Annotated in this window: 54 protein-coding genes and 1 tRNA gene (1 of these 55 only partly in view); 15 read left to right on the plus strand and 40 right to left on the minus strand. The window is 62.6% G+C overall.

The features are described from left to right. Positions 1-53: 53 nt before the first annotated feature. From ACFQ6Y_RS29645 to ACFQ6Y_RS29660, 4 genes are read left to right on the plus strand one after another with little or no spacing between them, the layout of a single operon-like run. Positions 54-1,373 carry a branched-chain amino acid ABC transporter permease gene (locus ACFQ6Y_RS29645; RefSeq protein ID WP_378640390.1) on the plus strand — a complete coding sequence of 440 codons (1,320 nt, stop codon included), beginning with the start codon at positions 54-56 and terminating at the stop codon, positions 1,371-1,373. A gap of 5 nt (positions 1,374-1,378) precedes the next feature. Then, a complete protein-coding gene (locus ACFQ6Y_RS29650) occupies positions 1,379-2,368 on the plus strand; it encodes a branched-chain amino acid ABC transporter permease (RefSeq protein WP_003944088.1) in 990 nt (329 codons plus the stop codon). After that, positions 2,361-3,389, plus strand: coding sequence for an ABC transporter ATP-binding protein (locus ACFQ6Y_RS29655; protein ID WP_378640306.1), 1,029 nt, complete (start codon positions 2,361-2,363; stop codon positions 3,387-3,389). The genes ACFQ6Y_RS29650 and ACFQ6Y_RS29655 overlap by 8 nt, the downstream gene beginning before the upstream one ends. Further along, positions 3,386-4,192, plus strand: coding sequence for an ABC transporter ATP-binding protein (locus ACFQ6Y_RS29660; protein WP_378539713.1), 807 nt, complete (start codon positions 3,386-3,388; stop codon positions 4,190-4,192). Before ACFQ6Y_RS29655 ends, ACFQ6Y_RS29660 begins: the two co-directional genes overlap by 4 nt. A gap of 71 nt (positions 4,193-4,263) precedes the next feature. On the opposite strand, the gene ACFQ6Y_RS29665 is transcribed toward ACFQ6Y_RS29660, so the two are convergent. Both ACFQ6Y_RS29665 and ACFQ6Y_RS29670 read right to left on the minus strand, forming a co-directional pair. Beyond that, complete coding sequence (locus ACFQ6Y_RS29665; protein ID WP_378640309.1) at positions 4,264-5,595, minus strand: ABC transporter substrate-binding protein; 1,332 nt, start codon at positions 5,593-5,595, stop codon at positions 4,264-4,266. A 206-nt stretch (positions 5,596-5,801) separates the two neighbouring features. Further along, positions 5,802-6,428 carry an ANTAR domain-containing response regulator gene (locus ACFQ6Y_RS29670; protein WP_095973349.1) on the minus strand — a complete coding sequence of 209 codons (627 nt, stop codon included), beginning with the start codon at positions 6,426-6,428 and terminating at the stop codon, positions 5,802-5,804. 98 nt (positions 6,429-6,526) lie between these two features. Between ACFQ6Y_RS29670 and ACFQ6Y_RS29675 the strand changes: the two genes are divergently transcribed. Further along, positions 6,527-6,603 (plus strand) — tRNA-Leu (locus ACFQ6Y_RS29675). Between the two features lie 74 nt (positions 6,604-6,677). After that, a complete protein-coding gene (locus ACFQ6Y_RS29680) occupies positions 6,678-7,310 on the plus strand; it encodes a hypothetical protein (protein ID WP_378640312.1) in 633 nt (210 codons plus the stop codon). 22 nt (positions 7,311-7,332) lie between these two features. Here the strand turns inward: ACFQ6Y_RS29680 and ACFQ6Y_RS29685 are convergent, their stop codons facing one another. Beyond that, positions 7,333-8,595, minus strand: a complete 1,263-nt coding sequence (locus ACFQ6Y_RS29685; protein WP_378640314.1) for an amidohydrolase — start codon at positions 8,593-8,595, stop codon at positions 7,333-7,335. Next, entirely contained in the window at positions 8,567-9,487 is a 921-nt protein-coding gene (locus ACFQ6Y_RS29690; protein ID WP_378640316.1) for a bifunctional 5,10-methylenetetrahydrofolate dehydrogenase/5,10-methenyltetrahydrofolate cyclohydrolase, read from the minus strand. Before ACFQ6Y_RS29690 ends, ACFQ6Y_RS29685 begins: the two co-directional genes overlap by 29 nt. 278 nt (positions 9,488-9,765) lie before the next feature. Between ACFQ6Y_RS29690 and ACFQ6Y_RS29695 the strand changes: the two genes are divergently transcribed. Beyond that, positions 9,766-10,269 (plus strand): SRPBCC domain-containing protein, encoded by a 504-nt coding sequence (locus ACFQ6Y_RS29695; protein WP_042923025.1) that lies wholly within the window; start codon positions 9,766-9,768, stop codon positions 10,267-10,269. 33 nt (positions 10,270-10,302) lie between these two features. On the opposite strand, the gene ACFQ6Y_RS29700 is transcribed toward ACFQ6Y_RS29695, so the two are convergent. The 12 genes from ACFQ6Y_RS29700 to ACFQ6Y_RS29755 all read right to left on the minus strand — a co-directional run bounded on the left by ACFQ6Y_RS29700 (position 10,303) and on the right by ACFQ6Y_RS29755 (position 26,727). Then, entirely contained in the window at positions 10,303-11,184 is an 882-nt protein-coding gene (locus tag ACFQ6Y_RS29700) for an acyl-CoA thioesterase (protein WP_378640320.1), read from the minus strand. Further along, a complete protein-coding gene (gene pyk / locus ACFQ6Y_RS29705) occupies positions 11,185-12,603 on the minus strand; it encodes a pyruvate kinase (protein ID WP_214890328.1) in 1,419 nt (472 codons plus the stop codon). It abuts the gene before it with no gap. A gap of 82 nt (positions 12,604-12,685) precedes the next feature. Continuing rightward, a complete protein-coding gene (locus tag ACFQ6Y_RS29710) occupies positions 12,686-14,188 on the minus strand; it encodes a glutamate synthase subunit beta (protein WP_378640322.1) in 1,503 nt (500 codons plus the stop codon). After that, a complete protein-coding gene (gene gltB / locus ACFQ6Y_RS29715; protein WP_378640325.1) occupies positions 14,181-18,665 on the minus strand; it encodes a glutamate synthase large subunit in 4,485 nt (1,494 codons plus the stop codon). The genes ACFQ6Y_RS29710 and gltB overlap by 8 nt, the downstream gene beginning before the upstream one ends. A 132-nt stretch (positions 18,666-18,797) precedes the next feature. Then, positions 18,798-19,649: a hypothetical protein gene (locus ACFQ6Y_RS29720; RefSeq protein ID WP_378640392.1), complete on the minus strand. Its 852-nt coding sequence runs from the start codon at positions 19,647-19,649 to the stop codon at positions 18,798-18,800. Between the two features lie 127 nt (positions 19,650-19,776). Continuing rightward, positions 19,777-20,202 (minus strand): TM2 domain-containing protein, encoded by a 426-nt coding sequence (locus tag ACFQ6Y_RS29725; RefSeq protein WP_378539719.1) that lies wholly within the window; start codon positions 20,200-20,202, stop codon positions 19,777-19,779. Next, on the minus strand, positions 20,199-21,269 hold the full coding sequence (gene lgt / locus ACFQ6Y_RS29730; RefSeq protein ID WP_378640328.1) for a prolipoprotein diacylglyceryl transferase: 1,071 nt from the start codon (positions 21,267-21,269) through the stop codon (positions 20,199-20,201). The genes ACFQ6Y_RS29725 and lgt overlap by 4 nt, the downstream gene beginning before the upstream one ends. Beyond that, positions 21,266-22,069, minus strand: coding sequence for a tryptophan synthase subunit alpha (gene trpA / locus ACFQ6Y_RS29735; protein WP_378640329.1), 804 nt, complete (start codon positions 22,067-22,069; stop codon positions 21,266-21,268). Before trpA ends, lgt begins: the two co-directional genes overlap by 4 nt. After that, a complete protein-coding gene (trpB, locus tag ACFQ6Y_RS29740) occupies positions 22,066-23,427 on the minus strand; it encodes a tryptophan synthase subunit beta (RefSeq protein WP_378539722.1) in 1,362 nt (453 codons plus the stop codon). The genes trpA and trpB overlap by 4 nt, the downstream gene beginning before the upstream one ends. Positions 23,428-23,501: 74 nt before the next feature. After that, complete coding sequence (gene trpC, locus ACFQ6Y_RS29745) at positions 23,502-24,311, minus strand: indole-3-glycerol phosphate synthase TrpC (protein ID WP_003944016.1); 810 nt, start codon at positions 24,309-24,311, stop codon at positions 23,502-23,504. Between the two features lie 125 nt (positions 24,312-24,436). Beyond that, the gene (locus ACFQ6Y_RS29750) at positions 24,437-25,144 is read right to left on the minus strand and encodes a TIGR02234 family membrane protein (RefSeq protein WP_214890297.1); all 708 of its coding nucleotides are present in this window, start codon (positions 25,142-25,144) and stop codon (positions 24,437-24,439) included. Continuing rightward, positions 25,141-26,727 (minus strand): anthranilate synthase component I, encoded by a 1,587-nt coding sequence (locus tag ACFQ6Y_RS29755; RefSeq protein ID WP_378449776.1) that lies wholly within the window; start codon positions 26,725-26,727, stop codon positions 25,141-25,143. Before ACFQ6Y_RS29755 ends, ACFQ6Y_RS29750 begins: the two co-directional genes overlap by 4 nt. 57 nt (positions 26,728-26,784) lie before the next feature. Between ACFQ6Y_RS29755 and ACFQ6Y_RS29760 the strand changes: the two genes are divergently transcribed. After that, entirely contained in the window at positions 26,785-27,243 is a 459-nt protein-coding gene (locus ACFQ6Y_RS29760; RefSeq protein WP_378539725.1) for a peroxiredoxin, read from the plus strand. A gap of 39 nt (positions 27,244-27,282) precedes the next feature. Here ACFQ6Y_RS29760 and ACFQ6Y_RS29765 read toward each other — a convergent pair whose 3' ends face one another. Continuing rightward, positions 27,283-28,065, minus strand: coding sequence for a dioxygenase (locus ACFQ6Y_RS29765; RefSeq protein ID WP_283306787.1), 783 nt, complete (start codon positions 28,063-28,065; stop codon positions 27,283-27,285). Positions 28,066-28,239: 174 nt separating this feature from the next. Between ACFQ6Y_RS29765 and ACFQ6Y_RS29770 the strand changes: the two genes are divergently transcribed. Then, complete coding sequence (locus ACFQ6Y_RS29770; protein ID WP_347872870.1) at positions 28,240-28,749, plus strand: MarR family transcriptional regulator; 510 nt, start codon at positions 28,240-28,242, stop codon at positions 28,747-28,749. A 30-nt stretch (positions 28,750-28,779) separates the two neighbouring features. Here the strand turns inward: ACFQ6Y_RS29770 and ACFQ6Y_RS29775 are convergent, their stop codons facing one another. After that, positions 28,780-30,318 (minus strand): FAD-binding protein, encoded by a 1,539-nt coding sequence (locus ACFQ6Y_RS29775; protein WP_378640333.1) that lies wholly within the window; start codon positions 30,316-30,318, stop codon positions 28,780-28,782. Between the two features lie 265 nt (positions 30,319-30,583). On the opposite strand from ACFQ6Y_RS29775, the gene ACFQ6Y_RS29780 reads away from it, so the two are divergent. Beyond that, positions 30,584-31,174, plus strand: a complete 591-nt coding sequence (locus ACFQ6Y_RS29780; protein WP_378640334.1) for a TetR/AcrR family transcriptional regulator — start codon at positions 30,584-30,586, stop codon at positions 31,172-31,174. Here the strand turns inward: ACFQ6Y_RS29780 and ACFQ6Y_RS29785 are convergent. The 20 genes from ACFQ6Y_RS29785 to ACFQ6Y_RS29880 form a co-directional block, all read right to left on the minus strand. Next, entirely contained in the window at positions 31,171-31,629 is a 459-nt protein-coding gene (locus ACFQ6Y_RS29785; protein WP_378539753.1) for a hypothetical protein, read from the minus strand. The two genes, ACFQ6Y_RS29780 and ACFQ6Y_RS29785, sit on opposite strands and share 4 nt — an antisense overlap. 5 nt (positions 31,630-31,634) lie before the next feature. After that, positions 31,635-32,171 carry a hypothetical protein gene (locus ACFQ6Y_RS29790; protein ID WP_378640335.1) on the minus strand — a complete coding sequence of 179 codons (537 nt, stop codon included), beginning with the start codon at positions 32,169-32,171 and terminating at the stop codon, positions 31,635-31,637. Then, positions 32,138-33,457, minus strand: coding sequence for an MCE family protein (locus ACFQ6Y_RS29795; RefSeq protein WP_378640337.1), 1,320 nt, complete (start codon positions 33,455-33,457; stop codon positions 32,138-32,140). The genes ACFQ6Y_RS29790 and ACFQ6Y_RS29795 overlap by 34 nt, the downstream gene beginning before the upstream one ends. Then, complete coding sequence (locus ACFQ6Y_RS29800) at positions 33,454-34,587, minus strand: MCE family protein (RefSeq protein ID WP_378640339.1); 1,134 nt, start codon at positions 34,585-34,587, stop codon at positions 33,454-33,456. The genes ACFQ6Y_RS29795 and ACFQ6Y_RS29800 overlap by 4 nt, the downstream gene beginning before the upstream one ends. After that, a complete protein-coding gene (locus ACFQ6Y_RS29805; protein ID WP_378640340.1) occupies positions 34,584-35,846 on the minus strand; it encodes an MCE family protein in 1,263 nt (420 codons plus the stop codon). The genes ACFQ6Y_RS29800 and ACFQ6Y_RS29805 overlap by 4 nt, the downstream gene beginning before the upstream one ends. After that, entirely contained in the window at positions 35,846-36,868 is a 1,023-nt protein-coding gene (locus ACFQ6Y_RS29810; RefSeq protein WP_378640342.1) for an MCE family protein, read from the minus strand. The genes ACFQ6Y_RS29805 and ACFQ6Y_RS29810 overlap by 1 nt, the downstream gene beginning before the upstream one ends. Beyond that, positions 36,865-37,887, minus strand: a complete 1,023-nt coding sequence (locus ACFQ6Y_RS29815) for an MCE family protein (RefSeq protein ID WP_378640345.1) — start codon at positions 37,885-37,887, stop codon at positions 36,865-36,867. The genes ACFQ6Y_RS29810 and ACFQ6Y_RS29815 overlap by 4 nt, the downstream gene beginning before the upstream one ends. Continuing rightward, entirely contained in the window at positions 37,884-39,053 is a 1,170-nt protein-coding gene (locus ACFQ6Y_RS29820; protein ID WP_378640348.1) for an MCE family protein, read from the minus strand. The genes ACFQ6Y_RS29815 and ACFQ6Y_RS29820 overlap by 4 nt, the downstream gene beginning before the upstream one ends. A 9-nt stretch (positions 39,054-39,062) precedes the next feature. After that, positions 39,063-39,935 carry an MlaE family ABC transporter permease gene (locus ACFQ6Y_RS29825; protein ID WP_378640350.1) on the minus strand — a complete coding sequence of 291 codons (873 nt, stop codon included), beginning with the start codon at positions 39,933-39,935 and terminating at the stop codon, positions 39,063-39,065. Further along, positions 39,932-40,705: an MlaE family ABC transporter permease gene (locus ACFQ6Y_RS29830; protein WP_378640353.1), complete on the minus strand. Its 774-nt coding sequence runs from the start codon at positions 40,703-40,705 to the stop codon at positions 39,932-39,934. Before ACFQ6Y_RS29830 ends, ACFQ6Y_RS29825 begins: the two co-directional genes overlap by 4 nt. 1 nt (position 40,706) lies before the next feature. Continuing rightward, on the minus strand, positions 40,707-41,960 hold the full coding sequence (locus tag ACFQ6Y_RS29835; protein WP_378640356.1) for a cytochrome P450: 1,254 nt from the start codon (positions 41,958-41,960) through the stop codon (positions 40,707-40,709). A gap of 45 nt (positions 41,961-42,005) precedes the next feature. Then, positions 42,006-43,643: an acyl-CoA synthetase gene (locus tag ACFQ6Y_RS29840; protein WP_378640358.1), complete on the minus strand. Its 1,638-nt coding sequence runs from the start codon at positions 43,641-43,643 to the stop codon at positions 42,006-42,008. Between the two features lie 26 nt (positions 43,644-43,669). After that, complete coding sequence (locus ACFQ6Y_RS29845; protein ID WP_378640360.1) at positions 43,670-44,917, minus strand: hypothetical protein; 1,248 nt, start codon at positions 44,915-44,917, stop codon at positions 43,670-43,672. Positions 44,918-44,922: 5 nt separating this feature from the next. After that, entirely contained in the window at positions 44,923-45,474 is a 552-nt protein-coding gene (locus tag ACFQ6Y_RS29850) for a nuclear transport factor 2 family protein (RefSeq protein ID WP_378449790.1), read from the minus strand. 58 nt (positions 45,475-45,532) lie between these two features. Further along, positions 45,533-45,724: a ferredoxin gene (locus tag ACFQ6Y_RS29855; protein WP_378548006.1), complete on the minus strand. Its 192-nt coding sequence runs from the start codon at positions 45,722-45,724 to the stop codon at positions 45,533-45,535. Between the two features lie 2 nt (positions 45,725-45,726). After that, positions 45,727-47,121, minus strand: coding sequence for a cytochrome P450 (locus ACFQ6Y_RS29860; RefSeq protein ID WP_378640362.1), 1,395 nt, complete (start codon positions 47,119-47,121; stop codon positions 45,727-45,729). Beyond that, the gene (locus ACFQ6Y_RS29865; protein ID WP_378640365.1) at positions 47,118-47,924 is read right to left on the minus strand and encodes an SDR family oxidoreductase; all 807 of its coding nucleotides are present in this window, start codon (positions 47,922-47,924) and stop codon (positions 47,118-47,120) included. The genes ACFQ6Y_RS29860 and ACFQ6Y_RS29865 overlap by 4 nt, the downstream gene beginning before the upstream one ends. Next, complete coding sequence (locus ACFQ6Y_RS29870) at positions 47,924-49,129, minus strand: cytochrome P450 (protein WP_378539740.1); 1,206 nt, start codon at positions 49,127-49,129, stop codon at positions 47,924-47,926. The genes ACFQ6Y_RS29865 and ACFQ6Y_RS29870 overlap by 1 nt, the downstream gene beginning before the upstream one ends. Continuing rightward, a complete protein-coding gene (locus ACFQ6Y_RS29875; protein ID WP_283306808.1) occupies positions 49,126-49,731 on the minus strand; it encodes a TetR/AcrR family transcriptional regulator in 606 nt (201 codons plus the stop codon). The genes ACFQ6Y_RS29870 and ACFQ6Y_RS29875 overlap by 4 nt, the downstream gene beginning before the upstream one ends. A 97-nt stretch (positions 49,732-49,828) precedes the next feature. Then, positions 49,829-50,686 (minus strand): mycofactocin-coupled SDR family oxidoreductase, encoded by an 858-nt coding sequence (locus tag ACFQ6Y_RS29880; protein ID WP_378640367.1) that lies wholly within the window; start codon positions 50,684-50,686, stop codon positions 49,829-49,831. Positions 50,687-50,885: 199 nt separating this feature from the next. Here ACFQ6Y_RS29880 and ACFQ6Y_RS29885 point away from each other — a divergent pair, with 199 nt between their 5' ends. From ACFQ6Y_RS29885 to ACFQ6Y_RS29905, 5 genes are read left to right on the plus strand one after another with little or no spacing between them, the layout of a single operon-like run. Further along, positions 50,886-52,352 (plus strand): aldehyde dehydrogenase, encoded by a 1,467-nt coding sequence (locus ACFQ6Y_RS29885; protein ID WP_378640369.1) that lies wholly within the window; start codon positions 50,886-50,888, stop codon positions 52,350-52,352. Positions 52,353-52,403: 51 nt separating this feature from the next. Beyond that, entirely contained in the window at positions 52,404-53,153 is a 750-nt protein-coding gene (locus ACFQ6Y_RS29890; RefSeq protein WP_378539743.1) for an SDR family oxidoreductase, read from the plus strand. Further along, positions 53,150-54,100, plus strand: coding sequence for an NAD(P)-dependent oxidoreductase (locus ACFQ6Y_RS29895; RefSeq protein WP_378640379.1), 951 nt, complete (start codon positions 53,150-53,152; stop codon positions 54,098-54,100). The genes ACFQ6Y_RS29890 and ACFQ6Y_RS29895 overlap by 4 nt, the downstream gene beginning before the upstream one ends. Next, on the plus strand, positions 54,097-54,558 hold the full coding sequence (locus ACFQ6Y_RS29900; protein WP_378449799.1) for a carboxymuconolactone decarboxylase family protein: 462 nt from the start codon (positions 54,097-54,099) through the stop codon (positions 54,556-54,558). The genes ACFQ6Y_RS29895 and ACFQ6Y_RS29900 overlap by 4 nt, the downstream gene beginning before the upstream one ends. A 54-nt stretch (positions 54,559-54,612) precedes the next feature. After that, on the plus strand, positions 54,613-56,079 hold the full coding sequence (locus tag ACFQ6Y_RS29905) for an FAD-dependent oxidoreductase (protein ID WP_378539745.1): 1,467 nt from the start codon (positions 54,613-54,615) through the stop codon (positions 56,077-56,079). Between the two features lie 10 nt (positions 56,080-56,089). Here the strand turns inward: ACFQ6Y_RS29905 and ACFQ6Y_RS29910 are convergent, their stop codons facing one another. Then, positions 56,090-56,917: a helix-turn-helix domain-containing GNAT family N-acetyltransferase gene (locus tag ACFQ6Y_RS29910; RefSeq protein WP_378640381.1), complete on the minus strand. Its 828-nt coding sequence runs from the start codon at positions 56,915-56,917 to the stop codon at positions 56,090-56,092. Positions 56,918-57,018: 101 nt separating this feature from the next. Then, positions 57,019-57,671 carry the 3' portion of an alpha/beta hydrolase gene (locus tag ACFQ6Y_RS29915; RefSeq protein ID WP_378547979.1) on the minus strand. Its footprint extends 370 nt past the window's final position, so only the last 653 of its 1,023 coding nucleotides appear in the window; its start codon lies off the right edge, out of view — the gene reads right to left on this strand; its stop codon occupies positions 57,019-57,021.

Below are 57,671 nucleotides of genomic sequence, written 5' to 3' on the forward strand. Positions count from 1 at the left end.
ACGTGGCTCCACCCGTAGTGAAACGGCATACCCTCGCAACACTCAGCCGACTACTGGCCTTTGCGTTACTCACGTTCTTCGCATTACTCAGCCTGGCCGGAACCGCCGGGGCCCAGGAACCGACCAACTCCCCTGCACCGACCAACTCCCCTGCACCGCCGACCTCGTCAGGACCGGCAAAACCGGTTCCCGACAACGCCGTCCCCGTCAGCGGCAATCTCAACAACGGTGGCACCCGGCTCGAGGGCGTCACAGTGCGCGCGCTCGATTCCTCCGGCACCGAGGTCGCCACCGGCGAGTCGGCATCGAACGGTCGTTGGGAGTTGGCCGTGCCCCCGGGCACCTACACATTCGAGATCGTTGCGGACACCCTCCCCGACGGGGTGAGTGTGCAAGCCACTGTCGAACGCGAGGTGGTTGCCGGCCGCGCGAACACCGTGATCTTCTCGTTCGGAGAGGTTCGCACCGCCTCGAATGTCAGCTTCGGCGAGAAGCTCATCCGCACGACTGTCGACGGCCTGCGGTTCGGTCTCGTCATCGCGATCGCCGGTGTGGGTCTGAGTTTGATCTACGGCACGACCGGTCTGACGAACTTCGCGCACGGCGAGATCGTCACCCTCGGTGCCGTCGCCGCCTGGGTGATCAACACCTCGTTCGGCATTCCGCTGATTCCCGCCACCGTTCTCGCGATCTTCGTCGGTATCGGGATCGGACTGTTGACCAACGGAATCGTCTGGAAGCCCCTACGTAAACGCAAGACCGGGTTGATCGCACAACTGGTGGTCTCCATCGGTCTCGCGATTTCCCTGCGCTACCTGATCCTCATCTTCTTCTCCGACCGAGCAGAACCCTTCGACGACTACCAGGGCCAGGTCGAGAAGAACTGGGGCCCCATCGCTTTGACCGACGCGAACGCCGTAGTCATGATCGTCAGTCTGGTAGTCCTGGTCGGCGTCGCACTTCTTCTCCAGCGGACTCGCATCGGAAAAGCTATGCGCGCCGTCTCCGACAACCGCGACCTCGCCGCTTCGTCGGGAATCAACGTCGAGCGCGTGATCATGTTCGTCTGGGGCCTCGGCGGCGGATTGGCTGCACTCGGCGGTGTGCTGTTCGGTATCTCCGAGCTCGGCGGACGAGTCCAGTGGGAGATGGGCTTCAAACTCTTGCTGCTGATGTTCGCCGGAATCACCCTCGGTGGTCTGGGAACGGCGTACGGGGCGCTACTCGGCTGCGTCATCGTCGGACTTCTGGTCCAACTCTCGACGCTCATCATCAACCCCGACCTCAAATACATCGGCGGACTTCTCGTCTTGATCGTGATCCTCGTGGTTCGCCCCCAGGGCATCCTCGGATCCAGACAAAGGATCGGGTGACGAACATGGACATCATGGGAGCTTTCCAGGTTTCCTTCGCCCAGTTGATCGGGCCGTCGGCAATCTTCTACGCGCTGCTGGCAATCGGGCTGAACCTGCACTTCGGCTACGCCGGACTGCTCAACTTCGGTCAGATCGGTTTTGCCCTTCTCGGCGGCTACGGCGTCGGAATCATGACCGTGACCTACGACCAGCCGCTCTGGCTCGGCATCCTCGTCGGACTCACCGCGGCCGGTCTTCTCGCGCTCGTGCTCGGTATTCCGACGCTGCGTCTGCGCGCCGACTATCTCGCCATCGTCACCATCGCGGCTTCGGAGATCCTGCGTCTGATCTTCCGCTCGACCGCGTCGGATTCGGTGACCGGTTCCACCAACGGCCTGTTCGGTTTCGCAGATCCGTTCACCGCACTGAGCCCGTTCGACTCGGCCAAGCAGTACTCGTTTCTCGGCGTGAAGTTCTACGGAGACGATCTCTGGTCCATGGTCGTCGGCTGGACCCTGGTCCTGATCTTGTGCGGATTTGTCTACCTGTTGACGCACAGCCCATGGGGGCGTGTCCTCAAGGCGGTTCGTGAAGACGAGGATGCGGCGCGATCGCTGGGCAAGAACGTCTTCGTGTACAAGATGCAGGCCCTGGTTCTCGGCGGCGTGATCGGTGGTCTGGCTGGTGTTTTCAACGCCCTCCAGACCAAGTCCATCAACCCGGACTTCTACTCGACCGCGCAGACGTTCTTTGCATTCGGCGCACTGATTCTGGGCGGGGCGGCAACGGTTTTCGGCCCGGTAGTGGGCGCAATGTTGTTCTGGTTCCTCCTCGCGATTCCCGACGCTTTGTTGCGTCAGGCGATCTCCGGCGAAAATCCGCTGCTCTCGCTGACCGAACAACAGGTCGGAGCCACCCGGTACGTCTTGCTCGGATTGATGATCGCTCTTCTGATGGTCTTCAGACCGCAGGGAATACTGGGTAACAAGCGGGAGGTGCAACTCAATGCTTGACGCCGATACCAGAGCACAGATCTTTGCCGACGTTCCTCATCTTCCGGGATCGGCAAAACCCGACCCGGTACTGATCGCGGACAACGTCTCGCGCACGTTCGGCGGCCTCAAAGCCGTCGATGTCGGCCACCTCGAAATTCAACGCGGGTGCATCACGGGTCTGATCGGCCCCAACGGCGCCGGGAAAACCACCCTCTTCAACCTCCTCACCGGTTTCGACCGGCCTGACACCGGTACGTGGTCGATGGACGGTCAATCGCTGGGCCGCATGTATCCCCACCAGGTAGCCAGGAAAGGAGTGGTACGGACGTTCCAGTTGACCAAGGCGCTGTCCAAACTCACGGTGCTGGACAACGTACGTCTGGGCGCCACCGGTCAACGAGGTGAACGCATCTTCGCCTCGCTTGTCCCGTGGATCTGGAAGGGTCAGGAACGCGAGATCACCGAGCGCGCGAACGAACTCCTCGCGCGTTTCAAACTCGACACGAAAGCTGACGACCTCGCCGGTTCCCTCTCCGGCGGACAGCGCAAACTGCTCGAAATGGCTCGCGCACTCATGACCTCGCCCTCGGTGGTGATGCTCGACGAACCCATGGCAGGCGTGAATCCCGCTCTGACGCAAAGCCTGCTCGGTCACATCAAGTCATTGCGCGACGACGGAATGACGGTCGTCTTCGTCGAGCACGACATGGACGTGATCCGAGACATCAGCGACTGGGTGGTGGTCATGGCACAGGGCAGCGTCATCGCCGAGTCCACTCCGGACGAACTCTCGTCCAACACAGCTGTCGTCGACGCGTATCTGGGCAGCCACCACGACCAGGCCCTCGAGTTCGACGACGACGGAAATCCGGTGGGCGAGACGGCCGTTCTGGCAGCCGCCCTGGCAGAAGCCGAGGTCGAAACCCTCGAGGCGGGCGGTGACCTCTCGGAACCCGACATCGACAATCTCCCGGCCGATCTCGCCGCGACGCTGGAATCGAGTCCCGAGGAATCGCGCGGAAGGCACGAGAAGCCATGAGCGAGAACCAAGCACGTTCACTCACGCCCGCAGAGTTCGCCGCGACAGCGCAAGAGCATCAACGACTGTCGGCAGGTGCACTGCTCCGCGCCGACAGCCTCGTCGCCGGCTACATTCCCGGCGTCAACATCCTGCGTGAGTGCAACTTCTTCCTGAAGGAGGGAGAAATCGTCGGAATCATCGGACCGAACGGCGCAGGCAAGTCGACACTCCTGAAGTCACTGTTCGGTTTGATACCGGTTCGCGAAGGATCGGTCACTCTCCGTGAGGACGACATCACGTCCGCGCCCGCTCACGTCCTCGTGCAGAAGGGAGTCGGGTACGTCCCCCAGACACAGAACGTCTTTCAGACTCTGACTATCGAAGAAAACCTCGAGATGGGAATTTATCTGCGACCCAAGGCATTCGCAGAGCGATTCGCCTTCGTGAGTCAATTGTTCCCACTCCTGAGTGAACGACGAAAGGTGAAGGCCGGCGCACTCTCGGGCGGCGAACGTCAGATGGTCGCGATGGGCCGGGCTTTGATGATGGATCCGTCGGTCCTGCTCCTCGACGAACCGTCCGCGGGCCTGTCCCCGATGTTCCAGGACGAGGTGTTCATCCGTTGCAAGAAGATCAATGCTGCGGGTGTCTCGGTCATCATGGTCGAACAGAACGCGCGCCGCTGCCTTCAGATCTGCGATCGCGGCTACGTACTCGATCAGGGCAAGAACGCGTACACCGATACCGGCGCCAATCTGATGAACGATCCCAAGGTGATCGAGCTGTATCTGGGAACGCTCGCCGGGAGCAAAGAGAAGTAGGCACGACATGAGAATGGGCCAGGGTCTCGCGACCCTGGCCCATTCTCGTCGACTGCTTACTTGCCTACGACTTACTTGCCCACCACCACGAATCCTTCTGTGGTCAGCGTGTTCTCAGGGCCGAACTTGAGCTTTCCGTACGAACCGATGGACGGCTCGCCCGAATCGTTGAAGTCCAACTCACCGGTGATGCCGTCGTAGTCGATGTCGGTACCCGCCTTCACCAACGGCAAGCACTCCACGTAGGACGTGCACTTGGTGCCACCTTCGGTGACGCTGTTGATGTTCGCCGCGATGTCCGTGCCCGCCGTCGACTTCGCCTGCTCGGCAGCAAGTGCCGAGATCACCACCGCGTCGTACGACTCTCCGGCGTAGTTGAAGTCGATCAGAGAGGGGTTGACCGCCTTCAGACGATCTTGGAAGGCAGCTCCGACATCCGTCAGCGGCGTCGTTCCCTGCATCGTGTCGAGCAACGGCTTCGCCACGGATTCTCCGAGCGCGTTACCCATGTTGCCGTCGACGCCGTACATCGCCATTCCGTCCGACGGTCCGATGCCCACCTCGTGCATTCGCGTGATGATCTTCGCCGACTCCTCGAAGCCCACCAATGCAACAGCATCCGGATTGAAGTTCTTGACCTGATCGACTTCGGAGTTGAACGACTGCGCGTTCGGGTCGTAGATGATCTTCTCGATCTGATCTGAGGGGACACCCGAATCGATCAGATTCTTTTCGATGTTGTCGGCCAGACCCGTCCCGTACGGGTCGTTGAGAGCCATGATGGCTACGCGCTGACCACCGTCGTCCGAAATGAGCTGTGCGACGGCCTGAGCCTGCAGTACGTCCGTCGGAGCGGTGCGGAAGTACATGCCCTTGTCGGGATAGCAGACGAACTGGTCCGACGTGTTGGCAGGAGAGAACATCACGACGCCCGCGCTGGCGATCTTGTCGATCACCTTGAGCGAGACCGACGACGACGCGGCGCCGACGATCACCTGAGTGCCTGCCGCCAATTCGCGGTCGACGGTGGAGTTGGCGGTGTCCGTCGTGGTGTCACCCGAATCGCCAGGGATCAGTTGGACGGGTTGGCCGAGAACGCCTCCAGCGGCATTGACATCGTTGACGCCGAGCTGGGTGCCTGCAACCATCGGCGGCCCGAGGAACGACAAGCTGCCGGTGTCGGGAAGAAGCGTGCCGATGCGCAGCGCTTCCGTGGACGGGGTGGCGCCGGCCTTGGCCTGCTCCGGGGTGCAATCGGTCGTGACGGATGTCGTCGCGGCGGAAGCGCCGGACGTAGAGCCGCTCAACGACGAGTCATCCGACTTGTCCGAGCTACAGCCTGCAAGTGCCAGTGATGCCGCGCCGAGAACTGCAGCAGTACGCACAAGTGTTCGTCTAGCCATCCCACGCTCCTAAGATCAGCCGGTGCTCGCGCCACCCGAACTGGCGCTCGCTGTGGGATCAGACGCTAGACCTTGGAACCGTTTCGCGATCCTTCAAGAAAGCCCTGTGACCTGACTGTTATCTGAAGGCGCACAGTGTTTACACGGCCGTAGCGCTGCGCGGCGTTTCGACGGTCGACGCAGCAGCCGAAACTCGGACACTTTGCTCAAGCGTCCGGTTCGCCGCCCAGAGTTTCGAGTACGACCTGTGCGACGGCCTTCATCGTGGAGCGCCGGTCCATCGCGGCGCGCTGAATCCACTTGAACGCCTCGGGTTCGGTGAGCGCTTGGCGAACCATCAGAACACTCTTGGCGCGCTCGATGAGCTTGCGTGCTTCCAGTCGGTCGGACAGATCGGCGACCTCACGCTCGAGCGCGGTCACCTCTCGGAAGCGACTGACCGCCAATTCGACGGCAGGCACCAAGTCACTGATGGAGAACGGCTTGACCAAGTAGGCCATGGCGCCGGCATCGCGTGCGCGCTCGACCAACTCGCGCTGACTGAACGCTGTGAGAATGACAACAGGAGCGATGCGCTTGGCGGCAATCTCCGAAGCCGCGTCGATGCCGTCCCTCCTGGGCATCTTCACGTCCATGATGACCAGATCGGGCCTGAGTGACTCGGCCAACTCGACCGCCACCTGTCCGTCACCGGCCTCGCCGACGACGTCGTAGCCCTCTTCGCGGAGCATCTCGACCAGATCCATGCGGATCAACGCCTCGTCTTCAGCGACGACAACACGACGGGGTGCGAGTTGATTGCCTTGCGGCTGCGGCGAATTCATGGCCACCATCCTCCTCCATCGAACCGCCCCGACACGAGACGCGAACGATTAGAGGGTACCGGTGTTTGACATTGAAATCGCATCTTCTAATGTAGTCATCGCAACAAGCCCTCGTATCCCAATTGGCAGAGGAAACGGATTCAAAACCCGTCCAGTGTGAGTTCGAGTCTCACCGAGGGCACCACTGCAGCAGCCGGCCGTACCGCAAGGTTTCGGCATTCGGCTGTACCCCGGATCAACCGCCGCTAGGTTCGATCCATGAACGGTCGCCGGTTGATTGCTCTGCTCGGAACCATGTCTTGTATCTGCCTGCTCACCGGATGTCAGACAGACGACGAATCCGACACTGCCGGCGGATCTTCCACCCAGGTCGTCTCTTCCACCCAGGTCCTCCTCGACGCTGCAACACGGACCGGCACCCTTCAGGTCGGCCCTCGCCCGATCGAGGCCGCGTCCACCGATATCTCCACACTTCCCTCATTGCCCAGCGACACAGCGATCGCTTCACCGAATCCACCCGTCGACGTGACCGCGATCGACGTGACCGATCACGATGGTTTCACCCGCATCACCTATCGCTTCGACGGCGACGGACCGGTGTTCTGGAAAACCGAATACGTCAGTGAAGCAATCCGAGCGGGAGACAGCACAGTCGTAGATGTCGGTAGTCGATCGATACTTCAGGTCGATCTGATGGGAGTCCGGTCGCATCCGAGTCTTGTCTCGGCTCCCCTCGACGTCACAAACATCACCCGCATGGAGAGTGCCGGTACGAACGATACGATCCTGCAGTCGTTTATCGGCACTCTCCACACCCGGCCGGCGTACACGGTGTCGACATCCGATTCCCCGTCCCAGCTGACTATCGACATCCCCGCAGCCGACAACTGACCCTCGATACCCAATTACGCGCTCAGCTCAGCCATTCCAGCGCAGCTGCGGTCAACGCGGCGATTCCGTTGTCGAGGGTCGGCTGGATCACCGGGGCGTACCGCGGTGAGTGGTTCGATGCAATGTCCTCCCCGACGGTTCCCGCTGTTGCGGCCTTCAGGTAGGCCTCGGGATCCGCACCGCCGAGGAGCCAGTACACCAGCGGCGCTCCGGCCGCGTCGGCGAGGATCCCGACGTCTTCACTCCCGGTGACCGGTCCAGGATCGATGACGCCGTGTTCCCCGAATACGCCCCTGAATGCAGCGCTCACGCGATCGCAGGCCGCGCCGTCGTTGATCAACACCGGAAACGACTCTTGTGCAATCAGTTCGGGCTCACGGACGGCGCCCGATGCCTGCGCCTCTGCGCGGACGATTCGGTGCACCGCGTCCAATACCCGGGTTCGGACGTCCGGTTCGACGGTCCGAATGCTCAGACCGAACTCGGCATGATCAGCGATGATGTTGTTCTTCGTACCTGCGTGAAACTGGCCCACTGTCAGTACACCTGTGTCACTGCCGGCAATCTCGCGGGAGACCACCGTCTGCAACCGCATCACTGCCGATGCCGCCATGACGATCGGATCGATCGTGGTCTCGGGCCGCGATCCGTGCCCGCCCCTCCCGAACATCCGCACCAGCATGCTGTCAGCCGCAGCGAATGCTGCCCCGGAATGCAATCCGACGATTCCCGCCGGTGCCGGTGCAACGTGTTGGCCGAGAACCACATCAGGTTTGGGAATGAGTTCGTACAACCCGTCGTCGACCATCGCCTGCGCGCCGGCACCGAGTTCCTCTGCGGGCTGGAACACGACCTCGAGCGTGCCCGACCACGAGTCGACGGTTTCACTGAGGATCCGAGCGGCGCCGAGCAACGCAACAACATGCATGTCGTGCCCGCACGCGTGCATGATCGGAACGTCGTTGCCCTCCTTGTCGGTTCCTCGCTCCGTGCTTGCATAATCGAGACCGGTGACTTCCTCGACCGGCAATGCGTCCATGTCCGCCCGAAGCAGAACGGTTGCGCTAATGCTCTTTCGGAGGCTACTGCTGTTTCGGAGAACGCCTACTACTCCGGTTCCGCCGACTCCGGAATGAACCTCGAAGCCGAGGTCTCGCAATCGATCCGCGACGATTCCGGCGGTCCGATGCTCCGCGAACGACAACTCGGGGTGCGCGTGCAGATCTTTGTACAGATCTACGAGTGAAGCGCTGACATCACCGATTCGGTCCACCACGTTTGTCATGATTCTCACTGTATGCCCGAACCTCAGTCGCCCGAACTGCCGCGGCGAGAGTTTGTTCCAGCAGTACTGCAACCGTCATGGGGCCGACACCACCCGGCACCGGTGTGATTGCACCGGCGCGAGTGAGCGCGGCGCCGTACTCCACGTCGCCGACGTTGCCCGCGTTGTACCCCGCATCGATCACTACTGCCCCGGACTTGATCCACGAACCTTTGACGAGTTCCGGCACGCCGACGGCAGCAATGACGACGTCCGCCGTACCGACGTGAGCGGCCAGGTCGACGGTTCGCGAATGGCAGTACGTCACGGTTGCGTCCCGACGCAGGAGGAGCATTCCCATCGGCAATCCGAGGATGGGGCTTCTGCCCACTACAACGGCATGCTTTCCGGCGAGTTCGACGCCTGTGGCGTCGAGGAGGCGCAGGATGCCACTCGGCGTACACGATTCGAATCCACCTCCGGACAACGCCATTGCCGCAAAAGATGCCGAAGTGACGCCGTCGACGTCCTTGTCGGCCGAGATGGCGTCGAACGCAGCCCGTTCGTCGATGTGGCCTGGCACCGGGTGTTGCAGCAGTATGCCGTCGATCGAAGGGTCCGCCGACAACGCTCTCAGCACGTCGACTAGTTCTTCAGTGGTTGTACTCACCGGGAGTTCGACCGTCCGCGACGTCATTCCGACGACGACAGACCGTTTGGCCTTCATCTGCACATAGGCCTTCGAGGCCGGGTCCGCTCCCGCGATAACCGCTGCCAGGCAAGGAACGTGCTCGGTCTCATCACGAAACTGCCTCGTGCGCAGTGACAAGTCCGCGAGCGCAGCATCGGCAATTGCGCGTCCGTCGATCATTCGAGCCACCACGTTCCGGTTGGGCAGATTTTCGGTAGACATGAATCCCCCTTCACACAAGATGTGTGAAGCACCCAGGCGGTCGATGCCTCGCGATGTGCACTCCCCGGTGGTCATTCCCACCCGCGCCAGTCGTGCGCGGTCAGCGTACCGCGCGGTTGTTTCACCGCCACGAAACGCATCGAGAACGCCGCTCTCAAAACGAGACAAATCGACATAACCTATCAATAGGTAACGATCTGACCTGCAGTTATTCCATCCTGTGCAATTAGATGGCACGATGGGGGCAACCGCACGGGCACCAAGCATTGGAGGCACCGATGGACAACGGCAAGATAAACCTGACCTATGACGGTCGGGTGTCACTGAGCTTCCAACTGGCGATTCCGCACGCACCGGACAAGGTCTGGAAAGTGATAACGGAACGCGAGTACCTCGACGCCTGGTTCCCGGCGGACGTCGATTTCGATCTCACTCCCGGCGCAGATCTGCTGTTCAAGGTGACGCCGGAACAGGTCGAGCGTTTCGGACTACCCGCAGATCACGTGACACGTGGCACGGTCATCAGCGTCCACCCACACCGAATTCTCGAATTCCTCTGGGACGCAGACACTCTGCACTGGGAGCTGGCTCCGGACGGCACCGGCGGCTGTTGGCTGACCCTCACCCACACGATGGAAGACGAAGAGTCCGCGTACGCCCATGCCGCGGGCTGGCACGCGGGCTTGGAAGTTGTTGCGGCCCAACTCGATGGACGCGAAGTCGACTGGTCTCCGTGGGACCGCGCCGACGAACTCTCACCGCAGTATCGCAAGTCGGCCTGAACCTGGGCCCGAGCACATTCTCGGACCCGCTTCTCACTCCCCCTTGCGCGGGAAGTGCCTGATCATTCCTTCTTGAACCACTGTTGCCAACAGCAGTCCTTCCACCGAGAAATACCGTCCAGTCGCCAGACCACGAGAACCTGCAGCGACGGGCGATTCGGTCGCGTACAGGACCCAATCGCTGAATCGGAAAGGACGGTGGAACCAGATCGAGTGGTTGACCGTCGCCGCGACGATACGATCATGACCCCAGGACAATCCATGAGTGGTCAGAATCGAATCGAGCACAGTGGTGTCCGACGAATATGCAAGCGTCGCAGCGTGTACGAGTGAATCATCCGGAAGATCACCGTCGGGGCGCATCCACACCCGATTGTGGTTGAGTTTCTCACCGGTGCCCTTGAGGATCCACGCCGGATCGTTGGCGTACCTCATGTCGATCGGCTTGAGCGCCGCACTGAAATGCGGCAGTTTTTCCTCGTACCCCACCAGATGATCGCCGATCGGCGGCAGTGAATCCGGAAGCGGGACATCCGGGATCTCGACGGCGTGGTCGAGCCCCTTGCCGGAGTCCTGGAACGCCGCGAGCATCACGAACAATTCGTTCTCACCCTGATACGCCGTCACCTGACGGTTGGCGAAAGCCCGCCCGTCACGATGACGCTCCACCCGATACTCGATGGGCGCCTTGACATCTCCACCCCGAATGAAATGGGCGTTGACGGCATGGATGGGGCGCTCACCGTCGACGGTCCGTCCGGCGGCCATCAGTGCCTGAGACACCAACTGACCGCCGAACGTCCGCGAACCTACTTGCTCGGGGTGGTGTCCACGGAACGCGTCGTCACCGATCTGCTCCAGATCCAACAGACCGAGGAGAGTACCGAGGTCGGTGGACGCATTCGCGTGGGTCACTCAGTGGTCCTCTTCGCCGATGCGGTGGACGTGAATGAGGTTGGTGGAGCCGACGGTTCCCGGAGGGGACCCGGCAACGATGACCACGAGGTCGCCCTTGACGTACCGCCCGAGCGAGAGCAAAGCATTGTCGACCTGACGCACCATTTCGTCGGTGGTGGCCACCGCATCGACCAGGAACGTCTCGGTTCCCCACGTCAGCGTCAGCTGACTGCGTACTGCGGGCAACGGTGTGAAGGCGAGCAGCGGCAGCGGAGTGTGCAGGCGAGCCAGTCGTCGCACCGTGTCACCGGACTGTGTGAATGCAACCAATGCCTTGGCGTCCAGACGTTCGCCGATGTCACGTGCTGCGTACGAGATGACACCGCGCTTGGTGCGCGGGACGTGAGTCAGGGGTGGGACTCGGGTCGATTCGTTCTCGACGGCTTCGACGATGCGGGCCATGGTGCGAACGGTTTCCATGACGTACTTGCCCACCGAAGTCTCACCCGAGAGCATGACAGCATCCGCGCCGTCGAGGACGGCGTTGGCAACGTCGGATGCCTCTGCACGGGTCGGACGCGAGTTCTCGATCATCGACTCGAGCATCTGCGTGGCGACGATGACCGGCTTCGCGTTCTCACGAGCAATCTGGATTGCGCGCTTCTGGACGAGCGGGACCTGCTCGAGCGGCAACTCGACACCGAGGTCACCGCGGGCGACCATGACGGCGTCGAATGCGAGCACGATGGCTTCGAGATTGTCGATGGCCTCGGGCTTCTCGAGCTTCGCGATGACGGGAACGCGGCGCCCGACTCGATCCATGATGGCGTGAACCAATTCGACGTCCGCGGGTGAGCGAACGAAGGACAGTGCAATGAAGTCGACGCCCAGCTTGAGGGCGAACTCGAGGTCGGCGATGTCCTTGCCCGACAGGGCAGGAACGGAGACGTTCATGCCAGGCAGCGAGAGGCCCTTGTTGTTGCTGACGGGACCGCCTTCGGTGACCCGACAGACGACGTCGTTACCGTCGATGGAAGTGACGACCAGGCCGACCTTTCCGTCGTCGACCAGCAGTCGGTCGCCGGCCTTGGCGTCGCGCGCCAATTCCTTGTACGTGGTCCCGACGCGATCGTGTGTTCCCTCGACGTCGTCAACGGTGATTCGAACCTCTTCACCGTTGGCCCAGGTGGTCCGCTCGTCCTTGAATCGGCCGAGGCGAATCTTGGGCCCCTGGAGGTCGGCGAGAACACCGACGGCCTTTCCGGTGGCGTCCGACGCGGCGCGGACGCGAATGTAGTTTTCTTCGTGATCGGCATGCTCGCCGTGGCTGAAGTTGAGGCGAGCCACGTCCATGCCGCTCTCCACGAGCTCACGGATGCGGTCGCCAGAAGCTGTCGCAGGTCCAAGTGTGCATACAATTTTTGTCCGTCGGTTCACGGCTCGAGCCTAGTCGCTACCCCACCGCACTTCTATCCGGCATTTGTGACGTGCACTTTCTGTTCTTACTCGATTCAGTTGTTCACCTCACGAACAGCGGAAATGCCTTCGGATGTACCGGCGACGGAAGGTCGGACCCGCCGGTGAGATACACGTCGACGGCACGTGCGGCCGACCGCCCCTCGGCAATCGCCCACACGACGAGCGACGCCCCACGATGCGCGTCACCGCAGACGAACACGCCGGGTGTTCGGGTCTGCCACCCGACATCACACTCGATTCTGCCGAGCGGATCGGTGCCGACATCGAGGTCGGTAAGCAGCGGCGTGGATTCGACGCCGTCGAATCCGAGAGCGAGCAGCACCATCTCGCACACGAGATCCGTCGTGTCCCCGGTCTGCACAATGGTCCGCTGTCCGTTCTCTCCCCGCGACACTGCGACCGGGACCATCCGGATTGCACGAACCGCACCGTCACCGTCGTCGAGAAATTCCTGAGCCGCCCATCGGAACCGTTTGTCACTGCCCTCCTCGTCTGCCGGGGAGCTGCGTAGGATCCGCGGCCACAACGGCCACGGGTCGCGGTCTCGATCGCGATGCCCCGGGGGTGGGACGTGGTAATCCAGTTCCGTCACCGAGCGCGCACCCTGGCGATGCACCGTGCCGAGGCAGTCGGCCGCCGTGTCACCGCCACCGATGATCACGACGTTCTCACCTCGCGCCGAGATACTCGAGGCGCCGTCACCCTCGCATTCACGGTTGGCGGCACGGAGGTACTTCATCGCAAAATGGATTCCGCGAAGGCCACGCCCCGGCACGTCGGTGTCTCGGGCACGATCGGCCCCGACCGCCAGGACTGTCGCTTCGAAATTCGTCATGAGGTCTTGTGCGCTCACGTCGACTCCGACGGCGCAGCCGGTGACGAATCGAGTCCCCTCGGCGGTCAACTGGGCCAGTCGCCGGTTGATCAAGGCTTTGGGCAACTTGAATTCCGGGATTCCGTAGCGAAGCAGTCCCCCGATTCGATCACTCCGCTCGAACACCGTGACACGATGTCCGGCGCGTGTCAGTTGTTGAGCCGCAGCCAGTCCCGCCGGTCCCGAACCGACTACCGCAACACGGTTGGCGCTGTGAACTACGGGCACCCGTGGCCCCAACGAACCCGACTCCCAGGCGTTGTCGACGATCGCCTGTTCGATGCGTTTGATGGTGACACCTCCCGACGTGCGCTCGTCGTCGAGTGCGAGAACGCACGCCGTTTCGCACGGAGCGGGGCACAGATGTCCGGTGAACTCGGGGAAATTGTTGGTGGAATGCAGATTTTCCGAGGCTTCGGACCACCGACCACGCCGAACCAGGTCGTTCCATTCCGGGATGAGATTGCCGAGCGGACAGCCCACCCCGGCTGAATGGCAGTACGGCACAGCACAGTCCATGCATCGCGAGGCCTGTGCGGAAACGTCTCGATTGCGCACCACGGGATCCATCGACTCGTAAACCGATTCCCAGTCCCCGACACGCACATCGGTCGGCCTGGTCGGTGCGCCGGATCGTTTCACGCTGAGGAACCCACGTGGGTCAGGCATGAGCCGGCTCCGCCAGTTGGTTCTCTTCAACGACCTTCTGATAGTCGACGGGCAGAACCTTGGTGAATCTCGGACTGTGGCCGACCCAGTCGTCGAGAAGTTGTGCCGCGACCGACGAGCCGGTCGCGGCCAGATGATCACCGAGAATCTCGACCAGCCGACTACAGTCTTCCGCCGAAGGCCGCGCGAGAACCACCATGTCGCAGTTGACCTTCTCGGCGTTCAAGTCGAGTACGAAGGCGATTCCGCCGGACATTCCCGCAGCAAGGTTCCTACCAGTCGGGCCGAGAATGACGACGCGCCCCCCGGTCATGTACTCACACGCGTGATCTCCGACGCCCTCCACCACAGCGACCGCGCCCGAGTTGCGTACGGCGAATCGCTCCCCCACACGCCCCCGTGCATAGAGTGCGCCGCTCGTGGCGCCGTACAGCACGGTATTGCCCGCAATCACCTGCTCCTCGGCCTTGAAGGGCGCGTCTTCGCTCGGGCGAAGTACGATCCGTCCACCCGAGAGACCCTTCCCCACATAATCGTTTGCATCGCCGGCGACGACGAGCGAGATGCCGGGTGGCAAGAACGCACCGAGTGACTGGCCTGCCGTTCCGCTGAGCACGATGTCGATGGTGCCTTCGGGTAGCCCGACGGCGCCGTAGCGTCTGGTCACCTCAGCGCCCAGCCTCGTTCCCACCGCCCGATCCGTATTGTGTATCGGCAGTTCGATATTCACGGGTCGATCGTCCTCGAGTGAGGCCGCGGCACACTCGATCAGGGTGCGTTCGAGTTCGCTCGAAACAGGTACACACGGCTGGTAGGCCGCGCCGGCCGGCGCGGCCGGCACGTCGAAAAGTGGCGAGAGTTCCAACGTCCGGCTCTTCCAGTGCGCCGCCTCCGGAGTCATTTCCAATACGTCCGCGTGTCCCAGAGCGTCATCGATACTTCGAAACCCCAGTTCTGCCAACAACCGTCGTACGTCGTCGGCAATGAAGCGGAAGAAGTTCTCGACATACTCGGGCCGGCCGGTGAATCGCTCGCGCAATTCGGGATTCTGAGTTGCTACTCCGACGGGGCAGGTGTCGAGGTGACATACCCGCATCATGACGCAACCGGCCGCGATGAGTGGCGCCGTGGAAAACCCGTACTCCTGCGCCCCCAGCAACGCGGCAATGACGACGTCCCGCGCCGTACGCAAACCCCCGTCACACTGGACGACGATCCGATCGCGCAACCCGTTGAGCACCAACGTCTGCTGAGTTTCGGCCAGCCCGATCTCCCACGGCGTGCCCGCGTGATGGATGGACGAGAGTGCCGCCGCGCCCGTCCCACCGTCGTGACCGGAAATCAGCATAACGTCGGCGTGCGCTTTAGCCACACCTGCCGCAACTGTCCCGACTCCGACCGCGCTGACCAGTTTCACGTGTATCCGTGCACGATCGTTTGCGCATCTGAGGTCGTAGATCAGTTGGGCGAGATCCTCGATCGAATAGATGTCATGGTGAGGGGGCGGAGATATGAGACCGACCCCTGGCGTCGAGTACCGGGTTTCCGCGATCCACGGGTACACCTTGGACCCCGGAAGCTGCCCTCCTTCACCCGGTTTGGCACCTTGGGCCATCTTGATCTGAATGTCGGTGGCGTTGACGAGGTAATCGCTGGTCACCCCGAAGCGACCACTCGCGACCTGCTTGACGGCGCTTCGACGCTTGTTGTCACGTAACCGCTCCGGCGACTCTCCGCCCTCACCGGTGTTGGAACGTCCGCCGAGAGCATTCATCGCAACCGCCATCGTCTCGTGCGCCTCGGCAGAGAGGGAGCCGTAGCTCATCGCACCGGTGTTGAATCGAGCGAGAATCATCTCGACGGGTTCGACATGGCGGAGCGGAATCGGCGGACGAATCCCGCGTCGGAATCGAAACAATCCCCGCAGTGTTCCGCCCTGCGTACTCAGTCGATCGACTTCGTCGCTGTAGCGACGAAATATTCCGCTACGTCCTGACCGTGTCGCATGTTGAAGAAAAAACACGGACTCTGGCGTGAACAGATGCAATTCACCACCGCGGCGATACCGGAACTCTCCACTGCTGCTCAACTGACGAAGGCGCACCGCGGACCCCGAGAACGCTGCCGCGTGACGCATCAGGACTTCGCGGGCGACTTCGGTGATACCGATGCCGCCGATCCGGCTTCGTGTGTCGCAGAAGTACTCGTCGACCAACTCTCGGCCCAAGCCCACGGCCTCGAAAACCTGAGCGCCCGTGTAGGAGTGAACCGTAGCGATTCCCATCTTCGACATCACCTTGAGCACGCCGGAATTTGTTGCTCTCAGATAGTTGTCCGTTGCCGTCTTCGGATCTATCCCGGGAAGTTCGTCTCGCTCGCTGAGTGCTTCTACCGATTCGAGAGCTAGATACGGGTGGACAGCCGCCGCACCGTAGCCGATCAGCAAGGCGATGTGATGAACTTCGCGGGCGTCACCCGACTCGACAACGAGTGAGACCTTGGTTCGCAGGCCATGACGAACAAGATCGTGGTGCACGCTTGACACTGCGAGTAACGACGGAATGGGAGCCTGCTCGCAGTCCGATCCACGGTCGGAGATCACAAGGATTTCGATACCAGCTGCCGCAGCTGTTCGGGCGGACTCACGAAGCCTCTCGACACCCTCGGCGAGACCGTCCCGCGCATCGAAGATTCCCTGCAGGACAGTGCTTGTCGGAGTTCGAGGGCCGCGGAGTTTTGCGATCTTCTGCAATTCCACCGGACCGATTACCGGTTTCTGCAGAACGATCCTCCGGCACGACCGGGCAGATGCTTCGAACAGGTTCTGCTCGGCACCGAGCGTGGTTGCGAGTGTCGTGACTACTTCCTCGCGAATCGCGTCCAACGGCGGGTTGGTCACCTGGGCAAAGAGCTGAACGAAGTAGTCGTACAAGAGCTTCGGTCGATCCGAGAGAACAGCGAGCGGCGTGTCGACGCCCATCGATCCCAACGGCTCTGATCCTGAGCTTGCCATCGGGACAAGAATGTCCTGCAGGTCCTCGGCCTGGTATCCGTAGAGCAGCTGACGTTGCAACAGCGAAGCCGGATCGCCTCGGGCCGGCGCAGACTCGGGGACGTCCTCGAGATCGACCAATCCCCCGGCGAGCCAGTCCCGGTAGGGAGCTGTGCTCGCAAGTTCCGACTTGATCTCCGCATCGGGAACGATCCGACGGCGAGCAGTGTCGACGAGGAACATGCGCCCCGGCTCGAGGCGCCCCTTTTCCAGCACCTCGGATGTGGGGGCGTCGAACACACCGCTCTCACTGGCCAACACGATACGGCCGTTCTTCATCCGCCACCATCGCCCTGGTCGAAGTCCGTTGCGATCCAACACCGCCCCCACAACAGTGCCGTCGCTGAATGTCACCGACGCCGGACCGTCCCACGGTTCCATCAGGCAACCGTGAAATTGATAGAAGGCCCTTATCGCGTCAGGCATCGAAGAATCATTCTCCCAGGCGCCGGGAACCATCATCGCGATGGCGTGTTGCACACTGCGGCCCCCGAGCGTCAAAAGCTCGAGAACTTCGTCGAACGACGAAGAGTCGGATCCTCCCGGGGTGCAGATCGGAAACAGGCGATCGATGTCCCCGTCGAAAATTGCGCTCCGCATCATCGGCTCGCGAGCACGCATCCAATTCCTGTTTCCCACAATCGTATTGATCTCGCCGTTGTGAGCGATGCAGCGATAAGGCTGAGCGAGTGGCCACGACGGAAAAGTGTTCGTGGAGTATCGGCTGTGCACGACTGCCAAGGCGGTTCGCATTCTGCCATCGCGCAGGTCGGTGAAGTAACCGGGTAACTGCGCCGGGGTGAGCATGCCCTTGTACACGATGGTTCGCGCGGACAACGAGGGGAAATACACTGCAGTGCTGTCCGAATGAATCCGCTCGACTTGCCTCCTGAGCGCAAACACTCGTCGGTCCAAGGCAATTCCGCCCACACTGTGATCGCTGGACTGGGAGCACATCACAAAACACTGGCTGATGTACGGAGCACACTGCGCGGCAACGGCTCCGACGCAGTCGCTGTCGACCGGTACCTCTCGCCACCCGATAACCTGCAGTCCTTCTGCCGCTGCGCATTGATCGATCCGAACAACCGCTTGACGACGTGCTTCCTCGTCCACCGGAAGAAAGCAGTTTCCGGCCGCGTAGGTGTTCTCACCCATCGAATTGGGCGGTGGGAGCTCGAACTCGGTCACCGCGTCGAAGAACTTCGTCGGCAGCTGAATCAGAATGCCCGCGCCGTCTCCGCTGTTGGATTCGCGCCCGACTGCGCCGCGATGGGAGAGATTGCCCAGGACCGCGAGCGCCTCGTCGACAATGGAATGCATGTGCCGTCCAGAGGTGTCTGCTACCACGGCTACACCACATGAATCGGTTTCCTGATCGGGGTCGTACAGGCCTCGAGGATCAGGTATTCGAGAAAACGGCACTCGGCGACCTCCACACGGACATGCAGCCGACGAGCGCTAGTTTATCAGCCCATAACCGCAGGTCGCGAGAGTAAAACTGTGACCCCCTGATACCGAGGCATCAGGGGGTCACAGTTCCGAACGTCGTCTCGATCAGCTACGCAGTGGCCGACCTTGGCCGTCGCGCACGCTACCCGTCAACATCATGATTCCGTCGATGAAGGCCCAGATCCAGATTGCCGGGACTACGACAATTCCCACGACCAGGAACAGAAGAATGTAGCCGAGGAAAATACCGAGTAGCTGGAGCACTCCAATGGTCGTGCTTCCGATGTACAACCGACCGATGCCGCAGATACCGATGAATCCCAGAAGAATCTGCAACAGGCCGGCGGTGGTCTTCGACTTGTCCGAGAACGGTTCACCCGTCAGCGGATCACGGCCGTAAGGCGCGGATGCATCAACCAAACCGTAACCGGGTTGGACATAACCCTGCGCTTGTGGGTATCCCTGCGGCTGACCGTAACCCGGCTGTGAATATCCGGGCTGGGGGTAGCCCTGCGGCGGAGCCGCGTAGGGATTCGGAGTCTGATCTGCCGGCGCACCGTAGATCGGACCGTCCGTCGGGGATTGGGTCGGGCTCGAGTAGTCAGGCGCCGGATAGTTTTGAGCGGCGTAGCTTTCCTGCGACGTGTACGGCGCTGTGGGCTGGTTCGGTGTGGAATCAGCAGTGGGAAACGCCGTGGTCGATTCGGTTCCGGTCGGCGGCGGGTAGATGGGGTGGTTTCCCCAACCCGGACCGTTTCCGACTCCCGAATACGTGTCCCAGCCTGGACCGGTGCCGGTGGTCTCCGTCGACGGCGTCTTTTCCGTGGGCGCCGATGTCTCCGTCAACGACGCATCCGCCGTCGCGTCGTAGTCGAAGGGCGACCCGAACTGCGGTGGAACTGGCGGCTGCGATCCAGACGAGTCCCCCGACTCGGAAGGTTCCGGATTCTTGTTCAAGTTAGGCAACGTACTTTCCTTCGATTCGACGACGGTACGTAATAGCTTTTGTTATCGGGCCGCGAGGAGGGTTCGACCTTCTCGTGGCCAGTCCCCCACACATCTGTCCTCAGTTCGTGCTCGCGACTCATCCTCGCAATGGCCGGCGAGCACCGTCCCGCGCATTGCCCGAAAGTATCACGATGCCGTCGATGAACGCCCAGATCCAAATTCCGATGGCAAATGGAATTCCGATGAGGAACGCCGACATGAACAGCGCGAAGAACATGCCGAGCAGTTGGCACAGTCCGATGCCGACACTTCCGATGTAGAGGCGCCCGACTCCACAGATTCCGAAGAAGCCCAGCAAAATCTGCAACAGGCCGGCAGTGGCCTTCGACTTGTCGGAATACGGTTCCCCGGTTACCGGGTGCCGACCATACGGCGCGTAGGGATCACCGAACCCGTACATCGACGGAGCCGGCAGTGGCTGCTGATAACCGTACGGATTGGGCGCGCCGTACACCGGCCCCTGATCCTCGGGGAATCCTCCCTGCGAATAGGAACCTGTCACGGCTTGTCATTCTTCGACAGCTTCACCGCGTCCGACGACTCGTCCGTCGCTGCCGTGGAGGCGCTTGCCTCACCGGAATCGGATTGAGGGGAATCAGATTCAGTGGCCTTTGCATCGGCTTTTGTATCCGCCTTTGCTGAATCACTCTCGGTAACGGGCGTCGCGGCTCCTGCTTCACCGGCAGATACCGCAGGAACGTAGTTCTTCGACTTCAAATCAGCCGGATCCTCACGCCCCTTCTTCGCCAGGACGAAGTAGGCAAGTGCGGCGAAGAACACGATCCCCGAAGTGAAGGTGTTGACTCGAATGCCGGCGATCTCGTAGGCAAAATCGTCGCGCATCAGCTCGACGACGAATCGGCCCAGGCAGTAGCCCGCGACGTACAGAGCAAAGAGGCGTCCGTGGCCGATCTTGAATCGGCGGTCGACGAGGACCAGCAGGATCACGATCAGGACGTTCCACAGAGCCTCGTAGAGGAACGTCGGGTGAACGACCCGGATGACTTCTCCGTTGGAGACACCCGCGAGCTGATCGAGTTGGCCGGAAGAGTTCACTCGCTCGAAGATCTCGAGGCCCCACGGCACGGTGGTCTCGCGACCGTACAACTCTTGGTTGAAGTAGTTGCCGATACGGCCGATGGCCTGCGCGAGCAGGATGCCGGGCGCAATCGCGTCACCGAGGGCAGATACGGGAATGCCGCGTCGCCGGCAGCCGATCCACGCACCGATACCGCCGAGGAAGACAGCTCCCCAGATTCCGAGGCCGCCCTGCCACACCTTGAGTGCGTCGAGAGGCGTACCGTTCTCGCCGAAATAGGCGGGCCAGTCGGTCAATACGTGGTAGAGCCTGCCACCGATCAGACCGAAGGGAACAGCCCAGATCGCGATGTCGAGAACGGTCCCCTTCTCGCCACCGCGGGCGACCCAACGACGATCTCCCCACACGATCGCGACGATGATGCCGAGGATGATGAAGAGCGCGTAGGCGCGCAGCGCCACCGGTCCGACGTACCAGACGCCTTGGGGCGGGCTGGGGATATAGGCCAGCAGGTCCACAGTTGAGGTCACGACGCCACGGTAGCCGAGCGGACGCCCTCGGCGAGTTCTTCGGTGAGCGAGCGAACCGCACCCAACCCGTTCTCGACCGCGGAGACCAGGGCCGAACCCACGATGACGGCATCGGCGTATGCCGCGATTTCGGCAGCTTGTGCGCCGGAGCGGACTCCCAGTCCGACGCCGACGGGGATGTCGGAGTGCGCGCGGATTCGTGCGGTCAGTTCCGGAGCCATGGACGAGACGGCGTCTCGCGCGCCGGTGACACCCATCGTCGAGGCCGCGTAGATGAATCCGCTGCTCGCGTCGAGCGTCATGGCGAGCCGTTCCTCGGTCGAGGATGGAGCGACAAGGAAGATCCGGTCGAGGTGGTGCTCTTCGGATGCTTCGATCCAGGCGCCTGCTTCTTCCGGAATGAGGTTGGGGGTGATCAGTCCGAGTCCACCGGCGGAGGCGAGGTCCCGGGCGAACTTGTCGACGCCGTACTGCAGCACCGGGTTCCAGTACGTCATCACGACGGCCTTGCCGCCGACCGAACTGATCTGCTCGATCACGGTAAAGATGTCGCGAAGGCGAACGCCGTTGGTGAGTGCGGTTTCGGCTGCACGCTGGATGGTCGGACCGTCCATGACCGGATCGGAATACGCGACACCGACTTCGATGATGTCGCAGCCACCGTCGACCATCGCCTTGAACACGTCGATCGATTCGGGAACCGTCGGGTAACCGGCAGGAAGGTAACCGACGAGGGCGGCACGCTTGTCAGCCTTGCACGCTGCAAAGGTGGGTGCGAGGCGTGATGGTCGTTCGCTCACTTGTCCGAGCCTTCCGTGTTGTCGTTCTGGTCTGCTGCATCATCCGGAGCGGTTGCCTGACTCGAGGCGCCGTCGAAGAGACCGAACCAGCTTGCGGCGGTGTCCATGTCCTTGTCACCGCGACCGGAGAGATTGACGACGATGATCGCGCCCTCGCCGAGTTCCTTGCCCAGTCGGAGCGCGCCCGCGACGGCATGGGCGGATTCGATGGCCGGGATGATGCCTTCGCGGCGCGAGAGCAGCAGAAGAGCATCCATCGCTTCGCTGTCGGTGACGGGTTCGTAGGTGGCACGCCCGATATCGCTCAGGTAAGCGTGCTCGGGTCCGACGCCCGGGTAGTCCAAACCGGCAGAAATCGAGTGCGATTCGATGGTCTGACCGTCTTCGTCCTGAAGCAGGTAGGAGTAGGCGCCCTGGAAGGCACCAGGTGTGCCACCGGCGAATGTTGCTGCATGCCTACCAGTTTCGACACCGTCACCGGCTGCTTCGTAGCCCACCAGCCGTACCGACAGATCGTCGATGAACGGGTGGAAGATTCCGATCGCATTCGAACCACCTCCGACGCAGGCTGTGACTGCGTCGGGCAGGCGACCGGTCAGTGCCTGAACCTGGACACGAGTTTCGAGGCCGACCACTCGCTGGAAGTCGCGAACGATGGTGGGGAACGGGTGCGGACCTGCCGCGGTACCGAAGCAGTAATAGGTGTTGTCCGCGTGGGAAACCCAGTCGCGCAAGGCTTCGTTGATCGCGTCCTTGAGCGTGCGCGAACCGGTCTCGACCGAGACGACCTCCGCGCCGAGTAGGCGCATGCGGGCGACGTTCAGTGCTTGACGTTCGGTGTCGACAGCACCCATGTAGATGACGCACTCGAGACCGAGCAGTGCACAGGCGGTGGCCGATGCCACACCGTGCTGGCCTGCTCCGGTCTCGGCGATGATGCGGGTCTTACCCATGCGCTTTGCCAGCAGAACCTGACCGAGAACGTTGTTGATCTTGTGAGAACCGGTGTGGTTCAAATCTTCACGCTTGAGAATGATGCGCGCACCACCGGCGAACTCGCTCATTCGCGTTGCCTCGAAAATCGGCGACGGACGTCCGGTGTAATCACGCTGCAAGCGATCGAGTTCGTTCAAGAACGTGTCGTCCGCGCGAGCCTTTTCGTACTCCGCGGTGACCTCTTCGATGACCGCCATGAGAGCTTCCGGCACATGCCGTCCGCCGTAGACGCCGAAATGGCCGCCGGCATCGGGATCATGTGAGCGCTCGGTGAGTCCCGCGCTGGCGGGCGGCAGATTGCCGCCCTTGAATGCTGCACCTGATACTGCACCGGAGCCTGGTTCCTGAGTACGTGAAGTCACCCCACCAGTCTGCCCCAAGGGTGCCGCTGGTCACCGCCCGGGTGCGTCAAAGCACGCCGGGCCGGTGATGCGCTTTATCGAGACGGTTTCGGGCAGGACGGGTGTGCGCCGGCGTTGACCAGATCGGCGACGGCCTTGCGAGGGTCACCGCTGGTCACGAGGCCTTCACCGACGAGCACCGCGTCGGCACCCGCACCGGCGTATGCCAAGAGATCGGCAGTTCCGCGAACACCCGACTCGGCGATCTTGATCGTCTCGGTCGGTAGACCGGGAGCAATGCGACCGAAGGTGTTCTTGTCCACCTCGAGAGTCTTGAGATTGCGGGCGTTCACCCCGATCACCTTGGCGCCGGCTTCGAGCGCGCGGTTGGCTTCTTCTTCCGTGTGCACCTCGACGAGGGCAGTCATTCCGAGGGATTCGGTGCGATCGATCAGCGAGGCGAGCGCCTGCTGTTCGAGCGCGGCGACGATCAGCAAGATGACGTCGGCGCCGTGAGCGCGAGCCTCGTGAATCTGGTACGGCCCCACGATGAAGTCCTTGCGCAGCACCGGAATGGTGACGGCTTTGCGGACCGCGTCGAGATCGGCGAGCGAGCCGTGAAAACGGCGCTCTTCGGTGAGAACACTGATGATGCGTGCGCCACCGGCTTGGTAGGCCGCGGCAAGCTCTGCGGGATCGGCGATGTCGGCCAACGCACCCTTTGACGGGCTCGCGCGCTTGACCTCGGCGATGACGCCGATGCTCGATTCCAGAAGTGCTGCTGCAGCATCGAGTGCAGGCGGTGCAGCGGCCGCGGCAGCCTTGACTGCAGCGAAGTCGAGTACGGCTTCGCGGGCGGCGACATCAGCGCGCACCCCGTCGAGAATCGAGTCGAGTACGGTCATCGTGGCCCGAATCCTTTCTGGGCAAGAGCCCGATGTGAGATACGTCATCAGGGTGGTCTCAGCCTAGTGGGACGAAATTTTGCTACTCCGTCGGGGTACCCACGCAGGTGAGGGTTCAGTCTTACTCAGTGCGACGAACCCGGTTTCGCACCGTTGTCTCCCCCAGCTCCGTCGTCCCCGTCGGCGACTGTCGGGTCCTCTCCGGCGTCGAGCGCGTCCCACAACATCCGTTGCGTCACAGGCTCGTCCGATGCGGCGGTGTCAGCCTTGCCCAGTTTTGCGGCCGCCTCCCGACGCGCAGCAGGGTTGTCGTACTTAGACGACAACCCGCCTCGCACTGGAGGTTTGCGCATCAGGAGCACTGCCGCACCGAGCGCCGCCACCGCTCCGACCAAGGCCAGCAGCGCAGGCAGTACCGAAACAGTCGTCGAGAGGTCTTCCGGGTGACCGGACAACTCGGCCAACTCCACCGCTCGATCCGCAGAAGCTCCGGAAACCAACAACTGCACCGCCGGAACCGCAACCGCTATTGCGACGAGTGCCACCAACAGTCCGACTACCCGCAGGGCCCAACCTCGCACCGCAAACGAAGCCGCGATAGCCGCCAGCAGCGCAAGCGCGAGTGGAGTCATCGCCGCCGCCCACGTGCTGCCGTCGAGGTCCGTCGTCCGCTCCAGCGTCTTGCCGTCACTCGAGGTCAGATGAACCCACGTCATTCGTGAGCTGCCCCACAAAGCTGCCGCCGACAACGCCAGCAGAAGCGTTCTCGGCACAGCGGTGCCACGAGAAGCGCTTGTAGGCTGCTCCGCTGCAATCGACTCGTTCTCACTCACAGGTCGTCACCTCCGATGGTGCGCAGGGTGTGCGCCGACGCGATGGCGCTCAGTACTGCCATCGCCTTGTTGCGTGCCTCGGTGTCCTCGTACACGGGATCCGAGTCGGCCACGACGCCGGCGCCCGCTTGGACGTATCCGACCCCGTCCTTGATCAATGCCGTTCGGATAGCGATCGCGGTGTCGGCGTCGCCGGCGAAGTCGAGGTAGCCGACGATGCCGCCGTAGATTCCCCGCCTGGTGGGCTCGAGTTCTTCGATCAACTGCATTGCCCGCACTTTGGGCGCGCCCGAGAGGGTTCCAGCGGGGAAGCATGCGGTCACCGCGTCGAGAGCGTGCTTCCCCTCGGCCAGATGACCGGTGACGGTCGAGACGAGATGCATGACATGGCTGTAACGCTCGATGTGCCGATAGTCGTGCACCTTCACCGTGCCCGGTCGGCAGACACGACCCAGATCGTTGCGCCCGAGATCGACGAGCATGAGGTGCTCGGAGTTCTCCTTCTCGTCGGCGAGGAGATCCTTCTCCAGCAGGATGTCGTCCTCCTCGGTGGCACCGCGCCATCTGGTTCCCGCGATCGGGTGCGTGGTCGCGACACCCTCGGCGACCGTGACCAGTGCCTCGGGGCTCGAACCGACGATCGAAAACGCGGTCTCACCATCACCGTTCGGCACATTGAGCAGATACATGTACGGGCTGGGGTTCGACGCGCGCAGCATCCGGTACACGTCGATCGGCGCTGCAGTGCAATCGATCTCGAATCGCTGCGAGAGCACTACCTGGAATGCCTCGCCCGCTTCGATGTCGCCGATCAGCTTCTTGACGTCGACACCGAAACTTTCGGTGGTGCGCTGACGGCGGTAGTTCGGAGTTGCTTTCGAGAAGGTCGAGACGGTCGATTTCGCCGGCGCCGCGAGAGCGCGAGTCATCGCGTCCAACCTCGCGACCGCGTCGTCGTAGGCCGTGTCGACACGCTCGTCCGTGCCGTCCCAGTTGACGGCATTGGCGATGAGGGTGATCGCCCCTTCGTGGTGATCGACTGCGGCGATGTCGGCAGCGAGCAGCATGACCATCTCGGGGATCTGCAGGTCGTCGACCGCGGAGTCACCCAATTTCTCGAGTCGCCGCACCGCGTCGTAGCCGAGGAATCCGACCATTCCGCCGGTCAGCGGGGGCAGGTCGGGTAGCCGCTCCGAACGAAGCAGTTCAAGGGTGGCACCGAGCGCGTCGATCGGGTCGCCGCCGGCCGGAGCGCCGGCGGGAACATTGCCGTACCAGGCGGCTTCTCCGTCCACGACGGTCAGTGCGGCCGGGCTTCCGACGCCGATGAACGACCACCGCGACCACGAACGACCGTTCTCGGCCGACTCGAGCAGGAAGGTGCCGGGACGATTGCCGGCCAACTTCTCGTATGCCGAGAGCGGAGTTTCGGAGTCCGCCAACACTTTCCGAGTGACCGGTACGACCCGGTGCTCGGCTGCGAGAGCACGGAACTGCTCCCGAGTGGTGGTGGAATCGGACGCGTCACCGACGATCGCGGTGTCGGACGACCGTGCGGACATGGAGGTGGGCTCGCCGTGCATGGCTCCATCATCCCAGGCTCCCCCACGCGGTCGTCGTGCGCGGGTAACCTCGGCCGAATGAAACCAGGCCAACTCGCTCCCGAATTCTCGCTGCCCGACCAGGACGGAACTCCGCGCTCGCTGACGAGCCTGCTCGAGAACGGACCCCTGGTCCTCTTCTTCTACCCGGCAGCCTCGACGCCGGTGTGCACCGCCGAGGCGTGCCACTTCCGTGACCTCGGCGGCGAATTCGCGGCGGTGGGCGCTTCGCGGGCCGGCATCAGCACCGACACGGTCGAAGCCCAGTCAACCTTTGCAACCGCACAGTCGTTCGACTACCCCTTGCTTGCCGACACCGACGGCGCGGTAGCCGAACAGTTCGGCGTCAAGCGCGGGCTTCTGGGCAAGCTGGCTCCGGTCAAACGCTCGACCTTCGTGATCGACACCGACCGCACCGTTCTCAAAGTCATCTCGAGCGAGCTGCGCGCCAACACACACGGCGACCAGGCACTCGAGTTCCTTCGCAATCGGAGCTGACTTCCCTGGGCAACCCGATTCTCCGGGCTACAAGAATCTCTAGGCGACCTGAATCGAGCGCTTCGCAAGTCCCATCCAGAATCCGTCGATCACCTGGGTGGGCACCTGTTCCGGATCGGACGACGCACCGAGCGTGACGAACAACGGGGCGAAGTGCTCGATGGTCGGATGCGCGTACGGCATCCCGGGAGCTTGGGCGCGGAAGTCGATCAACGAATCGACGTCACCGGCAGCGAACCTCTCCCCTGCCCACGCATCGAATTCCGCCGACCATCCCGGGGCCTGCGCTTCCGGCGACGGATCGCGCAGGAACGGTAGCCCGTGCGTGGTGAATCCTGATCCCACGATCAGCACACCTTGCTCGCGGAGGGGCCGTAGGCGCTCACCGAGATGGAGCAAACGCTCGGGGTCGAGAGTGGGCAGCGAAATCTGCAGGACCGGGATGTCCGCATCCGGGTACATCACCGTGAGCGGCACGTAGGCACCGTGATCGAGGCCCCGATTCGGCTGCTGAACCACCCGTTCGTTGTCCGGCATCAATGCGGCGACCTGTGCGGCGAGGTCCGGAGCGCCGGGAGAGTTGTACTTCGCGCGGTAGAACCTCTCGGGAAAACCGCCGAAGTCGTAGATGAGCGGGGTCCCCGTTGTCGTCGATCCGATCGTCAGCGGTGCTGATTCCCAGTGCGCCGAGACGACGAGAATTGCCGTCGGTCTCGGAAGATCGCCGGCCCACGCCCCCAACTGCTCGACCCACAACGCACTGTCCACCAGGGGTGGAGCACCGTGGCTGAGATACAGCGCAGGCATTGTCGTGGTGGACATACGGACTCCTCGGGATAGACATTCGTCGTAAGTTGAAGGTTCAACCTAATATAGAACTCAACACTTGCGTCCCGCAACTATTCCCCGCAAGATTCTTCTGGACATGCGTCTGAGACGCTGTACACCAGCACGCTCTGTGCAAGAAGAATGCTCGACCCGAAGGAGAAGTCACCGATGAGTGAACCGACCGCGCAGACCGACGCGCAGTCTCAGACGAAGTGGCTCACAGCCGAGCAGCAGGAAGCCTGGCTGACACTGATCGCTCTCGTGACTCGGTTGCCGGCCGCACTCGACACTCAACTGCAACGAGATTCGGCACTCACACACTTCGAGTACTTCGTGCTGGCCGCACTCTCGGACGCCCCCGACCACAAACTCCAGTTGTCGGTACTGGCGCAGCGCGCGAACGCGTCCCTGTCCCGTCTCTCTCACGTCATCACGAAGATGGAGAAGGCCGGCTGGGTGAAACGGGAAGTCATCCGCGGGAGCCGTGGATCCAACGCGGTACTCACCGACGAAGGCATGGCAAAGGTTGTCGCGGCCGCGCCACCGCACGTCGCGTCTGTCCAAGGCCTGCTCTTCGAGGGCCTCGACGATCGCCAGGTTGCCCAGCTTTCGTCCCTGGGTACGGCAATGCTCACCCAACTGGACAAGGGAATCGCCGCCGGACTCGGCAAGGCCTGATCAGCCAGTCCCGAAACGGGCGACTGCTGCCTACGACGGCGGCTTCGTCAGGTCCAGCGCAGCCAGGTGGCTGAACAGCATGCTCGCACCGATCGGGTTTCCACCGCCCGGATACACCGTCCCGCTGGCCGCTGCCATCGTGTTTCCGGCCGCATACAACCCCGCGATGGCCGTCCCGTCAGTCTTCAGCACGCGCCCGGTCGCGTCGGTACGTAGACCACCTTTCGTTCCGAGATCGGAGATACCGAAAGCAGCGGCGTGGAACGGTCCCCGATCTATCGGGACGAGCGGCGACGCGCCCTCCGAGAAGGCTCGGTCGTACGCGGTACCTCCTCGACCGAAGTCCGTGTCGACGCCGGTTGCCGCCAATGCGTTGTACCGCTTCACGGCCTCCACCAGATTCTCCGCGGGAACATTGATCTGGGAGGCAAGGTCTTCGAGTGTCTCGGCGCTCTTCCACAATCCGGCATCCACGTACTGCTCCGACGGAGCCAACGGGACGTTGGGTGCCTTCACCGGCGGCACTGAGCCTTCCCGGCTGTCATAGATCATCCAATACGGCGTGGTTACTTTCCCAGCCCGCATGTGTTCGATGACGGCGCGGCCCAATCGGTCGTACGGCGCAGATTCGTTGACGAACCGATAACCGTTGTCGTCCACGAAAATTCCGCCCGTGAACCACAGCGCAAACGCGGAGCGCCCATCTGGATGGGTGAGTCCCGGCGACCACCAGGCCTCGCCCATCAGGTCGGTGTCGGCACCCGCGGCGACCGCCGCCTGGTGCGCCTTCCCGAGGTTGCCGGGGCAGCCCATCGTGTCGAGAGCGGATCCGGGGACACCGAATTCGGCACGCATGGTCTCGTTCTGCTCGAATCCACCGGCGGCGAGGATCACTCCTCTGCGTGCCTGAATGGTTCGACGCCGACCATCTCGATCGACGACGGCTCCGACCACCACTCCGTCCTCGACAACCAGTTCCTCGAGAGTGGTCTTCAGGTGCATGGTGGCGTTCGGGAGTTCCGCAAGAGCCAACAGAAATCGACCGATCAACGACTGGCCGCCGACGAGGTACTTCGGCAATTCCTCCCCCAGCCGTTCCGTCGCCAACGGCGGACGAAGCGAATCACGAAGCGCACCCAGCTTGTTCGCGTTCATCGGCTTGGGAACAATGTGCCGTCCGCTCGCTCGAGCCTTGGGCTCTTCACCGAAGTAGTCAGGCCACGGCAGTATCTGAAATTCGAAGTTCGAGTACTCCTCGAGGTAGTCGATCAACCCGGCGCCACCTCGAACGTAGGCTTCCTGAAGGTCGGCGGGCGTACGGTCACCCACCACTGATCGGTAGTACTCCAGCGCATCCTCGATGGTGTCGTCGTCGCCACCGCGGCGGAGAACAGCGTTGCACGGGAACCACATTCCGCCGCCGCCCGAGTACGCCGTTGTTCCGCCGTACTTGTCGGTTGCTTCGATCGCAATGACGTCGAGGCCTTCGCGGGCTGCCGTGTACGCGCCGGTAAGTCCACCGCCTGATCCCACAGCGAGTACGTCGCACGTCTCGTCCCACTTCGTCATCGTCAGCCTCTCTGATTCTGGGCACAATTTCCGAACATGTTCTAGAAATCGTTCTAACACACGGACTTAGCGATCGCGGGGGTTCGACATTCTCTCCCACCGAGCGGGAGCGAGACGTGACACCGAGCGGGAGCGAGACATGACACCGAGCGGGAGCGAGACATGACACCGAGCGGGAGCGAGACATGACACCGAGCGGGAGCGAGACATGCGGAGATAGCGCACACTTTGCTCGCATGGGTCTGATCCCGTAGTGTCTGGACACATGTCTGGTAAGACCAAGTTCGAGTCCACTCGCCGCCGACTGACCCAGCAGCAAGCCGAAACCGTCGATCGATTGACCGCGGCAGCGATCACGGTCCTGCGCGACAAAGGGTTTGCCGATCTGACCGTGCGGATGGTGGCAGCAGAGGCCGGTGTCGCCGCGGCTACGGCATACACCTATTTCTCGTCCAAGAGTCACCTTGTGGCAGAACTGTTCTGGCGTCGCCTCGACGCGGTACCCCACGAGCCCTCCCCCGAGGCGGAACGGGAAGCGCAGGTCTGTTCGGTTCTACGCAGCGTCGCACTGCTCGTCTCCGACGAACCGGAGCTGGCCGCGGCAGTGACCACGGCGATGATGGGCAACGATCCCGACGTCGAACACCTCCGCGGACGTATCGGCAAGAACATCCGCGAGCGGCTCATCGAGGCACTGGGTCCGTCGTACGATCCCGACGTGCTCGAAGCACTCGAAATCTCCTGGTCCGGAGCGCTAGTCCGAGCAGGCATGGGGTACGAGTCGTATTCGCAGATCGCAGATCGTCTCGAAGTCACCGCCAGGCTGATCATGTCCGGTCGCGACAACCTCCACTAGACCGGAGTCATGGCACTCACCAACCATGTTCCCTCGACTCGATCGAGCGTCACCTCGACTCGGCTCGACGTCGACGCAGGTGCCGGTTGCACGGTACTCGTCGTGATCTGATCGACGAACACGAGCACTTCTGCGCGGTCCGCGGCAACGGAGAGCACACCGACATCGACGACTCGGGCTTTCGTGCTGATTCCCTGCTCCTTCGACTGTGGGGCAACTGTTTTCGATCCGAATTCGGTGAAACTGTCCTGAAACGATCCGCCGGCGCCTTCGGCCGCTCGTGCGAGATCGTCGTCGACGGTATCGCTGTTGTAGCTCAGGAGCTTCTCGACGAGCGTGGGCGCCACACCGATCACCTCGACACGTGCGGTTTCAGCGTCCCCCGAACGGTGGTGACTCCAGATCGCAGTGCCGCCGACTCCCATCAAGACCAACGCTGCAAGCGCCATGACCATGCGCTTCACGGCACGAACTCCACACTCGACATCAGTATCCGCCCGTCGACGTCCTCGACACCGACGCGCAGACGGTAGGTGCGCGCCGAAGACTCTCCCGCTGAATTGCCGACCTGAGCAGATGCCGCGATCAGCACCACCCCCGAGTTACCGGATTCCGATGCCAAGGCTGCGGTGTCGACACGCCCGTCGGATTCGACGGCAAAATCACGGATGGACGCGACGAACGCAGATTCGCCGGACTTCAGTTCGTCGGCAAAGGTTCCCGTACTCAGCGACTGCAGCGTCTCGAGATCCTCGTCGACTGTGGCGGAGTGAACGTCGATCAGAGCGAGGGCTCCTGCGACCGCACCGTCGACGTACTCTTGACGCTGGGTCTCTCGCGCCCGGTCGGATCGAACTGCCAGAGCACCGAAGACGACAACTGCGCTCAGAGCCGCGAGTGCGATCCATGCCAGGGCAGTGAGAACACCGCGTTTCCCTCTGACCGGCTCCAGCACCTCGCCCCTCAGCGATTCGTCGGCGTCAGCAACTGTTGCCACGGCTCACCCTCCCCCGAATCGGAAGCAGCAGGAGCCAATTCCGTGTGTTGATAGTCGACTCCGTCTGGCCCCGTGTACAACTCGCCGGGCGCATTGGTTCCCGAGGGGACGTACGGATCTGGGCTTCGACAGATCTCCGGGCTCGGTGCTCGTTTACCCGGTACCTCCATACAGGGAATGTTCCGGGATCCACGAACTGCGAAGACCGAGTTCTGCGGAACTTTGCAGTACAAGTCGGCCGGGGTGTCCGGGACACTCATCTGGGTCGGGTCTCGTCGCTGATCGGCCGGAAGGTAGCCGGTCGAGCAGGCCGCAGGGTCCTGCGCCTGGAGGTGGAAGTTGACGTTCGCGGCGCCGTCCACCTGCCCGCGTTGGACAACGGTTTCCTGAGCGGCGACCAGTGGCGGCAGGATGACCAGTACCTGCTCCAACCCCGCGTTGTAGGTCAGGGCCACCTGAGCGGTGCTGGTGAAATCGGCAAGCAACACAGGCAAAGTGGGTTTCAGGCCTTGAAAGAGCAAGTCGGCCTCGGTCGCTAGGCCCGGTCCGGTCTCGAGGATGTTGCGCACGGAGCCGTCCGCGACCGCCAACTGCCCACTGAGCTGAGCGACACTGGACGCCCACTGGCGGATCTGGTCGCCCGTCACCACCTGGGTCTGAAGGAGCGGATCCAACTGCTGTACGAGCGTCGTGGCCGGGGTTGTGGCAGCAGACATCTGATCGACGAACGAGGTGGTCGAATCCAGCAGCCGAGCCAGGTCCTCTCCCCTGCCACCGAACGCTGCCGCGGACTCGTCGATCACCGATCGCAACTTGTCCTGCGGTACCGATGCGAGCATCGCCTGCGCCTGATCGAGGACCGGTCCGATCTCGGTCGGGATCGTGACAGCGTCGGGGCCGATCACGTCTCCGTCGGCCAGAAAGGGTCCGTCAGCGGTACTCGGTTGCATGTCGACGTATTGCTCGCCGATGGCCGACACACTTCGCACCGCTACCGTCAGCTCGCGGGCGGGAACGGGAATCGCACTCTCCAAGGATAATTCGGCGCGCACAACTCCCGGAAAGAGACGCACCGACCTGACCTGACCTATGATGTCGCCGCGGTACGTCACGTTCGCGTTGCGATAGAGACCGCCGGCGTCGGGCAGTTCGACTGTCACCGTATAGCGCCCGATTCCGAGCATCGTCGGAACTCTCAGATACGAGATCGCGGCCGCGCTCATGCCTATCACGGCGAGGATCGCGAAGATCGTCAATTGCCTTCGCACTAACTTCGTGAGAATCATCGTCCACCGCCCTGGGCGGTCTGCCCTGTACCGAGGGGGGCGGGCTGCCATGTGCCCAGTGGGGCGGTCAAGGGATCTACCAGGATTCCGTTCTCCACGGGGGTTTGCGGCGCCCCGAACGGAGTGCCGAAGCCGAGCCCCGACTGGAGACGATTGCTCGTGAGGTCGATCAGCGCCCACAGATTGGTGTAATCGCCGCGCATTCCGTCGTCGATGGTCGTCTGAGGGAAGGGAAAGGTACTCAGGTTGCCCAAATTGTTGATCAGGTCCGGCCCCGTTTCGACCACCTTCTGCAGCGTCGATTCCAAGGAGCTCAAATTGGCTTTCAGATCGTCGCGGGTCCGATCGACCAGATCGGTCCCGACGTCCCCGAACCTACCGACCGCATCGAGCGCGGTGGTCAGGCTCACGCGCTGGGCGCTCAGTTCCGCCAAGGCAGGATCGAGCGTCTCCAAGGCCTGACCGAGAACATCTCTCTGGGCCGTGATTTCACCGGCGAAGACGTCGAGATTCTCCATGGTCGTGACCATCGCATCACGTTGGCGGTCGAGTGTTTCGGTCACGGTATCCATCTGACTCAGCAGGTCGCGAGCCGCGTCGGTCCGTCCGCCGAGCGCCGTGTTCAGCTCCGTGGTGATGCTGTGAATCTGAGCGAGCCCGCCGCCGTTGAGGACCAATGACAGTGCCGTCAACGCTTCCTCGGTGGTGGGATAGACGCCGGCCGACGCGAGGGGGATCACCGATCCCTCCGACAACCGCCCTTCCGGTGCTACCTCGGTAGGCGGCGCAAGCGCAACGTGTTTGGACCCTAGCAGGCTGGTTTGGCCGATCTTGGCGGTCGCATTGGCGGGCAGGGACACCGAACCGTCGAGTGCGACCGTCACCCGTGCGTGCCAGTTGTCGGTCTCGATCGCACTGATACTTCCGACCGTCACGTCGTTGACCATGACCGGAGAGTTGGGACTTATCGACGTGACGTCGGGCATCTCGATCACGACCGAGAAACTTCCCTCACCGCGGCCGGCCGCGCCTGGCAGCGACACCGAATTCAGCCCGCTCCATTGACAACCCGTCAGAACGAGCACGGCGCTCGCCGCCACACACACTGTTCCCCACCAGCGGGCAGTCATCGTGATCCTGTCGACGGCATGATCAGTCCGGTCAGACTCGACGCAACCGGTACCGTCGGAAAGCCCAAGGCGCCAGTCGGTTCCAGACCAGGCTCGCTGTACACCAATTGATCCGGAAGAGCGCCGAGCGCCCGGGTCGGATTGATGCTCAGGTCGGGATAGTTGGCCTTGATCGTGTTGAGCAACGGGCCGAGGTATTCGATGCACAAATCCGCACCCTTCTTCGAGGTGTCGTTGGCCAGACCGGCGATTCCGCCGCAGATCAAGTCGATCGGATTACCCACGTTCTGGAATGCAGGCACACCCACCATTGCTCCTTGCGCCGGCCGGTACACGTTGTAGTAGTTGGACAACGCCGTCGGAGCCAGATGCAGCACCTTTTCCAAGCCCGCGCGCTTGTCGACCAGCACCTGCGACACGTCGGCCAACTTCGCGACCTGCTCCGTCAGTCCAACTCGGTTCTGTTCGACAAATCGCCGCACGTCGCCGACGGCCGCATCCAGATCGGCGAGAGCAGGCGCCAATTGCGTCCGGCTCTCGGCGAGCACACTCGTGACATTCGCCAGCCGACCTTGGAACTGAACGATCTGTTCGTCGCTTGCCGCGAGTGCAGTGGTGAAAGTCTGCAGACCGCGGATCGTGCCGAACAGGTCGGCGCCGCCTTCGTCGAGCGTGCTCATCGCCTCCGAGAGTTCGGTCACCGAGCGTCCCAGAGCTTCGCCATTGCCCGCGAGTGCAGATCCGGCACCGTCCAGGAAGTTGGCGGCAGGCCCCCGATCGTTTCCGTTCGGGCCCAATGCATCCGCTGCCCGGCCCAACTGTTCCTTGATCTGGTCCCATTCCACCGGGACGGCCGTGCGGTCGAGCCCGATCTCCGCCCCGTCGGCCAGAGCATCGCCGCCGTCCGTCACCGCCGGCGTCAACTGCACGAAGCGAGCCGAGACCAGAGACTGCGCGACAATCACCGCTTTTGCGTCACTGGCCACCGGAACCTCGCGTGCCAGTGTCAGTTCGACGCGCATCCGGTCTCCCTGGGGGGTGATGCCGGTGACGTGACCGACGTCGACTCCCACGACACGAACGTCGTCACCGACGTACAGTCCGGTCGTCGAAGTGAAGTATGCCGTCACGTTGTAGTAGCGCACGTGTTGCAGCACAACGTATCCCGATACGACAATGACTGCGACGCCGATGATCCCTGCGCCGACGGCGGCGATTCGGCGCCACTTCGACGACGGACGAACGTGTGCTGCACCCATCACTTGACCTCCGGAATCGGTAGCGGCGCAGGCGGAAGCCCGAACATCGCGTTGATCAAGGGTTGGGTGTACTGAGCCGGTACCAGGTTCTGGACGTACGCGTAGTAGAACGGCCCACTGGCCACGGTGTCACCGAGCGTGCCCACGTACGTGCCGAGACCGTCGATTCCTTGGGAGAGGTTGTCCTTGTTGTTCTGCAGAATCCCGACAACCGTGTCGAGTTTGACGAGGACCGGTTGCAATTGCGCCTCGTTGTCGTGAACGAGTCCGCTCAGCTCGGTCGACAACGCCGAGATGTTCGTGATCACTTCCCCCAGCGCCGCCTGTCGCCGATCCAGTTCACCCAACAGGGCGTTGCCGTCGACGAGTAGTGCATTGACCTGTGGTCCACGTTCGGCCAGCGTCCCGGCGACGTCGTTTGCATCGGACAACAAGCCGCGCAACATCTCGTCCCGTCGATTGACGCTGTCGGAGATCCGCGCGACACCGTCGAGTGCCGGCCGCAGATTCGGCGCACTGGACCCCATCACCTGCCCCACCGCGTCGAGCGATTCGGAGAGCTGGTCGAGATCGATGTCCTCCACGGTCGTGGTGAGATCGCCGAGTACGTCGGGCAGCGAATACGCCGATCTCGTTCGCTCGACCGGGATCTCGCCGCCGACCGCGATCCTTCCCACACCGTCCACATCGAGTGACACAGCCCGCTTGCCCAGGAGGGACATCGTGGTGATCGCCGCAGACGTGCTTTCCCCCAGACCGATCGACCCGTCCAGCGTGAAGTCCACGCGCGCGAGCCCGTTCTCGACCTCGATCCGGTCCACCGTCCCGATCTTCACGCCTGCGGCATTGACCTCGTCTCCCTGAGCCAGGCCGCCGGCGTCGGCGAACACCGCGCTGTATCCGACGCCTGATTTCAAGAACTGAAGGTTCTGATACTGCAACGACGCCAGTACGACGGCTGCCGTGACGACCAATCCCACGACGCCAACTCGTACTGCCTGGTTCTGTGCCATCTCTCTCATCGGGGCGCACACCTTCCGGTCGTCTGGTCCACCAAATCGACAGTGAGCGGTGTGCCGTCGGCCCCGTCGACTTTCAGCGCGATACCGCAGAGATAGAAATTAAAGAACGATCCGTACGAACCCACTCGGATCAACTGCCTGTAGTTCGACGGCATCGATGCGAGAATCCGATCGAGCTCACTCTGCTGGTCGATCAGCGGAGTCAGGCTTGCATCCAGTTTCGACAGGTTCCCGGCGATGTCCGGGCGAACTCCGGCAAGGAGATCGGCGAAGGTACCCGATGCGGTGTTCACGCTGTCGACGGCGCTCGCGATCATCTCCCGATCCGCCGCGAGCCCACTGACCAGCTGCTGTAGGTGATCGAGAGTGTCACTGAACTGACCACCCCGGCTACGCAATTCACTGAGCACGCCGTCGAGGTTGTCGATGACACGGCCGATCAGTTGGTCACGATCGGCAAGTGTGTTGGTGATCGAGCCGGTGTGCGCCAGCACCGAAGCCACAGTTCCGGACTGTCCTTGGAACACGTCGAGCAAGGACATCGACAACGCGTTGACCTGCTCCGGGTCCAGCGCTTGAAACAGCGGCCTGAAGCCGCCGAGTAGCGCATCGAGGTCCAGTGCCGGCGCGGTGCGATCGACGGGGATGCTCTGGCCCTCGGGTTGCGGTTCCGCGATTCCCGGGTCGTCGAGCAGTTCGAGGTACCGATTGCCCACCAGATCCTGATATCGAACAGCGGCCCTCGTCGACGTGGTCACGGTCTCACCCGCATCCACGCTGAAGCTCACGTGGGCACGATGATTCCCACCGAATTCGACCGAGCTGACGGAGCCGACCGGTACACCGGCGATGCGTACCTTGTCGCCCGCTCTGAGCCCGGAGGCGTTGACGAACTCCGCCGAGTACGACTTGGCGTCGCCGCCCCGCATCTGGCCGAACACGAGGATCAGCCCGGCGTTGACGAGGATCATCACCAGGACGAAGAGCCCGAACTTGACGGTGTACCCACGAACTTTCATCGGATCTCCGTCCCGAACAGATAGCTCATCAGGTCCGGGACCGTGTTCATCGGCTGCCCACCATTCGGTTGACGCTCGGGCGCAAACGGATTCACCCCGGTGTCGGTCACCAGGTACGGCGCGTTGACGTTCGGATCACGCAAAGGGAGACCCATACACTGCGGACCGCCGGTAGCCGCCACCTTGGGCAGGTCGTCGGGATAGCGGTACGGTTCCGTTCCGGCAATCAGACCTATCGACATCTTGATGCCCGGTTGACCGTTGTAGGCGCCGTCGCCGATCCGCTTGCTCTCCTGCAGACCGTGGAACATACAGGGAATCACCGGGGAGTATTCCTCGAGCAGAGTGGTCGTCGGACGTAGCAGGGAAAGAACGGTGTCGACGCCGTCGGCGTTGGCTCCCAGTACGTCCTCGCCGGTGCGGGCCAGCCCGATCACATTGAGCAGGAGTAGGTCGAGATTCTCCTGCTCGTCGAGAACAGTGGTACCCGTGGTCGAGAGCGAGTCGAGGGTGTCCAAGAGGTCGAGAACAGCGTCGCGGTAGGTCTGCGTGACGGTCGGCAGGTCGGTCAGCACGTGATCGAGCGCCTCACGTGCAGTGTTGAATTCGGCCAATGACGTATCAGCTTGTTCGAGTGCGACACCGAGGCGTTCGCCGCGTCCTTGCAGGGCGGTCGAAAGTGCGCCCAATGTCGAATCGAGCTTGCCCGGATCCACCGTCCTGAGCACGGTGGTCAGTTTCTCGAACACGGTGTTCAACTCGACGGTCACCCGGGAAACGTCGATCGTCGCCCCGGAGGCAAGGCGCGTGCTCGCGGGCCGCTCCGGCGAGGACAGACTGACGAACTTCGCGCCGAAGGCCGTGTTCGACGTGATCGCCACATCCACGTTTGACGGAATCGACTCGAGCGCTTCGGGATCGATCGACAACGACAGTTGCGCGGTGGCGTCGTCAGTCGGCGTGATGGACTCCACCGAGCCCACAGTCACCCCGGCCATCTTCACCCGCGCGCCCGGATCCATCACGAGCCCCGCGCGCTCCGCGATCACCGTGATCGGGACGCGAGCGACAAACACCTGGTTGAAAGACGCGACCGACAAAGCGATGACCCCGACGATCGCCGCAGCCAAGCCCAGAGCAGCCAACTTGTAGCCGTATCTGTGCACGCAGTCCCCCTAACCGGACAGATTGAAGTTGCCGGAACCGCCGTAGAGCGCGAGTGAGACGAGCAGGGTCACCGCCACGACGCAGATCAGCGAGAGCCGAACCCCGCGGCCCACTGCAGTTCCCACGCCCGACGGTCCCCCGGACGCGTTGTATCCGTAGTACGTGTGGATCAACATCACCAGTAGTGCCATCACGAGCACTTGAACGAAGGACCACGCGACATCGACCGGATCGAGGAACGTCGTGAAGTAGTGGTCGTAGAGGCCGGACGACTGACCGAACAGCACGACCGTGGTGAACCTTCCGGCCAGAAACGATCCTACGAGCGCCAGTGAGTACAGCGGCAAGATCGCGATCATCCCTGCGGTGACGCGGGTGCTGACGACGTACGGGACCGAACTGATCGCCATCGATTCGAGGGCGTCGATCTCCTCGCTGATGCGCATGGCACCGATCTGTGCGGTCGAACCTGCGCCGATCGTGGCGGACAAACCGATTCCCGCGATGACCGGCGCGGCGATACGCACGTTGATGAATGCCGAGAAGAAACCGGTCAGCGCTTCGACTCCGATGTTGCCCAACGAGCTGAAACCCTGAATCGCTATAGTGCCGCCCGAGGCGAGAGTCAAGAATCCCACGACTGCGACGGTGCCGCCGATCACCGCCAAAGCGCCGGTGCCCATGCTGATCTCGGCGACGAGTCGCAGTACTTCTTTCGGGTGCTTGCGAATGGCCCACGGGATGTGAGCGATGGCGCGCGCGAAGAAGACAGCTTGTCGCCCGACGTCGTCGATCGAGCGCGACGCCCGGGCCACCCGCGCGCGCGTGCGTCCGAACTTGCCGATCTGTGCGAGCGAGTCCGACAAGGTCACCGGGGTCACCCCGCCGTCAATCGGATGCCGACCGCGGTGACGATGGTGTTGACGACGAACAACGCCATGAACGCATACACCACCGTTTCGTTCACGGCCTCCCCCACACCTTTCGGGCCACCACGTACCGACAGCCCGCGATAACAGGCCACCAATCCCGCGAGCATCCCGAACAATGCGGCTTTGACCATCGACAACGCCACCTCGGGCAGACCTGTCAGCAACGTGATTCCCTCGACGAACGCGCCGGGGTTGACGCCCTGGAGAAACACCGAGAAGGCGTAGCCCCCCGCAATACCGATGACGCAGACCAGTCCGTTGAGCAGCAAAGCCACTACGGTCGACGCGACCACCCGCGGAATCACCAGCCGATTGATCGGATCGATCCCGAGCACCTCCATGGCGTCGATCTCTTCGCGTATTGTTCTCGATCCCAGATCGGCGGCGATGGCTGTCGCGCCGGCGCCTGCCACGATCAGCACTGTCACCACCGGACCGACCTGGGTCACGGCGCCGAGCGCGGCCCCGGCGCCGCTGAGGTCGGCGGCGCCGATCTCACGGAGCAGGATGTTGAGCGTGAAACTCACCAGAACCGTGAACGGCACGGCCACCAACACCGTCGGCACGATCGACACCCTGGCGATCATCCAACTCTGCTCGAGAAACTCCTGGACCTGAAAGCGGGTGCGGAACAAACCCATTGCAACATCGGCGCCCATCCGGTAGAACTGGCCGAGTTCGCGCATCGGGCCGGCAAGTGAAACTTTTCCGCTGTACATGTCAATGCCCCGAAGGACACGACGTGGAGTTGCCGTAATCGACCTTGAATTCCTTGATTCCGTTGAGCCATCCGGACGACAACCGGCTCGGATCGCCGAGTTTGCTGATGTCGGGCATGTGATCGGCGATCTTGCCGAAGATCAGGTCGACCTCCATTCTGGCCAGGTTGGCGCCCACGCAGTAGTGGGGCCCGGTTCCCCCGAATGCGAGGTGCGGGTTCGGATCTCGGGTGATGTCGAAGACGTCGGGGTTCTCGAACACGGTCTCGTCGAAGTTGGCCGAGCCGTAGAGCAGTACGACGCGCTGCCCCTTCGCGATCGCGGTGCCGGAGATCTGTGTGTCCACCACTGCTGTCCGCTGCATCGACGTGAGCGGCGAAGCCCAGCGGATGATCTCGTCCGCAGCGGTGCGCGGACGTTCACGCTTGTACAGCTCCCACTGATCCGGATGTTCGAGAAACGCCATCATGCCGAGCGTCGTGGCGTTGCGCGTAGTCTCGTTGCCGGCGACAGCCAACATGATGACGAAGAAACCGAACTGTTCCGGGGTGAGTTTCTGTCCGTCGATGTCGGCATGCACCAAACGGGAGATGATGTCGTCGAGCGGTTCCTCCCGTCTCGCCTCAGCCAGTTGATAGGCGTAGCCCAAGATCTGCGCCGACGCCATCCGGGACTCGCCGGCGAGCGACTCGTCGTCGTAGCCCGTCATCTGATTCGACCATTCGTAGAGCTGACGACGCCCGTCCTGCGGTACACCGATCAACTCCGAGATCGCCTGCATGGGTAGCTCACTGGCGACCTGGCTGACAAAATCACCGCTGCCTTCCGCTACGGCGGCCGACGTGATGGCCTCCGCGCGCGCTTCGAGGCCGGCTCGCATCGCTTCCACCGACCGCGGAGTGAACAAGCGCGCCACCAACTTGCGCAACTGCGTGTGCTCGGGGGCGTCCTTGTTGATCAGGACATGTTTGGTTGCCTCCAACTCCTCAGCGGAGATGTTGTCCTCGTGGCGCGGAATACAACCGTTGACGTTGCTGGAGAACTCCTCGCTGCGCAACGAGACGTCACGAACGTCTGCGTGACGAGAGACCACCCAACAACCACCGTCGTGGAATCCGCCGGTGCCCGGTTCCTGCGCGTTCCACCAGACCGGAGCGCACCGTCGTAGTTCGGCGAATTCGGCAAGCGGAACGCGCTCGCCGTACAGCTGGGGGTCGGTCACGTCGAACCCGTCGGGAAGGTCGATCTCAGGCATTGCAGATGCTCCTTTACGGATTGGGCCGGGTGCGGCGTGCGAGCGCTAGTCGATCCGGTGGGCAGGGTCTCGGCTCTGCGAGAACTCCTTTGCCCACCGGTAGTCCGGTTTACCGCTCGGCGCTCGAACAACGTCGTCGGCGATCCAGAAGGAACGCGGGATCTTGTAGCCGGCGAGATGGCTGCGAGAGTGCTTCTCGATGGATTCGAAATCCGGTTCCACACCGTCGCGGATGCGAAGCACAGCCGCCACCCGATTGCCCCACCGCTCGTCGGCAACACCGATCACCGTCGCGTCGTAGATGTCGGGATGGGCCTTCACCACTGCTTCGACTTCTTCCACGAAGACCTTCTCGCCGCCGGTGTTGACCACCATGTTTCCCCGTCCGAGGAGGGTGACCGAGCCGTCGTCCTCGATCCGTGCCCGGTCTCCGGTCACCACTGCCCGTGCGCCGTTCACCTCGCGGAATATCTCGGCCGACTTCACCGGATCCTTGTAGTAGCCGAGAGGAACGTTACCGAGTTTCGCCAGCCATCCTTCGCCGCCCGAGCCCGGCTCCAACACTCGGTTGTCGTCGTCGACGACGACAGTGAATCTGTTGGCTCCCACCTTGGGGCCTCCGCGCTGCTCGAGGCCTTTGGTTGCGAATCCGATTCCGCCGAAGCCTGTTTCGGAGGAACCGACCGAATCGGAGATCATCAGATTCGGAAATACGTCGAAGAACGCGTCTTTGACCGAACCGGAGAAGAGTGCAGCGCCGGACGCGAGTACAGCCAGGCTCGACGCATCAGGTTGCAATTCGCGATGGGCTTCGACCAGTGGACGACCCATGGCATCACCGGTGATGACCATGACCTGCGGCCGATATTCGGCGACGACCCGCCAGACGTGTGCGGCATCGAATTTGGGTTCGAAGATGACGGTGTTGCCCGAGAACAGCGCGTTGAACGTCGGCATCAACGCGGACGTGTGGATAAGCGGTGGAAGCATGCACCACCGCATGGGTTCGGCTGCCGCTGCGCCACCACGCGACTGTTGGTACTCGTCGGCGATCGGCTCTCCCGAATAGAAGTCGTAGCCGCCGGCCAACACCCGCCAGATGTCTTCCTGACGCCAGACGACGCCTTTCGGTCGTCCGGTGGTTCCGCCCGTGTAGAGAACGTAGACGTCGTCGCCGGAACGCTCTGGAAATGCGTGTTCACCTGTACGAAGCGGGGATTGGTCACCGAGGGCATCGCCGTACGCCACTGCCCTCGGAACCGACGGTTCATTCCCGAGCGCGAGCTCGTCGGGCACCTCGACGACGTGCTTCACCCGCGCTGTGGACAGCAAGGCTTCGGCGACTCGTTCGGCGAAACCACGATGGAAAACCAACGCCTCGAGATCCGCGTTCTCGTACAGATAGACCAATTCGTCGCTCGTGTAGCGGTAGTTCACCGTAATGGGAACCCCGCGGATCTTGAAGGCCGCGAGGACTGCGACCATCGCCTCGATCGAGTTGTGCAGGTGAATGCCGATGTGCGAACCGACACCCAACCCGACGGACTGGAAGTAGTGCGCCAATTGGTTCGCCCGCTCGTCGAGCTCACGGTAAGTCACCTCCTCACCGGACACGATCAGCGCGAGGCGATCGGGCATCGCGTCGACAGATTGCTCGAACAGGTCTGCGAACGTGTAAGCCATTGGATGAGTCCTTTGGGTTCGGTCACTCAGACGACGAAGAGAGGCAAGGGAATTCCGCGATCTTCGAATACGAAGGCCGCGCCGGTACTGACCTTCGTGATGGCTACTTCGACGCATTCCGGAGCCGGAGCTTCGGTGATGTCCACGGTTAGAAGGAGTCCCGCGGCATCTTCGGCCACCACTCTCACGGTGAAGTGCGGATTCACTCCGCGAACCAACGCCTGGAGGGCATCGAGATGCCCGCTGCCGAGCAAGGTCGGCCAACCGCCGTCGCGGTCGACGAGACCTTCTCGCGAGATCCACAGCTCCAGAGCATCGCCGTCGGGTCGAATCTCACTCTCCACGTACTGCTTCGGACTGAGCAAGGGGTGCACGGACAGGACCAACGCCAGCGATTCCAGAGTCGAAGGAAGGCCGAGCGCATCTCGGATGCGCTGTGCAGCCACTCCTGCGATTCCCGTGAGTTGCTTGCGAGTGATCTCGCGCGCCTTGTCCTCACTGGCACGACGGCGAACCGCGGCCAGAAATCCCAACGCCAACAAGTGATGCTGCACGCAGATCTCCTCTGCGATACGAACCAAGGCCGAACGTGAGAAGTCGGAGAACCTCAGGTCCGACAACAACGGCCCCGAATAGTCCGACCTACCTTCCCCGCCGTGATCGATCGGGCTCAGCACGACCGTCACCGCTTCACTGCGTCCGATCTGCTCGGTGTGTGCAGTCATCACGGGAGGAGTGTGTGACGGGTCGATGACAACGGTCCAGGCGCAGTGCGGATGTCGGTCTGCGGGTCTGCGCGGTGGTCGGTGAATCGGGCGGATCTGGGCGTGCGGGTTGGTCGCGATGGCAGTCGCATCAAAGGTCGGGTCCTCGATGTCGTGGCACATCGAAGTGACGAACTCGTCTCCCAACGGTTCGACGTCCATGAGCGCTCCGCAATGATCGAGCCAGAATTCACCGTGCAGCGGATCGTCGACCCGGTATCGAAAGTCCATGAACTGTGGCGGCGCGCCGATGTCGAGTTGCAGCCCTTTGAAAATGGTCACGACGTCGTCGCCCTCGTATCCGAGGGCCTTCTGCATGCGGCGGGTGTACCAGGGACTGGCCGATTCCCATTCCTCGACGGCCACCTGCGCCATTCCTTCGCGGCCGAACTCGACGATCAGATGTGCCATGCCCGAGCGGTCGATGAGTTGCCCGCACAGGAGCAACTCGGGCACCAGCACGGCAAGGTCGCGCTGCGAGAGTGCCTCGAAGGAATCGCGCACCGACATCGGACTCACCACAGCGGAACCGGCGCGGTTCCCACGCGATACCAACCCGGTAGGGGGTCGCCCGAGATCGATCGCTGGATCCGCCCCTGCATCCCCTTCGAGAGTGCGTTGTTGCCGATCATCTCCATGAACAGTGCCGACACGTTCCCGAAGTCGAAGAAGTCACGCTGCCAGGACCATTGGAAATCTCCGCCGTAGCGGAACCAACTTCCGCCGATACCGTAGACGGAGTAATTGCTCCCGTCCTCACGCTTGGCGTCGGAAATCTGCTTCCACAAACCGATGACGTTGCCGCTTCGATCGTCGATGACGAAGTCTTGATACGGGTACTCCCAGCCTTCGAGGCCTTTCATCTCGAGTCCGAGCGCGACTTCGCGAATTTCCTCTCGCCCCACCGCCATGAAATCCTGCTTGGGGCCATAGTTCCACCCGTACGTGGCGTCCTCGGTGTACATGTCCGCCAACGGCTTCCAATCGCCGGCCGCTTCGGCCTTCTTGTTCGCCTCGATCCAGCGTTGGACCATCTCGTCGAGCTCTGCGCGGTCGAAACCGGTCATCTGAACTTCCTCCCTCGAGTACGTGAATTCGCTGCAATCAGTCGACAATCCGCTGCAATCAGTCGACAATTCTCAGTGCGCCGGTCGGGCAATACCTGACTGCCATCTCGGCTTCACCGCGGAGCGACTCAGGTGGGTCGGAGTCCAGAAGACTGACCTTCCCTCGCTTCGGAACGACGAAGATCTCCGGTGCTTCCAGTTCGCATGCCGCATGGCCTTGACACAGGTCGAAATCGACTTCGACGTGCATGATCACCCCTCGCTCCCGGGACTCGTTCGGCGCCGGTACCTCACCGCGCACGGCTGCTGCAGCTGGACGACCATCTTGCTGTGATCGTTTCGGTAGGACTGCGACGGTTGCGCCATCTCGAACTCGTAGTCCCGCAGCAAGATCGAGAAGATCGCCTTGAGCTGCATCTGAGCGAACGCGGCGCCGACGCAGCGATGCCGGCCGGCTCCGAACGGAATCCACGTCCAGCGGTTGACGATGTCCTCTTGATTCGGGTCGATGTACCTACCGGGATCGAAGGTGTCCGGACGCGGGAAGTCCTCGGCGATTCGATTGGAGATCGCGGGTGTCGCGGCGACAAGGTGGCCTTCCCTGATCTCGAAGCCGCCCACTTCGAAATCTCCACGCGCCACTCGTAACAGGATGATCAACGGCGGATGCAGTCGAAGGGTTTCCTTGACCACTGCCTCGAGAACCGGAATCTGTCGCAAAGCATGGAAACTGATGTCAGCGCCGTCGGAGTACAGATTGTCGAGTTCCTCGACCACGTCCGACATGGTGTCCGGATGCCGCAACATCTCGATCAGCGACCACGCTGCCGTGCCGGAAGTCGTGTGGTGGCCTGCAAACATCATCGAGATGAAGATTCCGGTGATCTCGTCGGCACTGAACCGGAGGGCGCCGTTCTCGTCCTTGACCGAAACCAACACGTCCAACATGTCGCGGTCCTCCTTGCCCTGTGGAGGATTCGCGATCCGGCCGTTCATGATGTCCTGCACCAGAGCGACCAACGCCAACCGGGCCTCGTCGCGTCGGCGGAAGCTCTCGATCGGCGCGTACGGATCCACGAAAGCCAAAGCATCCGTGCCTTGTTCGAGCTCGTGATACAGCTTGGCGAAGCTATCGTCGAGTTCGTCGCGGAACTTCTTGCCGATCAGGCACGCCGACGAGGTGTAGATGGTCAGCTCGGCGAAGAAGTCCAGCAGATCGATCTCACCTTCGTCTCCCCACTGCGCGACCATCGCCTCGACCTCGCGGCCGATCGTGGCGGCGTGCCCACGCATCTGTTCACCGCGCAGTGCCGAGTTGTGCAGCATCTCCTTACGCCGCTCCGGGCTGGCATCGAAGACCACGCCCTCACCGAAGATCGGCTTCATGAACGGGTACGCAGCTTGCTGGTCGAGATCTTCGTCAGTGGAACGGAAGAAGAACTCGTTTGCCTCCGCTCCCGACAACAAGATCACGGTGCGGTCGGCAAGTTGAAAGGCACCGACGTCACCGCACTCTTCGCGCACCCTGCGCATCAGCGCAATCGGGTCGGTTCTCAGTTCCTCGAGATGCCCGTGCGGGAGGTCCCCACCGGACACCCGCGGTGGCTCGGGCAGTGTTCGCGACGTCTCCTGCACTCCGTGCGTCATGTCGTCTCCTGTGAGTTCGCAGTGGGAAGTTTGTCCAGTGGTGCCTCGGGCTGAACTTCGACGAGCACGATGTGAGCCCCGCGCGGCGCCGACACGACGGCGACGATGGCATTGGCGATGTCCGAGGCACGCAGAAAGTAGCCGTGGCGGGCAAACCCCCACTTACTCCACGATTCCCCGACCGGCCCGATGATCTCCGGCGTCGTGTCCATCCCCATGCCGGTCAGTGTCGGCCCTGGCCGCACGATCGACGCGCGAATACCTGTTCCCTCCAGCTCCATTCGCATCTGGCGCCCCATGGCTTCGAGTCCGGCTTTGGCTGCGTCGTACGCACCCATGAGCGGCCGCTGGCGTTCAGCGCAGTCGGAGCCGATCAGGACGAAGTCACCACGCTGACGTTGACGCATACCGGGGAGAACGCGGTGCGCCAATCGCTGCGCACCAACGAGGTGGACTTGAATCTGCCGGAGAAACGCCTCCGGATCCATCTCGTCCGCGGCGCCGAATTCGAGGTCACCGGCACCGGAGACGACGATCTCGGTGGGACCGTGCACCGCCTCCGCTGCCGCGACGAATCCGTCGACCGAATCACCGTCAGTGACGTCGAGGAAGTGTGCGTAGGCCTCGCCGCCGTTACTGTGGATCTTCTCGGCAATGGCCTCGCACTCTGCAAGTCGACGCGCACCGAGGGCAACGGGGTGGCCGAGTTCGGCCAGGGCATACGCGGTAGCGGTACCGATTCCCGACGACGCACCACTGATCAGTGCGGGCCGGCGAGCCGGGTTGGGTTCGAAACGAGGCATCAGCGCACCTGCACTTTCACGGGTAGGGCCGCAAAGCCCCGAACATTGGTCGAATGGACACGTTCGATTCCGGACTCGTCGACCTCGTAGCTGCTGACCCGACGGCCGAATTCTGCGAGGGCGATCTTGGCTTCGAGCTTTGCGAGGTGGGCGCCGAGGCAAAAGTGAACGCCGCCACCGAAACTGGCAAGCTTGCCGGACGAGCTTCGACCGATCTGGAAGCTGTCCGCGTCTTCGAACACGTCCGCATCACGATTGGCCGAACCGATCAGGAGCAATACCTTCTCTCCCGCGGGAATGGTGCGCCCGTGATATTCGAGGTCGACGACGCTCGTTCTCGCCACGATCTGGCTCGACGTGTCGTAGCGGAGGGTCTCTTCCACCCACTCCGAGGCTCGTTCGGGATCGTCGAGCACGGGTGTGATCTGTGCGCGGTGGTGTGAGCCCCAGTACAACGCGTTTCCGAGAAGCTTGGTCGTGGTTTCGTTTCCCGCCACCACCATCAAGAACATGAACCCGAGGATCTCCTGATCCGAGAGCTTGTCTCCGTCGATCTCGGCGTCGAGCAACGCCGAGGTCAGATCGTCCGTCCGCGCGCGCCGACGCTGCGCGATCATGTCCTTGTAGTAGCCCATCAGGCTGATCGAGGCTTCCACCGCTGGTTGCGGGACGTCGAGGACACCCGCCTCCCGATGTACCACCAGGTCCGCCTTACGCCGCAGTTCGGCTCGATCGGGTTCGGGGACTCCCATGAGCTCGGAGATGACGTCCATCGGCAGCTTTCCCGCCACCTCCGTGATCCAGTCGAACTCCCCTGCGCCCAGCGCAGGTATCAGGTGTTGCTTCGTCAGTTCGAGTATCCGTCCGTCGAGTTCCGCAACCCGCCGCGGTGTGAATCCGCGAGAGACCAACTGGCGCAACCGCATATGGCGAGGGTCGTCCATCGCGAGAAACGACATCACATAGTGTGCGTGTGGCCCGTATGCCGCGGGATCGAGAGACACTCCGTTTGCGCTCGACAGGCGCTTGTTGTCCTTGAACCCCTCGACCACGTCCGCATACCGCGACAACGCCCAGAAGCCCACGTCCGGATTGTGATAGAGCGGGGATTCCTCGCGCAGACGCTTGTACGTCGGATACGGGTCGTCGTGGAAGTGGTAGTCGTACGGATTGAAGACCACCGGATCGATCAAAGCTTCTGTCATGATTTCTCCAGGATCAGTAGTGCGGATGCTTCGAGGCGTCCGGCAATTTGCGCGTAGGTTCCGTACCCGATACCTGCGCGCAGAAGCGCTCCCGCATAGAGCATTTCGAGCGCTTCCAGCACTTCGGGCTCACCATTCGGATCCAGTGCCGAGGCGAGTCTGCGGTGGATCTCGAACCCGATCCGGCCGCGGAGATGCTCCACTTCCGGATCGGTGCCGAGCAGGGCGTTGGTCACGGCCGCAGACACCTCCGGTTCGTCCGCGAGAAGCAGTGCGATGTTGCGAAGCACAGACAGCACGTGCGCGGTGCGATCCAGTCCGGCGCCGTCGGGCGCCGACGACCCCTGAAGTCTTCTCCAGAAGACCTCGGCGACCAGATGCTCCTTGGACGCGAAGTACGTGTATGCGGTGGCAGTTCCCACGCCGGCCTCGGCCGCAACCGAACGGATACTCAGACCGGAAAACTCTTGTTCGCGTAAAACTTTCACGGTCGCCTCAGCAAGTCTGGCTACCGTCTCCGCCTGTTTGCCCGTGAGGCGCCGACGGGTGGATTCGTAGACAACCGATCCCCCGCCACTTCGCTCGCCCCGTTTGCTGGACACGTGTCTGGACGTTACTACAGCGTCGTGTCCAGGGCAACGAAACGGCGAAACTCCCAGAATTCACCGCCGACAGGCAGCAGCAAGGCGAAAAGTTTTACTACAGACCGATCTTCATCCCGGCACCGGCGTCGACGCGCAGTTGCTGGCCAGTCACGAAACGCGATTCGTCGGAGGACAGGTACACGACTGCATGCGAGATGTCCGCGGGCTCGACCCACGGAGTCGGCATAGCCTGCATGAACGGGAACGTCACTGCCGCATCCTCGGCGGTCGGATTCTCGAGATCAGGACGGAACGTCCGGTACATCGGCATGCTCTGCAACATGTCGGTGTTCACGTTGGTCGGGTGAATCGCGTTGACTCGAATGGAGCTCGGCCCGAGGGTCAGCGCCAACGAACTGGTGTAGGCCTGAATCAGCTTCTTGGCCAGGCCGTATCCGTCTCCTCCCGGACCCTGGAGCGCCTGCTGACCGTTGAATCCGGTCTGCGGCACCAGGCCGGCGACAGATCCGATCGCGATGATCGAACCCCCTTCGCCGAGATACTCCATCGATGCGTGCACTGTGTTGACGACACCGAGAAAGTTCACGTCGAACGCGTCGACAAAACCTGCGGTGGACACGTGCTTGCCGAGCGGACAGATACCGGCATTCGCCACGACGACATGCAGTCCGCCCAATTGGCTCACCGCCTCCGCCAGGGCCGTTTCGAGTCCGGCGCGATCGCGGACGTCGACCCGGGCCGCCACCACCTGCTGCCCAGTCTCTTTCACCAGTCGAGCCGTCTCCTCGAGATCGGCAGGACTGGCGAGTGGGTACTCGTTGCTGGCGATGTCGGCACACAGGTCGAAGGCGATGACATGCGCGCCCTCGCGTGCCAGGTGGACGGCATGACTGCGCCCCTGACCTCGCGCAGCGCCGGTCACCAGCACCACTTTTCCGTCAACTCTGTTCATTCGACTACTCCTCTGCGGGTATGGACGGTGTGGTGAACCGTAGCGGCGCCTCACCGGACGTGAGGCGCTTTTCGTCGAGGCCGATCCACCGACTCTCGAACAACTTGGCTCGAAATCTCTTATGCCCCAGAAACCATTGCCTCAATCCGAAGTGTGAACTAGAGTCCAGACACATGTCCAGAAAGAGAGGGCTCGCGCTATGACGCTTCGACCCGCAGACAGTTCTGCACTTCTCGTCGACGGAAAGCTGATTCCCGGATCGGGCGGAACTTTCGAAGTTTTCAATCCGGCAACAGAGGAACTGATCGGCCGCGCTGCCGAAGGCACCGCCGCGGACATGGATGCGGCCATCGCCGCCGCACGCCGTGCATTCGACGGCACCGAGTGGGCGCGCGATCACGAATTTCGCGCTCGCTGCCTGCGCCAACTGTGCGAGGCACTCCAGTCCCACATCGAAGAACTACGTGAGATCACTGTTGCCGAGGTGGGCGCGCCCGTCATGCTGACGAGCGGCCCACAACTCGAGGGCCCGATCGAAGATCTTCGCTACTGGGCCGACCTGATCGAATCCTATGCGTGGGAACAAGATCTCGGCCACGCGTCACCCATGGGCATACCCACCCATCGCCGATTGCTCAAGGAAGCAGTTGGCGTCGTAGGTGCGATCACACCGTGGAACTTCCCGCACCAGATCAATTTCGCCAAGCTCGGTCCCGCCCTCGCAGCCGGCAACACCATCGTTCTCAAACCCGCGCCGGACACGCCCTGGTGCGCCGCGCTGGTCGCCAAGGTGATTGCAGAGGAAACCGAGATCCCGGCCGGCGTAGTCAACGTCGTGACGTCGACGGATCACTCCCTAGGCGCGCAGCTGTGCAGCGATCCGCGCGTCGATCTCGTGTCCTTCACCGGTTCCACCGCCACCGGACGCACAGTGATGGCCACGGCCGCGCAAACTCTCAAGAAGGTCTTCCTCGAACTCGGGGGTAAGTCCGCATTCATCGTCCTCGACGATGCGGACATCAAGGGTGCATGCTCGGTTGCCGCGTTCTCCGTCTGCGTTCATGCCGGTCAGGGATGCGCGCTCAGTACCAGACTTCTGGTGCCGCGCTCTCGGTACGACGATGCTCTGGCCGCGGCATCTGCCGCGATGGCGGGTATCCGAGCCGGCGACCCCAGCGCGCGCGGAACGGTGTGTGGCCCGGTCATCTCGGCGCGCCAGCGCGCCAGGGTGGAGAGCTACCTCGCGCTGGCCGCCGAAGAGGGCGGTACGGTCGTCACAGGCGGTGGGCGTCCTGCCGATCACGAGCGCGGTTTCTTCGTCGAGCCCACTCTCATTGCCGGGCTGGACAACTCGTCGCGGGTAGCGCAGGAGGAAATATTCGGACCCGTCCTCGTGATCCTTCCCTACGACAGCGACGACGACGCCATCCGGATCGCCAACGATTCGCCCTACGGACTGTCCGGGTCGGTGTGGGGCACCGATCCCGATCGCATCGCGCACGTTGTAGCGGGTGTCAGAACCGGAACGCTGAGCGTCAACGGCGGCGTCTGGTACTCGGCCGATGCACCGTTCGGTGGCTACAAACAATCCGGGATCGGCCGCGAAATGGGTCTCGCAGGTTTCGAGGAATACCTCGAAACCAAGCTCGTCGCTTCACCTTCCTGACATTCACACCCCCACCATCACCGCACATCATCACCACGAAAGTAGGTCGACATGGGACGTTTCGACGGTCGCACTGCGATAGTCACCGGCGCGGCGCAGGGCATCGGGGAGGCATACGCTCGCGCGTTGGCCACAGAGGGCGCCAACGTGGTGATCGCCGACCTCAATCGCGAACTCGGCGAAGCTGTAGCAAAACAGATCACCGCGGACGGTGGGCGCGCGGTGTTCAAGGACGTCGACGTCGCCGACGGGGAATCGACTGCGGCACTTGCCGAGTTCACTGTCGAGCAGTTCGGAAGCATCGAGCATCTGGTGAACAACGCTGCCATCTACGGCGGAATGAAGATCGATTCCTTGTTGACCGTCGACTGGGACTACTACCGAAAGTTCATGAGCGTCAACATGGACGGCGCATTGCAGGTGTGCCGCGCCGTAGTACCTCACATGCGGGAGAAGGGCGGCTCGATCGTCAACCAGTCCTCCACGGCAGCCTGGTTGTACTCGAACTACTACGGACTCGCGAAAGCCGGGGTCAACAGCCTGACGCAACAACTCGCGACCGAACTCGGCTGGTCGAACATCCGCATCAACGCCATAGCTCCCGGTCCCATCGACACCGAGGCGACTCGAACCGTCACCCCCGGCAACATCGTCAAGGACATGGTCAAGCGAATCCCGTTGCAGCGCATGGGAACACCGGATGATCTCGTCGGCATGTGCCTGTTCCTCCTCTCGGACGACGCAGGCTGGGTGACCGGGCAGATCTTCAACGTCGACGGCGGGCAGGTGTACCGGTCGTGACGGAATCCGCTTCTGAGCCCAGCTCGCCGAAACCCAACTCTTCGAAACCCCGTCTGGGGTATATCGGTCTGGGCAACATGGGTGCGCCCATGGCGACGCGCCTCCTGGACTGGCCGGGAGGGCTCGTGGTGTGTGATGCCCGCCCCGAAGCGCTCGAGCCGTTCACCACCGCGGGTGCAGGCGCAGCATCGACGCCCGCCGAGGTGGCTGCGCGCGCGAGCATCATCTCCGTCACGGTCCTCGACGACGCGCAGGTCCGCGACGTCGTCGACGGGCCGCACGGGATTCTGACGACTGCACAGCCGGGAACCGTCGTCGCGATTCACTCGACCATCTCGGACACCACGGCGGTGGAACTCGCTCGTATCTGCGAGGTTCGTGGCGTTCTGCTGATCGACGCGCCGATCAGCGGCGGTGCGGGCGGTGCCGCCCAGGGCAGGTTGGCGGTGATGATCGGTGGATCGGAGGAGGCGTTCGAGGCCGTCCGTGAGCCATTCGGATCCTGGGCCGAACTGGTGGTTCATGCCGGTGATGTCGGCGCAGGAACTCGAATGAAGCTCGCACGCAACCTTCTTCATTTCGTCTCGTTCACCGCCACGACCGAAGCTGCGCGACTCGCCGAGGCGGCAGGACTGAATCTCCGCACGCTCGGAAAGGTCGTCAGGCATACCGATGCCATCACCGGTGGCGCCGGCGCGATCATGCTTCGCGACACCACCGCACCGGTCTCGGAGGATGATCCGTGGTTCTCGATACTGCAGCACGTTCGCAATCTCGGGGAGAAGGACTTGGCCTTGGCCATCGATCTCGGTGACCGGCTGGAACTCGAACTGCCGCTCGCGCACCTTGCACTCTCCGGACTCGGCGTCGGACTCGGCGTCGATCACGGGGATGAAAACGGGGACGGCGAACCGTCACCGGCATCTACGACACGGGAGCACGCATGACCGACACCACCCACATGACCGACACCAGCGGAGCCGACGGAAACCGCATCTCCGAGACCCGCGCTCGCGGCGTCGCGAAGATGAACGAGGTGTACGGCTGGGAACTCCCCGCTGATGTTCCCGGCGATTTCTTCGCGGTGACCGCCGACCATCTCTTCGCCGACATCTGGACACGCCCGGGGCTGTCGGTGCGTGATCGCCGACTGCTGCTGATCGGCGCCATCACCGCCCAGGGGCAGAGCGACGTCGCAAAGATCCAGATCAACGCTGCTCTCCACAACGAAGAGTTGACCGAGCAGCAGTTCGAAGAGGCCGCGATCTTTTTGTGCCACTACGTCGGCTGGCCGCTGGCCACCGGCCTCAACAACGCGCTGATCGCCGTGAAGGCCGACCGACGCAAAGCCGCACGCGCCAAGGAGAAGGCTGCCGCGGATTCCGCGAAAACGGACACCGACTGAACCGTCGATCGAGATACTGCAATCAACTTACCGAAGAACGAAGGACCTGAATCCATGGCCGAGGCCAGCTCAATCCGTCCGCAGTCCGCAGCAAGCATCGAACAGTGGCACTTCGAGGCTGACGTTGTCGTCGCCGGCTACGGCATCGCCGGAGTAAGCGCGTCGATCGAGGCAGCCCGTGCGGGTGCCGAAGTGCTGGTGCTCGAACGCACGAGTGGATGGGGCGGCGCCGCCGCGTTGGCCGGCGGATTCATCTATCTGGGCGGCGGAACCCCGTTGCAGCAGGCGCTCGGGTTCGAGGACTCCCCCGCGAACATGAAGTCGTTCATGATGGCCGCGCTCGGTCCCGGCGCGGACGAGGAGAAGATCACCGACTATTGCGAAGGCAGCGTCGAACACTACAACTGGCTCGTCGACAACGGTGTGCCGTTCAAGGAAAGTTTCTACGGCCAACCGGGTTGGGAAACGCCTTTCGACGACGGGCTCATGTATTCCGGCGGCGAGAACTCGGCACCGTTCAACACGATCGCGACACCGGCCCCTCGCGGTCACGTTCCGCAGATGAGCGGCAAACGCACCGGAGAGAAAGGCGGCGGCTTCATGTTGATGAAGCCGTTGATCGAGACAGCCGAAAGCCTGGGAGTACGAGCCGAATACGACATGCGGGTGCAGCGCTTGGTCGTCGACGGCGATCGAGTCGTCGGCATCATCGCCAAGCAGTACGGCAAAGAAGTGGCGGTCAGAGCACGCACGGGCGTCGTACTGGCTACGGGAAGCTTCGCCTACAACGAATCGATGATTCAGTCGTACGCACCGAGACTCATCGGTCGACCCGGCGCAGCCATCGAGGAGCACGACGGCAAGGCGATCCAGATGGCGCAGGCCCTGGGCGCCGACCTCGCGCACATGGACGCAACCGAGGTCGCATTCTTCGGCGATCCCCAGTTGATGATCCGCGGCATACTTGTCAACGGACGCGGCCAGCGTTACGTCAACGAGGATACGTACCCGGGCAGGATCGGGCAGGAAACGTTGCTACGCAACGAGAATCAGGCCTACTTGATCATCGACGAAGCTTCCTACGAAGAGGGTTGCGCCGCAGACAGTTCCACACCGTTCTTCAGGTTCCAGCCCAAGTGGGTAGCCGAAACCGTCGAGGAACTCGAATCCGACATGGGGCTGCCGGCGGGCACGCTGCAGTCGACCGTGGAGGTATACAACCGCCACGCTGCCCGTGGTGAAGACCCGGTACTCGGTAAGAAGAAGGAGTGGGTCAAGCCGATCGGCTCGCCCGTCGCGGCGCTCGACCTTCGCAACTTCACCGCCGGATTCACACTCGGGGGTCTTCGCACATCGATCAACTCCGAGGTCCTGCACGTCTCGGGCGAGCCGATACCCGGGCTTTTTGCCGCCGGCCGCTGCACTGCCGGAGTCTGCGCCGGCGGTTATGCCTCAGGCACGTCCCTCGGTGACGGCAGCTTCTACGGTCGACGCGCCGGAATCAGCGCTGCCAAGGGTTGAGCGTCTGTTCTCAAATGTCAGCGACAGCATCCTCGCTGCGACGTTCGAGGAACAACGTGTCACGCCACCGCCCACCCAGTTGAGCGATACGCGAGCGAGTCCCGACGATTCGGAACCCGACGGCCTGGTGCAGCGCGACACTCGCGCGGTTCTCGGGGAAGATCGACGACTGCACAGTCCAGATCTCGCTGGCGTCGGCGGCCTGCACCTGCTGGCGAAGCAGCAGCTTGCCGACCCCGCGACCGCGGGCACCACTGCCGACGTAGATGGAGTTCTCGGCGACCCCGCGGTAGCAGTCACGCGAGGACACCGGGCTCAGGCTCGCCCAGCCTTCGACGCGTCCGTCGATCTCTGCGACCCACCGATGATCAGGCAACCATTGAGCGTCGAGCTTCTCGGCGGATGGCACCGACGTGGTGAAGGTCGCGGTTCCGGTGTCGATTCCCTCGCGGTAGATCGACCGCACGGCGTCCCAGTCACTCGAGTCCATGCGGCGCAGAACCACATCGGAGGGAAGCAGCCCCAAGGTGTCTCTGACCGGACCGCGCGCAGCTGCGACGGCGGCCGCTGCCATCAGATCCGAGTACGCGGTTCCGGCAACACTGACAACCGAGTTGCCTTCGTGCATCGTCACCTCGACGAAGCCGACCTCGCTCAACGCCTGGAGGTGAACACCCAGGGCGGACGGTTCGAGTGATGCAGCGCGTGCGATCTCCTCGACCTCTACCGGGCCGGCAGCTGCAAGTCGAAGCACTCGCAACCGCGTGGGATCACCCAGGCACGCAAACCTGCGCGCGAGTACATCGGTGTCGAGGGGCGCGAGTGTATCTGAACTCATCTGGCGACTATAACGCCGCTGACCTGCAGTTCGGGCGGCCAGGTTCGGAGACTGGCGCCGAAGTGAGAAACAACTCAGCCACAGACCCTCGGGTACGCCGGCTAACGTGCACCGATCGACTCGGCAATCACCGGCCACGAGTTGTGAAGATCGTCCTGCCAATAACCCCAGGAGTGCGTGCCCGTTGCCCGGAAATCGTAGGTGGCGGGGATACCCAGGGAGTCGAGTCGCTCGGCCAGACGATGGGTGCACTGGTTAGTCCCGGCCTCGATGACTCCGCCCACGATCACCTGGTTGGCCAGAACGCCCGGATCACCGTTGACCATCGGTCCACCCAGATTCTCGTGTGGACCCGGTAGCCCCGTTCCGTTGCTGATGTAGAGATCGATGCCTCGCAATCTCTCGGCGTTGACCACCGGATCGTTGGCCACCCACCCCGGACCACCGACGGGACCCCACATGTTGTCGACGTTGCCGCCGCGGAATCCGACCACGAATCTCACGTAGTCCTGACCTGGCTGAGTACTCGTCTCGGCGCAACCGCTGAAGGCACCGACCGCACGATAAACCGTCGGTGCGGCCTCGGCCAGACTCAGAACCGACGTACCGGCCATCGACAATCCGGCGACGGCGTTCGCACCCGTCGTACCGAGTGTGGCGTCGACGATCGGCGGCAACTCCTGGGTGAGGAACGTGGTCCACTTGTTCAGTCCCAGAACAGGATCAGGCTTCTCCCAGTCCGTGTAATAGCTGT

The organism is Rhodococcus sp. NPDC056516 (genome assembly GCF_042794655.1).
Taxonomy (GTDB): Bacteria; Actinomycetota; Actinomycetes; order Mycobacteriales; family Mycobacteriaceae; genus Rhodococcus_F.

What these genes read in the sequence shown, in the direction of transcription:
- ACFQ6Y_RS29650 (WP_003944088.1), top strand. Translation starts at nt 1,379, where the DNA reads ATGGACATCATGGGAGCTTTCCAGGTTTCCTTCGCCCAGTTGATCGGG.
- ACFQ6Y_RS29655 (WP_378640306.1), top strand. Translation starts at nt 2,361, where the DNA reads ATGCTTGACGCCGATACCAGAGCACAGATCTTTGCCGACGTTCCTCAT.
- ACFQ6Y_RS29660 (WP_378539713.1), top strand. Translation starts at nt 3,386, where the DNA reads ATGAGCGAGAACCAAGCACGTTCACTCACGCCCGCAGAGTTCGCCGCG.
- ACFQ6Y_RS29665 (WP_378640309.1), bottom strand. Translation starts at nt 5,595, where the DNA reads ATGGCTAGACGAACACTTGTGCGTACTGCTGCAGTTCTCGGCGCGGCA.
- ACFQ6Y_RS29670 (WP_095973349.1), bottom strand. Translation starts at nt 6,428, where the DNA reads ATGGTGGCCATGAATTCGCCGCAGCCGCAAGGCAATCAACTCGCACCC.
- ACFQ6Y_RS29680 (WP_378640312.1), top strand. Translation starts at nt 6,678, where the DNA reads ATGAACGGTCGCCGGTTGATTGCTCTGCTCGGAACCATGTCTTGTATC.
- ACFQ6Y_RS29685 (WP_378640314.1), bottom strand. Translation starts at nt 8,595, where the DNA reads ATGACAAACGTGGTGGACCGAATCGGTGATGTCAGCGCTTCACTCGTA.
- ACFQ6Y_RS29690 (WP_378640316.1), bottom strand. Translation starts at nt 9,487, where the DNA reads ATGTCTACCGAAAATCTGCCCAACCGGAACGTGGTGGCTCGAATGATC.
- ACFQ6Y_RS29695 (WP_042923025.1), top strand. Translation starts at nt 9,766, where the DNA reads ATGGACAACGGCAAGATAAACCTGACCTATGACGGTCGGGTGTCACTG.
- ACFQ6Y_RS29710 (WP_378640322.1), bottom strand. Translation starts at nt 14,188, where the DNA reads ATGCCTGACCCACGTGGGTTCCTCAGCGTGAAACGATCCGGCGCACCG.
- trpC (WP_003944016.1), bottom strand. Translation starts at nt 24,311, where the DNA reads ATGACCGTACTCGACTCGATTCTCGACGGGGTGCGCGCTGATGTCGCC.
- ACFQ6Y_RS29755 (WP_378449776.1), bottom strand. Translation starts at nt 26,727, where the DNA reads ATGCACGGCGAGCCCACCTCCATGTCCGCACGGTCGTCCGACACCGCG.
- ACFQ6Y_RS29760 (WP_378539725.1), top strand. Translation starts at nt 26,785, where the DNA reads ATGAAACCAGGCCAACTCGCTCCCGAATTCTCGCTGCCCGACCAGGAC.
- ACFQ6Y_RS29765 (WP_283306787.1), bottom strand. Translation starts at nt 28,065, where the DNA reads ATGTCCACCACGACAATGCCTGCGCTGTATCTCAGCCACGGTGCTCCA.
- ACFQ6Y_RS29770 (WP_347872870.1), top strand. Translation starts at nt 28,240, where the DNA reads ATGAGTGAACCGACCGCGCAGACCGACGCGCAGTCTCAGACGAAGTGG.
- ACFQ6Y_RS29775 (WP_378640333.1), bottom strand. Translation starts at nt 30,318, where the DNA reads ATGACGAAGTGGGACGAGACGTGCGACGTACTCGCTGTGGGATCAGGC.
- ACFQ6Y_RS29780 (WP_378640334.1), top strand. Translation starts at nt 30,584, where the DNA reads ATGTCTGGTAAGACCAAGTTCGAGTCCACTCGCCGCCGACTGACCCAG.
- ACFQ6Y_RS29785 (WP_378539753.1), bottom strand. Translation starts at nt 31,629, where the DNA reads ATGGTCATGGCGCTTGCAGCGTTGGTCTTGATGGGAGTCGGCGGCACT.
- ACFQ6Y_RS29795 (WP_378640337.1), bottom strand. Translation starts at nt 33,457, where the DNA reads ATGATTCTCACGAAGTTAGTGCGAAGGCAATTGACGATCTTCGCGATC.
- ACFQ6Y_RS29800 (WP_378640339.1), bottom strand. Translation starts at nt 34,587, where the DNA reads ATGACTGCCCGCTGGTGGGGAACAGTGTGTGTGGCGGCGAGCGCCGTG.
- ACFQ6Y_RS29805 (WP_378640340.1), bottom strand. Translation starts at nt 35,846, where the DNA reads ATGGGTGCAGCACACGTTCGTCCGTCGTCGAAGTGGCGCCGAATCGCC.
- ACFQ6Y_RS29810 (WP_378640342.1), bottom strand. Translation starts at nt 36,868, where the DNA reads ATGAGAGAGATGGCACAGAACCAGGCAGTACGAGTTGGCGTCGTGGGA.
- ACFQ6Y_RS29815 (WP_378640345.1), bottom strand. Translation starts at nt 37,887, where the DNA reads ATGAAAGTTCGTGGGTACACCGTCAAGTTCGGGCTCTTCGTCCTGGTG.
- ACFQ6Y_RS29830 (WP_378640353.1), bottom strand. Translation starts at nt 40,705, where the DNA reads ATGTACAGCGGAAAAGTTTCACTTGCCGGCCCGATGCGCGAACTCGGC.
- ACFQ6Y_RS29835 (WP_378640356.1), bottom strand. Translation starts at nt 41,960, where the DNA reads ATGCCTGAGATCGACCTTCCCGACGGGTTCGACGTGACCGACCCCCAG.
- ACFQ6Y_RS29840 (WP_378640358.1), bottom strand. Translation starts at nt 43,643, where the DNA reads ATGGCTTACACGTTCGCAGACCTGTTCGAGCAATCTGTCGACGCGATG.
- ACFQ6Y_RS29845 (WP_378640360.1), bottom strand. Translation starts at nt 44,917, where the DNA reads ATGTCGGTGCGCGATTCCTTCGAGGCACTCTCGCAGCGCGACCTTGCC.
- ACFQ6Y_RS29850 (WP_378449790.1), bottom strand. Translation starts at nt 45,474, where the DNA reads ATGACCGGTTTCGACCGCGCAGAGCTCGACGAGATGGTCCAACGCTGG.
- ACFQ6Y_RS29855 (WP_378548006.1), bottom strand. Translation starts at nt 45,724, where the DNA reads ATGCACGTCGAAGTCGATTTCGACCTGTGTCAAGGCCATGCGGCATGC.
- ACFQ6Y_RS29860 (WP_378640362.1), bottom strand. Translation starts at nt 47,121, where the DNA reads ATGACGCACGGAGTGCAGGAGACGTCGCGAACACTGCCCGAGCCACCG.
- ACFQ6Y_RS29865 (WP_378640365.1), bottom strand. Translation starts at nt 47,924, where the DNA reads ATGCCTCGTTTCGAACCCAACCCGGCTCGCCGGCCCGCACTGATCAGT.
- ACFQ6Y_RS29870 (WP_378539740.1), bottom strand. Translation starts at nt 49,129, where the DNA reads ATGACAGAAGCTTTGATCGATCCGGTGGTCTTCAATCCGTACGACTAC.
- ACFQ6Y_RS29880 (WP_378640367.1), bottom strand. Translation starts at nt 50,686, where the DNA reads ATGAACAGAGTTGACGGAAAAGTGGTGCTGGTGACCGGCGCTGCGCGA.
- ACFQ6Y_RS29885 (WP_378640369.1), top strand. Translation starts at nt 50,886, where the DNA reads ATGACGCTTCGACCCGCAGACAGTTCTGCACTTCTCGTCGACGGAAAG.
- ACFQ6Y_RS29890 (WP_378539743.1), top strand. Translation starts at nt 52,404, where the DNA reads ATGGGACGTTTCGACGGTCGCACTGCGATAGTCACCGGCGCGGCGCAG.
- ACFQ6Y_RS29900 (WP_378449799.1), top strand. Translation starts at nt 54,097, where the DNA reads ATGACCGACACCACCCACATGACCGACACCAGCGGAGCCGACGGAAAC.
- ACFQ6Y_RS29905 (WP_378539745.1), top strand. Translation starts at nt 54,613, where the DNA reads ATGGCCGAGGCCAGCTCAATCCGTCCGCAGTCCGCAGCAAGCATCGAA.
- ACFQ6Y_RS29910 (WP_378640381.1), bottom strand. Translation starts at nt 56,917, where the DNA reads ATGAGTTCAGATACACTCGCGCCCCTCGACACCGATGTACTCGCGCGC.